At 68.8% G+C, this 49,163-nt stretch carries 41 protein-coding genes (1 of these 41 cut by a window edge); 26 read left to right on the top strand and 15 right to left on the bottom strand.

Annotated elements, in window-relative coordinates:
- The coding region (locus tag ABE488_RS04545) for a sugar nucleotide-binding protein (RefSeq protein WP_346447310.1) at positions 1 to 220 on the top strand (220 nt) is incomplete at its 5' end.
- 62 nt (positions 221 to 282) lie between these two features.
- Here the strand turns inward: ABE488_RS04545 and ABE488_RS04540 are convergent.
- Both ABE488_RS04540 and ABE488_RS04535 read right to left on the bottom strand, forming a co-directional pair.
- Positions 283 to 1,692 (bottom strand): mannose-1-phosphate guanylyltransferase/mannose-6-phosphate isomerase, encoded by a 1,410-nt coding sequence (locus ABE488_RS04540; RefSeq protein WP_346447309.1) that lies wholly within the window; start codon positions 1,690 to 1,692, stop codon positions 283 to 285.
- An 8-nt stretch (positions 1,693 to 1,700) separates the two neighbouring features.
- On the bottom strand, positions 1,701 to 3,056 hold the full coding sequence (locus tag ABE488_RS04535; protein WP_346441677.1) for a phosphomannomutase: 1,356 nt from the start codon (positions 3,054 to 3,056) through the stop codon (positions 1,701 to 1,703).
- 110 nt (positions 3,057 to 3,166) lie between these two features.
- Here ABE488_RS04535 and ABE488_RS04530 point away from each other — a divergent pair, with 110 nt between their 5' ends.
- The 3 genes from ABE488_RS04530 to ABE488_RS04520 are packed head-to-tail and all read left to right on the top strand — an operon-like array spanning position 3,167 to position 5,164.
- Entirely contained in the window at positions 3,167 to 3,901 is a 735-nt protein-coding gene (locus ABE488_RS04530) for a CoA transferase subunit A (protein WP_346447308.1), read from the top strand.
- Position 3,902: 1 nt separating this feature from the next.
- On the top strand, positions 3,903 to 4,535 hold the full coding sequence (locus tag ABE488_RS04525) for a CoA transferase subunit B (RefSeq protein ID WP_346441675.1): 633 nt from the start codon (positions 3,903 to 3,905) through the stop codon (positions 4,533 to 4,535).
- Positions 4,536 to 4,558: 23 nt separating this feature from the next.
- Positions 4,559 to 5,164, top strand: a complete 606-nt coding sequence (locus tag ABE488_RS04520) for an alpha-ketoglutarate-dependent dioxygenase AlkB (RefSeq protein WP_346447307.1) — start codon at positions 4,559 to 4,561, stop codon at positions 5,162 to 5,164.
- 41 nt (positions 5,165 to 5,205) lie between these two features.
- On the opposite strand, the gene ABE488_RS04515 is transcribed toward ABE488_RS04520, so the two are convergent.
- Genes ABE488_RS04515 through ABE488_RS04500 form a run of 4 tightly spaced genes read right to left on the bottom strand, consistent with a single transcriptional unit; the run spans position 5,206 to position 8,820 of the window.
- Positions 5,206 to 5,892: an ABC-type transport auxiliary lipoprotein family protein gene (locus ABE488_RS04515; protein WP_346447306.1), complete on the bottom strand. Its 687-nt coding sequence runs from the start codon at positions 5,890 to 5,892 to the stop codon at positions 5,206 to 5,208.
- On the bottom strand, positions 5,889 to 6,815 hold the full coding sequence (locus ABE488_RS04510) for an MlaD family protein (RefSeq protein ID WP_346441672.1): 927 nt from the start codon (positions 6,813 to 6,815) through the stop codon (positions 5,889 to 5,891). Before ABE488_RS04510 ends, ABE488_RS04515 begins: the two co-directional genes overlap by 4 nt.
- A gap of 6 nt (positions 6,816 to 6,821) precedes the next feature.
- Positions 6,822 to 7,703 carry an ATP-binding cassette domain-containing protein gene (locus ABE488_RS04505; protein ID WP_346447305.1) on the bottom strand — a complete coding sequence of 294 codons (882 nt, stop codon included), beginning with the start codon at positions 7,701 to 7,703 and terminating at the stop codon, positions 6,822 to 6,824.
- Between the two features lie 7 nt (positions 7,704 to 7,710).
- Positions 7,711 to 8,820 carry an ABC transporter permease gene (locus ABE488_RS04500; protein ID WP_346447304.1) on the bottom strand — a complete coding sequence of 370 codons (1,110 nt, stop codon included), beginning with the start codon at positions 8,818 to 8,820 and terminating at the stop codon, positions 7,711 to 7,713.
- A 110-nt stretch (positions 8,821 to 8,930) separates the two neighbouring features.
- Here ABE488_RS04500 and ABE488_RS04495 point away from each other — a divergent pair, with 110 nt between their 5' ends.
- A complete protein-coding gene (locus ABE488_RS04495) occupies positions 8,931 to 10,187 on the top strand; it encodes a threonine/serine exporter family protein (protein ID WP_346447303.1) in 1,257 nt (418 codons plus the stop codon).
- 199 nt (positions 10,188 to 10,386) lie between these two features.
- Here the strand turns inward: ABE488_RS04495 and ABE488_RS04490 are convergent, their stop codons facing one another.
- From ABE488_RS04490 to ABE488_RS04480, 3 genes are all read right to left on the bottom strand, one after another.
- Positions 10,387 to 10,749, bottom strand: a complete 363-nt coding sequence (locus ABE488_RS04490) for an H-NS histone family protein (RefSeq protein ID WP_346441668.1) — start codon at positions 10,747 to 10,749, stop codon at positions 10,387 to 10,389.
- Positions 10,750 to 10,915: 166 nt separating this feature from the next.
- Positions 10,916 to 12,610, bottom strand: coding sequence for a proline--tRNA ligase (locus ABE488_RS04485; protein ID WP_346447314.1), 1,695 nt, complete (start codon positions 12,608 to 12,610; stop codon positions 10,916 to 10,918).
- Positions 12,611 to 12,674: 64 nt separating this feature from the next.
- Positions 12,675 to 13,085 carry a DUF4124 domain-containing protein gene (locus ABE488_RS04480; protein ID WP_346441667.1) on the bottom strand — a complete coding sequence of 137 codons (411 nt, stop codon included), beginning with the start codon at positions 13,083 to 13,085 and terminating at the stop codon, positions 12,675 to 12,677.
- A 108-nt stretch (positions 13,086 to 13,193) separates the two neighbouring features.
- Here ABE488_RS04480 and pssA point away from each other — a divergent pair, with 108 nt between their 5' ends.
- The 4 genes from pssA to ABE488_RS04460 all read left to right on the top strand — a co-directional run bounded on the left by pssA (position 13,194) and on the right by ABE488_RS04460 (position 15,546).
- Entirely contained in the window at positions 13,194 to 13,964 is a 771-nt protein-coding gene (gene pssA, locus ABE488_RS04475) for a CDP-diacylglycerol--serine O-phosphatidyltransferase (RefSeq protein ID WP_346441666.1), read from the top strand.
- Entirely contained in the window at positions 13,961 to 14,215 is a 255-nt protein-coding gene (locus ABE488_RS04470) for a hypothetical protein (protein WP_346441665.1), read from the top strand. Before pssA ends, ABE488_RS04470 begins: the two co-directional genes overlap by 4 nt.
- A gap of 1 nt (position 14,216) precedes the next feature.
- The gene (rimI, locus tag ABE488_RS04465; RefSeq protein ID WP_346447302.1) at positions 14,217 to 14,705 is read left to right on the top strand and encodes a ribosomal protein S18-alanine N-acetyltransferase; all 489 of its coding nucleotides are present in this window, start codon (positions 14,217 to 14,219) and stop codon (positions 14,703 to 14,705) included.
- Positions 14,706 to 14,772: 67 nt separating this feature from the next.
- Entirely contained in the window at positions 14,773 to 15,546 is a 774-nt protein-coding gene (locus ABE488_RS04460; protein ID WP_346441663.1) for an NYN domain-containing protein, read from the top strand.
- Positions 15,547 to 15,588: 42 nt separating this feature from the next.
- Here the strand turns inward: ABE488_RS04460 and ABE488_RS04455 are convergent, their stop codons facing one another.
- Complete coding sequence (locus ABE488_RS04455) at positions 15,589 to 17,823, bottom strand: primosomal protein N' (protein WP_346447301.1); 2,235 nt, start codon at positions 17,821 to 17,823, stop codon at positions 15,589 to 15,591.
- 507 nt (positions 17,824 to 18,330) lie between these two features.
- Here ABE488_RS04455 and ABE488_RS04450 point away from each other — a divergent pair.
- Both ABE488_RS04450 and ABE488_RS04445 read left to right on the top strand, forming a co-directional pair.
- Positions 18,331 to 19,311 (top strand): sigma-70 region 4 domain-containing protein, encoded by a 981-nt coding sequence (locus ABE488_RS04450; protein ID WP_346447300.1) that lies wholly within the window; start codon positions 18,331 to 18,333, stop codon positions 19,309 to 19,311.
- Complete coding sequence (locus ABE488_RS04445) at positions 19,298 to 19,927, top strand: DUF3106 domain-containing protein (RefSeq protein ID WP_346441660.1); 630 nt, start codon at positions 19,298 to 19,300, stop codon at positions 19,925 to 19,927. The genes ABE488_RS04450 and ABE488_RS04445 overlap by 14 nt, the downstream gene beginning before the upstream one ends.
- A gap of 13 nt (positions 19,928 to 19,940) precedes the next feature.
- On the opposite strand, the gene ABE488_RS04440 is transcribed toward ABE488_RS04445, so the two are convergent.
- Positions 19,941 to 21,065 carry a DUF3667 domain-containing protein gene (locus ABE488_RS04440; RefSeq protein ID WP_346447299.1) on the bottom strand — a complete coding sequence of 375 codons (1,125 nt, stop codon included), beginning with the start codon at positions 21,063 to 21,065 and terminating at the stop codon, positions 19,941 to 19,943.
- 195 nt (positions 21,066 to 21,260) lie between these two features.
- Here ABE488_RS04440 and ABE488_RS04435 point away from each other — a divergent pair, with 195 nt between their 5' ends.
- Positions 21,261 to 22,640, top strand: a complete 1,380-nt coding sequence (locus ABE488_RS04435) for an MATE family efflux transporter (protein ID WP_346441658.1) — start codon at positions 21,261 to 21,263, stop codon at positions 22,638 to 22,640.
- 120 nt (positions 22,641 to 22,760) lie between these two features.
- Positions 22,761 to 24,656 carry a signal peptide peptidase SppA gene (gene sppA, locus ABE488_RS04430; RefSeq protein WP_346441657.1) on the top strand — a complete coding sequence of 632 codons (1,896 nt, stop codon included), beginning with the start codon at positions 22,761 to 22,763 and terminating at the stop codon, positions 24,654 to 24,656.
- 89 nt (positions 24,657 to 24,745) lie between these two features.
- On the opposite strand, the gene ABE488_RS04425 is transcribed toward sppA, so the two are convergent.
- Positions 24,746 to 25,771: a sugar kinase gene (locus ABE488_RS04425; RefSeq protein WP_346447298.1), complete on the bottom strand. Its 1,026-nt coding sequence runs from the start codon at positions 25,769 to 25,771 to the stop codon at positions 24,746 to 24,748.
- Positions 25,772 to 25,967: 196 nt separating this feature from the next.
- On the opposite strand from ABE488_RS04425, the gene ABE488_RS04420 reads away from it, so the two are divergent.
- From ABE488_RS04420 to ABE488_RS04410, 3 genes are all read left to right on the top strand, one after another.
- Complete coding sequence (locus ABE488_RS04420) at positions 25,968 to 28,745, top strand: TonB-dependent receptor (RefSeq protein WP_346447297.1); 2,778 nt, start codon at positions 25,968 to 25,970, stop codon at positions 28,743 to 28,745.
- Positions 28,746 to 29,009: 264 nt separating this feature from the next.
- A complete protein-coding gene (locus ABE488_RS04415; protein ID WP_346447296.1) occupies positions 29,010 to 32,144 on the top strand; it encodes a TonB-dependent receptor in 3,135 nt (1,044 codons plus the stop codon).
- A 174-nt stretch (positions 32,145 to 32,318) separates the two neighbouring features.
- Positions 32,319 to 36,128 carry a LamG-like jellyroll fold domain-containing protein gene (locus ABE488_RS04410; protein WP_346447295.1) on the top strand — a complete coding sequence of 1,270 codons (3,810 nt, stop codon included), beginning with the start codon at positions 32,319 to 32,321 and terminating at the stop codon, positions 36,126 to 36,128.
- A gap of 52 nt (positions 36,129 to 36,180) precedes the next feature.
- Here ABE488_RS04410 and ABE488_RS04405 read toward each other — a convergent pair whose 3' ends face one another.
- Both ABE488_RS04405 and ABE488_RS04400 read right to left on the bottom strand, forming a co-directional pair.
- Positions 36,181 to 37,776: a carboxylesterase/lipase family protein gene (locus ABE488_RS04405; protein WP_346447294.1), complete on the bottom strand. Its 1,596-nt coding sequence runs from the start codon at positions 37,774 to 37,776 to the stop codon at positions 36,181 to 36,183.
- The gene (locus tag ABE488_RS04400) at positions 37,773 to 38,732 is read right to left on the bottom strand and encodes an alpha/beta hydrolase (RefSeq protein WP_346447293.1); all 960 of its coding nucleotides are present in this window, start codon (positions 38,730 to 38,732) and stop codon (positions 37,773 to 37,775) included. The genes ABE488_RS04405 and ABE488_RS04400 overlap by 4 nt, the downstream gene beginning before the upstream one ends.
- A 199-nt stretch (positions 38,733 to 38,931) precedes the next feature.
- Between ABE488_RS04400 and ABE488_RS04395 the strand changes: the two genes are divergently transcribed.
- Genes ABE488_RS04395 through ABE488_RS04380 form a run of 4 tightly spaced genes read left to right on the top strand, consistent with a single transcriptional unit; the run spans position 38,932 to position 42,536 of the window.
- The gene (locus ABE488_RS04395; protein WP_346447313.1) at positions 38,932 to 39,723 is read left to right on the top strand and encodes a 2-keto-4-pentenoate hydratase; all 792 of its coding nucleotides are present in this window, start codon (positions 38,932 to 38,934) and stop codon (positions 39,721 to 39,723) included.
- Positions 39,720 to 40,712, top strand: coding sequence for a TRAP transporter substrate-binding protein (locus ABE488_RS04390; RefSeq protein ID WP_346447292.1), 993 nt, complete (start codon positions 39,720 to 39,722; stop codon positions 40,710 to 40,712). Before ABE488_RS04395 ends, ABE488_RS04390 begins: the two co-directional genes overlap by 4 nt.
- Before the next feature lie 17 nt (positions 40,713 to 40,729).
- Positions 40,730 to 41,248 carry a TRAP transporter small permease gene (locus ABE488_RS04385; RefSeq protein ID WP_346441649.1) on the top strand — a complete coding sequence of 173 codons (519 nt, stop codon included), beginning with the start codon at positions 40,730 to 40,732 and terminating at the stop codon, positions 41,246 to 41,248.
- A 1-nt stretch (position 41,249) separates the two neighbouring features.
- Complete coding sequence (locus ABE488_RS04380; protein ID WP_346447291.1) at positions 41,250 to 42,536, top strand: TRAP transporter large permease; 1,287 nt, start codon at positions 41,250 to 41,252, stop codon at positions 42,534 to 42,536.
- Between the two features lie 77 nt (positions 42,537 to 42,613).
- On the opposite strand, the gene ABE488_RS04375 is transcribed toward ABE488_RS04380, so the two are convergent.
- Entirely contained in the window at positions 42,614 to 43,483 is an 870-nt protein-coding gene (locus ABE488_RS04375; protein ID WP_346447290.1) for a methylglyoxal synthase, read from the bottom strand.
- A gap of 160 nt (positions 43,484 to 43,643) precedes the next feature.
- Here ABE488_RS04375 and ABE488_RS04370 point away from each other — a divergent pair, with 160 nt between their 5' ends.
- The 6 genes from ABE488_RS04370 to ABE488_RS04345 form a co-directional block, all read left to right on the top strand.
- On the top strand, positions 43,644 to 45,269 hold the full coding sequence (locus tag ABE488_RS04370; protein WP_346447289.1) for a family 43 glycosylhydrolase: 1,626 nt from the start codon (positions 43,644 to 43,646) through the stop codon (positions 45,267 to 45,269).
- An 84-nt stretch (positions 45,270 to 45,353) separates the two neighbouring features.
- Positions 45,354 to 46,400: a LacI family DNA-binding transcriptional regulator gene (locus ABE488_RS04365; protein ID WP_346441645.1), complete on the top strand. Its 1,047-nt coding sequence runs from the start codon at positions 45,354 to 45,356 to the stop codon at positions 46,398 to 46,400.
- A gap of 234 nt (positions 46,401 to 46,634) precedes the next feature.
- The gene (gene kduI / locus ABE488_RS04360) at positions 46,635 to 47,483 is read left to right on the top strand and encodes a 5-dehydro-4-deoxy-D-glucuronate isomerase (RefSeq protein ID WP_346447288.1); all 849 of its coding nucleotides are present in this window, start codon (positions 46,635 to 46,637) and stop codon (positions 47,481 to 47,483) included.
- Between the two features lie 57 nt (positions 47,484 to 47,540).
- Complete coding sequence (gene kduD, locus ABE488_RS04355; protein ID WP_346441643.1) at positions 47,541 to 48,296, top strand: 2-dehydro-3-deoxy-D-gluconate 5-dehydrogenase KduD; 756 nt, start codon at positions 47,541 to 47,543, stop codon at positions 48,294 to 48,296.
- Between the two features lie 77 nt (positions 48,297 to 48,373).
- On the top strand, positions 48,374 to 49,012 hold the full coding sequence (locus ABE488_RS04350; RefSeq protein WP_346447287.1) for an RpiB/LacA/LacB family sugar-phosphate isomerase: 639 nt from the start codon (positions 48,374 to 48,376) through the stop codon (positions 49,010 to 49,012).
- Between the two features lie 83 nt (positions 49,013 to 49,095).
- On the top strand, positions 49,096 to 49,163 hold the start of the coding sequence (locus tag ABE488_RS04345) for a GDSL-type esterase/lipase family protein (protein WP_346447286.1). It continues 1,045 nt past the right edge of the window; 68 of the gene's 1,113 nt are visible here — the first part of the coding sequence; it begins with the start codon at positions 49,096 to 49,098; its stop codon lies off the right edge, out of view.

The following is a 49,163-nucleotide window of genomic DNA, read 5'->3' as shown; positions in this document are numbered from 1 at the left end:
CTTCGCCGAGGCGATCTTCGAAGGCGCGCTCGCACGTGGTCTGATCGCACGTGCGCCGACGGTCGAGCCGATCACGACGGCCGACTATCCGACGCCCGCCAAGCGTCCGGCTTACTCGCGCCTGGACACTGGCGCGCTGGAGCGCGATTTCGGTGTTGTGCTGCCCGAGTGGCAAGCCGCACTGGGCAGCGTGCTCGATACGCTCTCCGCGGATCGCTGACAGGTCCGAATGCAGGACGGCGCCCGAGGGCGCCGTCCTTGAGGTCGAGCGACGGGCATGCGTCAAGCGCGGCCGTAGGTATCCTCGAAGCGCACGATGTCGTCCTCGCCAAGGTAACTGCCCGACTGCACTTCGATCAGCTCCAGCGGCAGCTTGCCCGGGTTGCGCAGGCGGTGGGTTACGCCGAGCGGGATGTAGGTGCTCTGGTTTTCGCTCAACAGCAGCACGTTGTCGCCGCGCGTGACCTCGGCCGTGCCGCTGACGACGATCCAGTGCTCGGCGCGGTGGTGGTGCATCTGCAGGCTCAGTGTCGCGCCGGGCTTGACGGTGATGCGCTTGACCTGAAAGCGCGCGCCGTTGTCGATCGAATCGTAGGCGCCCCAGGGTCGGTAGACCTTGCGGTGCCAGCTTGCCTGCGGCAGCTTGCGCGCCTTGAGCTCGGCGACGACATCCTTGACCTGTTGGATCCGGTCGCTGCGTCCAACGAGGATCGCGTCATCGGTCTCGACGACGATCGTGTCCTCCAGGCCGATCATCGCGATCAGGCGATTGCCGTGTGCATAGGTATTGCGACAATCGATCGCCACGACATCGCCATGGTGCGCATTGCCGTCCGCGTCCTGGGGGCTGACCTCGCGCAGGGAAGCCCATGAGCCGACGTCGCTCCATCCGGCGTCGAGCGGCATGACCACTGCGGCGTCGGTCTTCTCCATGACCGCGTAATCGATCGAATCCGATGGGCTGGCGGCGAAGGCATCGGGATCGAGGCGGGTGAAGTCCGCGTCCTTGCGTGCACCTTCCCATGCAGCGCGTACCGCCGACAGGATGGCTGGTGCATGTCGTCCGAGTTCTTCCAGATAGCGGTCTGCTCGGAACAGAAACATACCGCTGTTCCAGTAGTACTGGCCCGAGGCTACGTATTGCTGAGCCGTTGCCAGGTCTGGCTTCTCGACGAAGCGCTCGACCGGAAGGACCGCGCCGCCGTCCGTTCCGGACTTGATGTAACCGTAGCCGGTCTCGGGGCTATGAGGCACCACGCCGAAGGTGACGAGCTTGCCATCCGCTGCAGCCGGCAGTGCGGTGCGGACCGCCGCGAGGAATGCGTCGGGACGTTGGACCACGTGATCCGATGGCAGCACCAGCAACACTGCATCAGGCGTGGAGTGCGCCGCCTCGAGCGCCGCTGCTACGATGGCCGGCGCCGTGTTACGGCCCGCAGGTTCGAGCAGGATCGTTTCCGGGCGGACTCCGACCTGCTGGAGCTGTTCGGCGACGATGAAGCGGTGCTCTTCGTTGGCGACGATCAGCGGCCTCTGTTCCCCCACGAGCGGGGCGACCCGTTGCCATGTCGCCTGCAGCATCGTGTGCTCGCCCACCAGCGGCAGGAACTGCTTGGGATACATCTCGCGCGACAGCGGCCACAGTCGTGTGCCGGCTCCGCCGGATAGGAGTACCGGAATGATCGCGGTCATCGTGCGTCTCAGGCTTCGGGCGCTAGCAGTTGTGAGAGTTCCCGCGTCCGCGCCTCGAGCAGCGCGCGGTCGCCGCGGGTCTCGACGTTGAGCCGCAGCAGGGGTTCGGTATTGGAGCTGCGCAGGTTGAAGCGCCAGTCGCCGAAGTCGGCACTGATGCCGTCGGTGTGGTCGAGCGTCGGCGACTGCGCGGCGTAGTGCGCCATCACGCGCTCGACGGCGACCTTGGCATCGGCGACGCGGAAGTTGATCTCGCCGCTGCAGGGGAACTTCTGCACGCGCGCGGCGACGAGATCACCGAGGGTGCGCCCGCTCTTGGAGACCAGTTCGGCGATCAGCAGCCACGGGATCATGCCCGAGTCGGCATAGGCGAATTCGCGGAAGTAGTGGTGGGCACTCATCTCGCCGCCGTAGACCGCATCCTCGGCGCGCATCTTCTCCTTGATGAAGGCATGCCCGCTCTTGCACAGCACCGGGACGCCGCCGGCGGCCTCGACCTGTTCGACGGTGTTCCAGACCAGGCGCGGGTCGTGCACAACCTTGCCGCCCGGCTGCTTGGCCAGGATCGCCTGCGCCAGCAACCCGACCAGGTAATAGCCCTCGATGAACGTGCCGGCCTCGTCGAAGAAGAAGCAACGGTCGAAGTCGCCGTCCCAGGCGATGCCGAAATCCGCGCCATGTTCTCGCACCGCATCGGCGGTCGCCTGGCGGTTCTCGGGCAGCAGCGGGTTGGGAATGCCATTGGGGAAGCGGCCGTCGGCCTCGTGGAAGACGCGCACGAACTCGAATGGCAGGTGCGGGGCGAGCAGGTCCACGATCGCCCCGGCGCCGCCGTTGCCCGCGTTGACCACCAGCTTGAGCGGACGCAGCGCGGCCGCCTCGACGTAGCCAAGCAGGTGCGCGATGTAGTCGGATTTGTCGGTGTAGGCCCGTTCGCTGCCCGGATCGGCCACGGGCGGCGGCAGGTTGCCCGCCTCGACCGCGTCGCTGATCGCGAACAAGCCAGTATCGGAACTGATCGGCCGCGCCTGCTGCCTGACCAATTTCATACCGTTGTAGTCCATCGGGTTATGGCTGGCGGTCACCATGACGCCACCGGCCGCGCCGAGTCGGTCGACCTGGAAGTAGACCTCCTCGGTCCCGCCTACGCCGATGTCCACGACCTCGCGGCCCTGGCTGCGCAGCCCTTCCGACAGCGCGGTCTGCAGCTCTGGACTGGTCAAACGCACGTCGCGGCCCAGCACCACGGCCCCCGGCTCGAGCTGCGTGGCCAGCGCGACGCCGATGTCGCGGGCCAGCGCCGGGTTGAGTTCGTCGGGCACGCGACCGCGCAGGTCGTAGGCCTTGAAAGCGGGCAGGGGCATGGCGCATCCATGTGGAAAGGGGGAATGCCGATTCTATCCCGCACGTCGACCGACCGGCGGCAAGGCACGCTGCCGGCTAGAATGGGACGAGTTGCGCCACGAGGATCGAGATGAGCGAGCAGAGTTCCGCCGCGGGCCGCCGCGGCAAGCTGTACCCCGATGCGGCGTCGGCGCTGGCCGGTGTCGTCGCCGATGGCCAGACCCTCGCGGTTGGCGGCTTCGGCCTGTGCGGCATCCCTGAGGCGCTGATCGCCGCATTGCGTGACTCGGGCGTGACCGGGCTGACGGCGATCTCCAACAACGCCGGCGTCGATGGCCTCGGCCTGGGGCAACTGCTGGAGACCCGGCAGATCCGCAAGATGATTTCCTCCTACGTCGGCGAGAACAAGGAATTCGAACGCCAGTATCTGGGCGGCGAACTGGAATTGGAGTTCAACCCGCAGGGCACGCTGGCCGAGCGCCTGCGTGCCGGCGGCGCCGGGATTCCGGCGTTCTTCACCGCCACCGGCTATGGCACCGTCGTCGCCGAAGGCAAGGAAACGCGCGAGTTCGATGGCCGCCACTATGTGCTCGAGACGGCCCTGGTCGCCGACGTGGCATTGGTCAAGGCCTGGAAGGCCGACAAGGCCGGTAATCTCGTGTTCCGCAAGACCGCGCGCAACTTCAACCCGGCTTGCGCGATGGCCGGCAAGCTCTGCGTGGCCGAGGTCGAGGAGTTGGTCGAGACTGGCGACATCGATCCCGATCAGGTGCACCTGCCGGGGATCTACGTCGACCGCATCGTCGTGAACGCGACCCCGGAAAAGCGCATCGAGCAACGCACCGTACGGCAGGAGGGGAACTGAGATGGCCTGGACCCGCGACCAGATGGCGGCCCGCGCCGCCCGTGAGCTCACCGACGGCGCCTACGTCAATCTCGGCATCGGCCTGCCGACGCTGGTGGCCAACCACATTCCCGACGGCGTCGACGTCTGGCTGCAGTCCGAGAACGGGCTGCTGGGCATCGGCCCGTTCCCGACCGAGGACGAACTGGATGCCGATCTGATCAATGCCGGCAAGCAGACCGTCACCGCGCGCCCGGGCGCGAGCTACTTCGGTAGCCACGACTCGTTCGCAATGATCCGTGGCGGTCATATCGATCTGGCGATCCTCGGCGCGATGCAGGTCACCGATCGCGGCGACCTCGCCAACTGGATGGTGCCCGGCAAGATGGTCAAGGGCATGGGCGGCGCGATGGACCTCGTGGCCGGCGTCAAGCGCGTGGTCGTGTTGATGGAGCACGTCGCCAAGGACGGTGGCCACAAGATCCTGCCCGAATGCACGCTGCCGCTGACCGGCGTCGGCGTGGTCGATCGCATCATCACCGACCTGGCGGTGTTCGACGTGACGCCAGACGGATTGGTGCTGATCGAAATGGCCGATGACGTGGACGTGCAGTCGCTCGAGGCCAAGACCGGGGTTGCGTTCGCAACCCCCTAAAAACCTGCCAGCGAGGACGCGAGATGGGTCTGACTGACGGCGCGCCTTCGCTTCCCGGCGCCGATCTTGCTTTCGACCCGGATTGGCTGCCCGCCGCGGTGGCCGACACACTGTTCGCTGCGCTGCAGGTCGGGTTGCCGTGGACGACGCATCGCCTGCGCATCTTCGGGCGGCAGATCGATGCGCCGCGGCTGAGTTGCTGGATCGGCGATCCGGGGGCGGCCTACCGGTACTCGGGGGTGCGCTTCGATCCGCACCCCTGGCCCGCGGCGCTGCGGGCGGTGCGGGACCGGGTGTCGGCGGCGGCCGGAACGGCGTTCGACAGCGTGCTGGCCAATCTCTACCGCGACGGCCGCGACGCGATGGGTTGGCATAGCGACGACGAGCCCGAGCTCGGGCCCCGGCCGGTGATCGCATCGTTGAGTCTCGGCGCGACGCGGCGGTTCCTGCTCAAGGCGCGCGACACGCCGCCCGGACAACCGCCGGCGCGCCTGGCGCTGGATCTGGCGCACGGCAGCCTGTTGGTGATGCGTGGCGACACGCAGGCCCGCTATCGGCATGCGCTGCCCAGGACGGCGCGACCGGTCGGGCCGCGCATCAACCTGACGTTCCGGCGCATCCTGCGCTGAGCCGCCGCCGGGGTTCGAGCGTGGTGCGCGCGCCGGAGCGATCAGCGCGAGGGCGGGGGCGATGCACCATGGTGGCTGGCCTCGTGGGCATTGCCCGAGGTCAGGATCCAGCCGACCATCTCGCCGCCCATGCTCTGCAGCGCAGTGCCGAATGCGTCGACGACCTGCGCGACCTCGGTGCCGCTGGCGGGGATCGCGGCAAGGAATGTGCGCGAGCCGACCACGGTCTGGTCGATGTTGTGGATCAGCTTGGCATTGGCTTCGATCGTCGCCGCCGGTATCGCGTTGCCGGCGTAATCGGCCTCAAAGCGTCGCAGGTCGATCACCAGCTTGTAGTCGGCGGTGATGCCCGCGCCCTGGCGCGCGACCGCCGGGCTCCGGCCCGAGTCCTCGAGCGTGCGCAGCACCACGTCCTGCAGCATGTCAGTGGGGGCCTTGGCCCAGCTCGCGCTGCGATAGACCTGCAGCTCGCTGGGCGTCGGCCGCACCGCGATGCGGAAGCTGTCGATCATGCGCGCGGCCGTCGGTGGGCTCAGGGTCAGTTGCCAGTCGGCATGCGGCCACTGCGCGGCTGTCTGCACGCGCGGATCCGGGGCGTAGATCGTCGAGCGTTCGCGGTCGCCGGCACCGCCGCCGAGCAGCGACGAACAGGCGCCGAGCAGGGTGACCAGCAGCAGGCCGGCCGACGCGCGTGCGACATCGCGGGTCGCGGTCGAGGAGAGTTTCATTCCGGGTCGAACTCCTTCGGGGCGTCGCGGCCGAGCAGGTAGCGCGCAGGGTTGGCGTCGAGACGGTCGCTGATGCGGCGCAGGTCGCGGACCAGCGAGCGCAGCTCGCCCAGCGTCGGGCCCAGCTGGGACAGGCCGTCATTGGCGAAGCTGCTGATCGCGGCGCGGTTCTCGTTGAGGATCGTATCGGCGCCGCCGGCCGCGGAGTCGAGCCGGGCCAGGGTGCTGTCGAGCCGCGCAACGAGGTCGGGCAGCTTCTGCACCAGTTCCCGGTCGAAGCTGGTCATCGCGCGGTTGGTCGTGGTCAAGGTCTGTTCGAGCTGTTCGCTGGCGCGGCGGGCGTTGACGATCATCGCGCCCAGGTCCTCGCGCTGGCCGGCAACGGCCCCGGTCATGCCCTCGATGTTGGCCAGCGTCTGCGAAATGCGGGCAACGTTCTCTTCGCTCAACACCTGGTCGAGGCGTTCGACCAGCCGGTTGGCGGTGTCGGAAATGTTCTGCAGCGCCGAGGCCTCGGTCTGGATCACCGGTACGTCGTCGCCATCGGACACCGTGAGCAATGCGGCCTCCGGCGACCCGCCGGTGAGCTGGATGATCGGCGAGCCGGTCAGGCTGGTCATCGACATCCGGGCGCGGGTGTCGGTCTTGACCGGCGCGTTGGCCTGGATCCGCAGCCGTGCGATGACCTGCCGCGGGTCCTCCGGCGCCAGCTGCAGGTTGTCGACCGTGCCGACGGCGATGCCGTTGTACTGCACGCTGCTGCCTTCGGTCAGGCCGGTCACCGGCTCGCGGAAGATCACGTCGAACTCGTTCCAGCTGCGGTCCGACGAGTACTTGGCGGCCCACAGCGCGAAGCCGAGCAAGGCGATCGTCGCCACAAGCGTGAACGCGCCGATCAGGACGTAGTTGGCTCTGGTTTCCATGGTCGTCTACTGGGCTCCTGGCGCGTTGGCCCTGGCATCTCGTGCGGCACGGCCGCGCGGGCCGTGAAAGTAATCCTGGATCCACGGGTGGTCGACCCGTTCGATCTCCTCGACCGGCGCGACCGCGATGACCCGCTTGTCGGCCAGGACCGCAATCCGGTCACAGATAGCGTAGAGCGTGTCGAGGTCGTGTGTGATGAGAAAGACGGTCAACCCCAGCGCCTCTTGGAGGGTGCGGATCAGGCGGTCGAATGCGGCCGCGCCGATCGGGTCCAGGCCGGCTGTAGGTTCGTCGAGGAACAGCAACGGCGGGTCGAGCGACAGGGCGCGCGCCAGGCCGGCCCGCTTGCGCATGCCGCCGGAGAGCTGCGACGGCAGCTTGCTGACCGCGTCGGCCGGCAGGCCGGCGAGCTTGACCTTCAGCAAGGCCAGCTCGTAGCGCAGCTTGTCGGGCAGGCTGCCGTGATGCTCCTTCAACGGCACCTCCACGTTCTCCCCGACCGTCAGCGACGAGAACAGGGCGCCATCCTGGAACAGCACGCCGGTATGGCGCTCGATGTGGCTGCGACTCTCGGGGTCGCGCGACAGCGCATCGGCGCCCAGAACCTCGATACTGCCCGCCTGCGGCGCACGCAGTCCGAGGATCGCGCGCATCAACACCGACTTGCCGGTGCCCGAACCGCCGACCACGCCCAGGATCTCGCCGCGACGCACATCCAGGTCCAGATCCTCGTGCACGACCTGCTCGCCGAAGCGGTTGACCAGCCCGCGCACGCGAATGGCGACGTCGGCGTCGTCGACGTCCTGCCCGGCATCTGGGAGGGGCGAAACCGCGGCGCCCGCATCGACCGGCGGGCCTTCGCTTTCGTGATGTTTCGATTCGCCCATCACGTCTTCACCATCCCATGTGCATGAACCAGATCGCGGCAAACGCGTCGAGCACGATGACCAGCGAAATGGACTGGACCACGCTCGAGGTCGTGCGTTCGCCCACCGACTGCGCGGTGCCTTCGACCTGCAGGCCCTCCAGGCAGCCGATCAGGCCGATGACGATCGCAAACAGCGGGGCCTTGGACATGCCGACCAGGAAATGCCGCAATTCCATCTGTTCGTGCATGCGCGACAGGTAGGCCTGCGGCGGGATGTCGAGGCTGAAGGCGCCGACCGACAGGCCACCGATCAGGCCGGCGACCATCGCGATGAAGGTCAGCAGCGGCAGCATCGCCATCAGCGCGAGCACCCGCGGAATGACCAGCAGGTCCACCGGGTCGAGCCCCAGTGTGCGGATCGCGTCGACCTCCTCGCGGCCGACCATCGCGCCGATCTGCGCGGTGAACGCGCTCGCGGTCCGGCCAGCCAGCAGGATCGCGGTCAGCAGCACGCCGAATTCGCGCAGGAACGCGATCGACACCAGCTCGACGACGAAGATCGTCATGCCGAAATCGGCCAGCACCGATGCGCCCAGGAACGCGATCACCGCGCCGACCATGAACGACAGCAAGGCCACCAGCGGCACTGCGTCCAGGCCCACCTGCTCCATGTGGTGGACGGTGGAGGTGACCCGCAGCCGACGCGGGGAGGCGGCCAGCCGCGCGAGCTTGACCAGCAGTTCGCCCAGGAAGCTCACCAGCGACACGATCCTGCGCCAGTTGCCGTGCATCGTGTAGCCCAGCCGGCCGAGCGCTGCGGCAAAGCCGTACTCGCGCTTGCGCGGCGGGCGGTCGTCGGCCACTTCATCGATCGCCTCGACCAGCGCGCGATGGTCCTGCCGGAAATCGAATGCCGCGAAATCGAGCTGTCGCTTGTTGGCGTAATGCCGCAGTTGCAGCACCCCGACTGAGTCGAGCCGGTCCACGCCGGTCGCATCGACATCCGCAGCGCCGTCGGCCTCGCGCAGCACCTGCTCGATCGCATTCGCATGGTCGAGTGTCCAGTCGCCGTGCAGCCGCAGCCGGCCGGCATCGTCGGCGTCTGCGCTGGGCGTGGCGTGTCGGGAGGCGGTCATTCGGCGCGTGCGTCCGGGGCGGGGGCAAACACGGACGAGAATACCGAAAATCCATGTGACGCCGGGCATCACGCATCGCCGTCTTGGCGCGCCCATGCCATGCTGTGCCGATGTCCACGACGATCGCCTCGCTGACCTCCGCCAGCTACGCCGCCCGCATCGCCTTCGTGGTCGAGCTTGCCGAGCATCTGCATGCCTATGGCACCACCGCGCAGCGCCTGGAAGGGGCGGTGATCGCGGTGACCCAGCGGCTGGGCATCGAATGCGAGCCCTGGGTCAATCCCACCGGCATGATCCTGACATTCAGCGATCCGCTGCGTCCGCCCGGCGACAGCGACACGACCCGCGTGATCCGCATGCCCCCGGGCGAGGTGGATCTGTACAAGCTGTGCGAGACCGACCGGATTGCCGAGCAGGTGATGGCCGGCGGCATGGACCTGGCCGAGGGCCATGCGGCGCTGCGTGCACTCGACCAGCGCCAGCCGGGGCGGGCAGGGAGGGCGCTGCACGTGCTCGGCTTCGCACTGGTGGCCACCGGGGTGGCCGGGCTGTGGCGGCTGCCCTGGCCGGATATCGCCACTGCCGGCACGATCGGGCTGCTGATCGGACTGCTCGACCTGGTGACTCGCAACGGGACCCGACTCAAGGAGGCCGGTGACGCGCTGGCCGGCATGCTCGCCGGCTTCGTCGCCATCCTCGTGTCGGCGTTCCTGAGCCCGCTCAACCTCAACACGGTCATCATCGCCTCGCTGATCGTGATGCTGCCGGGCATGGCGCTGACCAATGCGATCAACGAACTCACCAGCCAGCACCTGGTGTCGGGTACCGCGCGGTTCGCCGGCGCCATTACCACGGTGCTCAAGCTGACCATCGGCACGATCATCGCGTTGGCGCTGGCGCAGTTGCTCGGGGTCTCGCCGAATGTGCGCGCGATGCGGCCACAGCCCGATTGGGTGGAATGGGGGGCATTGGTGGTCGCCGCAGGCGCGTTCGCCATCCTGTTTCGCGCAGGCAAGCGCGACGTGCTGGTGGTGATGGCGGCAGCGGCGTCGGGCTACCTGATCTCGCGCTGGGTCGGGGCGGCGCTGGGCCCGGAGATCGGCCTGTTCGTTGCCGCACTGGTGATCACGGCGGCGGGCAACGGCTATGCGCGCTGGGCCGACCGTCCGGGTGCGGTGATCCGGGTCCCGGGCATCATCATGCTGGTGCCGGGCAGCAACAGCCTGCGCGGCCTGATGAATCTGATGCAGCAGCAGAACGTCGCCGCAGGCCAAGAGGCCGCGCTGCTGGTGATGAATATCGTGATGGCGCTGATTGCCGGCCTGATCTTCGGCAACGTGCTGCTGCCTGCGCGAAAGAATCTGTAAGGCATGGCGCGGGTGTCGTTGGCGATTCGGGCGCAACGGCGCCCCTTCGACATTCGTGGCGGGACCGCGGGCCACCAGGCTGCCGAGCTTCGAGGCTCGGTGCGCGCACGGGGACGCTGCGAAAGGTGCGGTTGCCGGCGGTGAAACGCCAAGAAAAAGGCGCCAACGGCGCCTTTTCTCGTTTCGAAAGCAGTCCCGATTACTTGATCAGGAACTCTTCGAGCTTCTTGCCCTTCTTGATCTGGGCGGCCAGCCACAACGGCTGCTTGCCGCGACCGGTCCAGGTTTCGGCCTTGTTGGCCGGGTTGCGATACTTCGGCGGCACCTTGCCGAGTTTGCGGCCCTTGGCAGGCCCGGTGCGGCCGGCCTTGGTGGGGGCTGCAGCACCCGCCGTGCCGAACAGTTCGGCAACGCTGTACCCTTCCGCAGCGGCCAGGTCGGTGAGCTTCTTGCGCACAGTGGCCAGCGGCTTGCGCTTCTTGAGCGTGGTCTTGCGCTCCTTGGCCTGGGCAATCAGCGCATCGAGTTGCTGCGGGGAAAATGCATTGAGGTCAAACGCCATGTGTACGGCTCCGGCTGGTTAATGGGGTGACCAGTCCTTTGGCATGGCGGGCATCATAATCGGGATTATCCCAGGAAACAAATCATCGCCGCGCCCGGCGCGGTCGCCGGACGTGGCGCGAGATGGGCCGAGGGATTAACCGGCGCTGTGGCGGCTGCAGGAAACTTCAGTCGCGAAGCCTGGAGAACAGCGATTCGCGATCGAGATTCTCTGCGTCCGCCGCCGTACGTCGACGATATTCGTAGGTGCCCGAAGCCAACCCGCGGCCCGATACCACCACGCGATGGGGCACGCCGATCAATTCGATGTCGGCGAACATCGCGCCGGGCCGCAGGCCGCGGTCGTCGAGCACGGTCTCGATGCCGGCCGCCAGCAATTCCCGATATAGCGCCTCGGCCGCCTCGGCGACGTGGGTTTCGTTCTTGGGATTGATCACGCAGACCGCGACTTGCCACGGCGCCATCGCCGCCGGCCAGATGATGCCGTTGTCGTCGTGATTCTGTTCGATCGCCGCAGCCACCACGCGCGACACGCCGATGCCGTAGCAGCCCATGCACGGCACCACGGCCTTGCCAGCGGCATCGAGCACCTTGAAATCCATCGCTTCGGCGTACTTGCGGCCCAACTGGAAGACGTGGCCCACTTCGATGCCGCGCACCATGCGCAGTTCGCCGCCGTCCTCGGCGCGATCGCCGGCAACCACGTCGCGGATGTCGGCCACGACGTCCGGCTCGGGCACGTCGCGGCCCCAGTTGACGCCTGCAAGATGCCAGCCGGCCTCGTTCGCGCCGAATACGATGTCGGCCATCGCGGCGACTTCCAGGTCGGCCACGATCCGGATCGGTCGGCGCGGAGCGACCGGGCCCAGGAAGCCCGGCGCACTGCCCAGGTAATCGACGATTTCTGCCTCGCTCGCCAGCCGGTAATCGGCCAGGCCTTCGACCTTGGCGAGCTTGATCTCGTTGACGGCGTGATCGCCGCGCACCAGGGCGAGCACGAACTGATCGCCGGCCATCAACGCGATCGATTTGGCGGTGCGGGCCAGCGCGATGCCGAGCAGTGCGGCGACGTCCTCGCAGGTCTTCTGGGTGGGCGTCTCCACCCGGCGCAGCGCCTCGCTGGGCGCCGGTCGCGCGCCAGGCGCGGCAGCGCGGGCGGCCTCGACGTTGGCGGCATAATCGGAAGCGGTGGAAAACACCAGTGCGTCCTCGCCCGATTCGGCCAGCACGTGGAATTCCTGCGAGGCGTCGCCGCCGATGGCACCGGAATCGGCCTGCACCGCGCGAAAATCCAGGCCCAGCCGGGTGAATATCCGGGTATAGGCCGCGTGCATCTTCTGGTAGGAGGCCGCCATGCCCGCCTCGTCGATGTCGAACGAGTAGGCGTCCTTCATGACGAACTCGCGCGAGCGCATCACGCCGAAACGCGGGCGGATCTCGTCGCGGAACTTCGTCTGGATCTGGTAGAAATTCAACGGCAGCTGCTTGTAGCTGGCCAGTTCGCCGCGGGCGAAATCGGTGATCACTTCCTCGGCGGTGGGCGCATAGCAGAACTCCTGCGCCTTGCGGTCCTTCACCTTCAGCAACTGCGGGCCGAATTTCTGCCAGCGGTCGCTTTCCTCCCACAGTTCGCGCGGCTGGATGGTCGGCATCAGCAATTCGATCGCGCCGGCGGCATCCATCTCCTCGCGCACGACTGCTTCCACCTTGCGCAGCACGCGCAAGCCCAGTGGCGACCAGAGATAGATCCCTGCGCCCAGCTTGCGCAGCATGCCGGCCTTGAGCATCAGCTTGTGGCTGACGAGCTCGGCGTCGGCGGGCGTTTCCTTTTCGGTACGGAGGTGGAACTGCGACAGGCGCATCGGCGGCATCTGGGTCGGGATCGGACCCAGCATTGTGCCACGCGGGCCTGCAGCCTCGCGGCGATCAGCGGCAGTAGGCGCGCACCGCGGCACGGGCCAGTGCCAACTGGTCGACGCGTTCGGCAGGCGAGAGCTCGCGCAACCGGCCGTCTTCGCCGGCCTGGCGGACCGGGGCGTCGGTTTCGAGCGCGGCGACGCTGTCCTTCGCCAGAGCGCACTGCGCCTGGAGGCTGCCGGCATCGGTGCCGGGCGTGGCGGTCAGCGCCGGCACCACGGGGGCTTCGCCGGACCGGTCGCGCGTCGCGGTCTGTGTCGCGTCCTGGCGGACAGTCCGCAATTGATAGCGCACGCCGGACGGGGGCGGGGTCTGGGAATAGTGGGTGACGCCCGCTGCGTCCTTCCAGGTGTAGACATCCCCGGCCATGGCCGGGCAGGCCAGCAGCACGAGGCAGAGCAGGGCGAGGGCACGGCGCATGGGGGCTCCAGGAGCCGAGCAGGGGACGGGCGCGATTCCAGCACCCCCGGGACGGGCGCGCAACCGTTCGGCCGACGGCCACGGCCGTCCAGGCGCTACACTCGTGCGATGAGCGAGACCGACCCCACGCCGCGCCGCGGCCGCGGCATCTACCTGCTGCCGAACCTGTTCACCACCGGTGGCCTGTTCGCCGGCTTCTTCGCAATCATCGCCGCGTCCCAGGGCCGGTTCACCGCTGCATGCCTGGCGATCTTCGTGGCCGCGATCCTCGACGGCATCGATGGGCGCGTCGCACGGCTCACCAATACCCAGAGCGAGTTCGGCGTCCAGTACGACTCGCTGGCCGATCTGATCAGCTTCGGCATGGCGCCGGCGATGGTCATGTACCACTGGGCGCTGCTGTCGCTGCGGCTCGACGGGCCGACGCTGGGCAAGATCGGCTGGCTGGGGGCCTTCCTCTACGCCGCATGCGCCGCGCTGCGGCTGGCGCGATTCAACAGCCAGGTCGCGACGGTCGACAAACGCTATTTCGTCGGGCTGGCGAGCCCGGCCGCAGCCGGCTTGATGGCCAGTTTCGTCTGGACCTGCCACGAGTTGGAGTTCAGTGGCGACGACCTGCGCTTTTTGGCCCTCGGGGTGACCGTCGTGGCGGCGCTGCTGATGGTCAGCCGTATCCGCTACACCAGCTTCAAGGGCAGTGGCCGTGGCCCGCGTTCGGACCGGGTGCCGTTCGTGGCGCTGGTGGTCGCGGTCGGCATTCTGATCGCGTTGTGGGTGGATCCGCCCAAGACCTTGCTCGCCGCGTCGTTGCTGTACGCGCTGTCGGGCCCGGTGCTGTGGTGCCTGCGGCGGCGAGGCGGCGCGGGAGCGACGCCATGACCTGGGATGCGCTGCAGTGCGCCGCGCTCGATGCGCTCGGGCACGTGCGCTATCGCGCGCAGCTGCCTGGACAGACGCTGCCCGACGATGCGTTGCTCGATGCCTTGCTGCGCGCGGCCGGTCGCAGCCGCGATGCCGAGGACGCCTTCGCGATCTATCGCAGCCTGGGCGAACTGCGGACGCTGCGCGATGCCCAGGCCAAGCGCGCGCTGTGGCCGGCCCTGCGGCGTCTGCGCGTGCGCGCAGGCTGACATGGACGCGCCGATCGACATGCCGACGCTGCGCGCCGCCGCAGCGACGTTGCGGCCGATGCGGGACGACGACCTGGATGCGGTGATGGCGGTCGAACTGCGTGCCTACCCGTTTCCGTGGACACGCGGCATTTTCGAAGATTGCCTGCGCGCGGGCTATCCGGCCTGGGTGCTGCATGCCGATGCCGACATCCTGGGCTACGGCGTACTGAGTATCGCGGCCGGTGAGGCGCACGTGCTCAATGTCTGCGTCGATCTCCATGTCCAGGGCTGCGGACTGGGGCGGCGCCTGTTCCGCACACTGGTGGACACCGCGCGCCGCCATGGCGCACAGCGGGTGTTCCTGGAGGTGCGTCCGTCCAACCCGCATGCGATCGCGCTCTATCACGACGAGGGCTTCAACGAGATCGGCCGCCGCCCGCGCTACTACCCGGCCCATCACGGGCGCGAAGACGCGATCGTGATGGCGCGCGAACTGCTCGACCCCTGAAGGCGCAGCGCTGGCGCCGATCGGGCAGACTGGCGCTCTCGCGCACAGCGCCCACAGGAGCACGGCCATGCACGGCCAACGGATCGACGACGAGAAACGCATCGCGCTGCTGATCGATGCCGATAACGCCCCGGCCTCCAAGATCGATGTGATCCTGGCCGAAATCGCTCGGCACGGCGTGGCCAATGTGCGCCGCGCCTACGGCAACTGGAAGAGCCAGCATTTGTCGGGATGGGAGAAGGTGCTGCACGAGTACGCGATCCGTCCGATCCAGCAGTTTGCCTACAGCACCGGCAAGAACGCCTCGGACATGGCGATGGTCATCGATGCGATGGACCTGATGTACGCGCGCAACCTCGACGGTTTCGCGATCGTGTCGAGCGACGCCGACTTCACGCCACTGGTGATGCGCCTGCGCAACGACGGCTACGGGGTCTACGGGTTCGGGCAGGAAAAGACGCCGGCGCCGTTCGTCAAGGCCTGCTCGACGTTCCTCTACCTCGAGAAACTCCGTGCGCTCGACGAGACCGACAACGGCGGGTCGGTAAAGGCGAGGACGTCGGCCGAGCTGCAGGGCGATCGCGAACTGGTGCAACTGCTGCGCAACGCGGTCGCCGCCGGCGCCGACGACGAGGGCTGGTCGCACCTGGGGGCGGTCGGCAGCCATGTGCGCAACCAGGGGTCGTTCGATGCACGCAACTACGGCTATCGCAATCTCAGCGCGTTGATCGATGCCGTCGGCCTGTTCGAGGTTCGCCGTGACGGCCAGGCCGTGGAGATCCGCGAGGCGCCGAAGCCCAACCCCAGAAGCCGCAGCCGTCGAGGTGCCTCGGCGGCCTGAGCGCGGGCATCGGGTTGCAACGCCCGTATCCTTTGCCCGGGCTCAGTACAGGTCCACCGGGTCGATATCCAGCGACCAGCGGGTCCGACGGGCCTCGGGGAGCGCATGGAGCGCCGGCAATGTGGCCTCCAGCACGCCATGCAGGCGCGCACGGTGATCGGCGGCCAACAGCAGCTGCGCGCGATAGGTGCCGGCGCGTCTGGGCATGGGGGCGGCGACCGGGCCGTCGAGCGACAGCGTCGGTGCGCCGTTCGCGTCGCGCCCGATGTGGGCGGCGAGCAGCGCGCGGGCCGCGTGCAGGAAGACCATCGGCGGCTGCGCGTGCGGCGATTCGGCGCGCAGCAGCGCCAGCGGCACGAACGGCGGAAAGCCGGCCGCCTGGCGCTGGTCGAGCTCTTCGGCGGCGAAGGCGTGGTAGCCGCCGTGGACCAGCGTCTGCAGCAGCGCATGGTCGGGGTGGTGGGTTTGCAGCAGCACCTGCCCGGCCTTGTCGGCGCGGCCGGCACGGCCGGCGACTTGGATCAGCAATTGCGCCAGCTTTTCGCCAGCACGGAAATCGGCCGAGAACAGGCCCTCGTCGACGCCGACCACGCAGACAAGCGTCAGGTTCGGCAGGTCGTGCCCCTTGGCGAGCATCTGCGTCCCGATCAGGATGCCCGGGCGTGCGCCCAGTTCGGCGAACAGCCGTTCGAGCGCATCCCGCCGCCGGGTGCTGCCGCGGTCGATCCGCAGCACCGGCACGTCGGCAAAGCGCGCGGCCAGCAGTTCCTCCAGCCGTTCGGTGCCGATGCCCTGCGGCTGCAGGCCCAGGCTGGCGCAGTCGGGGCAGGCCGGTGGTGCGCTCTGTCGGTGGCCGCAATGGTGGCACTGCAGCCGGCGGCCGCCGGCATGCACGGTCATTGGATGGCCGTGCTCGGGGGTGCTGCAACGCGGGCAGTGCGCGCTCCAGCCGCAGTCATGGCATAGCAGCACGGGGGCGTAGCCGCGGCGGTTCTTGAACACCAGCACTTGGCCGCCGGCATCGAGCGCACCGCGGATCGCGACGAGCAGGTCGGGCGACAGGCCGGCTTCGAGCGGGCGCTTGCGGACATCCAGCACGCGGACCGCCGGCGGTCGTGCGCCGCCTGCGCGTTGCGCCAGCCGCAGGTGCCGGTAGCGCCCGGCCACGGCGTTGTGCAGCGACTCGAGCGACGGCGTGGCGCTGCCCAGCAGCACGGGCACGCCCAGCGCCTTGCCGCGTACCAGCGCGAAATCGCGGGCGTGGTAGCGGATGCCGTCCTGCTGCTTGTAGCTGCCGTCGTGCTCTTCATCGACGACGATCAGGCCAGCGTCGGGCAGGGGCACGAACACCGCTGAGCGGGTGCCGACGATCACCCGCGATTCGCCGCGCCAGGCGGCTGCCCAGACCCGCGCACGCTCGCCATCGCCCAGGCCCGAATGCAAGGCGTGCACCGGCACGCCCAGGCGGGCGCGAAAGCGCGCCAGCGTCTGTGGGGTCAGGCCGATCTCGGGCACCAGCACCAAGGCCTGGCGTCCGCGTGCCAGGCAATGCGCGATGGCCTGCAGGTAGACCTCGGTCTTGCCGCTGCCGGTCACGCCATCGAGCAGCAGCGCGGCGAAACCGTCGGTGGCGGTCACCGCGTCGATCGCGGCGCATTGCTCGGGGTTGGGGGCGGGCCCGGCCTGCGGGGCCGGTGCAAGACCGGACGCGGCGATGGCGATGCGTTCGACCAGGCCACGCGCCGCGAGTGCGCGGGCCGCGCTGCGCCAAGCGGGTAGCAGCAGGTCCAGCGCGTCCTCGTCGCGCGGCGCCGCCTGCAGCAGTTCGGCCAATCGGTGCGGGCGTGCGCCTGGCTTCAGGCCCGGCGTCGCCGTCTGGCCGGCCGCGGTCAGTTGCCAGGCCCAGGCATGGGTCTCAGGCAGGGGGGCGCCGCGCCGCAGCGACGCGGGCAGGGCGGTCGCCAGCACTTCGCCCAGCGGGGCGTGGGTGTAGCGCGACAGCCAGCGCAGGGAGGCGTCGAGCTCGCCGGCAACCAGGGGCGCGTCATCGAGCAGCGCGAGTGCTTCGCGCAGTTGCGGGGCATCGCCGGCCGGTGGGCCCACCTCGGCCACCACGCCGACAAGCTCGCGCGGGCCGAACGGGACCCGCACGCGTCGGCCGACATGCGCAGGCAGGGCGGGCTCGCTGCCGACGGGCGGTCGATAGTCGAACAATCGCGGCAGCGGCACGGGCAGCGCGACGCGGAACACCGCGGGGAGGGAAGCAGATTCGGACACCGGCGCAGTCTAGGCGCTGCGCGACGTCCACGGCAGTCGGGTTCGCGCTGCGGTGGCTGCCGGCAGCGCTGATGCGCCGGGCTCATGGGCGGCGGTGCGAGGCAGCCCAGGGGTCGCGTCGTTTGCGCGCCGAAGTTGCGGGCAGATTCACGTTTCTGCCGCAAGTGACGGATTGGAAACGAAATCCGGCTTATCCACACGTCCTGTGGATAAGGCTGTGCATGAACGGATTGAACCGCCCCCACAGGCGGGATTCAGTGCGGCTGGCGTTGGGTTGGACAAAAAAGTGCCAAATCTAAATTCCTTTTTTGAATCAAATGCTTGGCCGTGAAACATTTCGGTCATGAGGGGGGCGATGCCGGTTGACTTCAGCCAAATGACAGCTTCGTGAGTCCTGTGCACAACGTCGGCGCGTGTCCGGCGCCTGTGGAAAGCGCGATCGCGCTTGTCAAGACTCGCCTGCATCGGCGTGGAAGCTATGATGCCCGGCCCGAACCGTCCTTCCCGATGCGTCCGTCTTCGTCGTCCGTCCCCGGCAATCCGCCTGCCGCCGCCGCATTCCTGCGTGGCGTGGAGCGGCGCGCGGCGATGTTCGCGCAGTGGCAATGCGGCGATCTGGACACCGGCGATGCCGCGGTGGCCGCGACGATGGCCGAGTTCGTCCGGGGCGCCACCACGGTGCCGTTCGCCGACTGGCCACGTCGTTTCTGGTCGTTGTTGCTGGCCGCTCCGGCGCTGCGCGCGCCCCGGGCCGGCAGCGCAGGCGACGGATTGCCGGCGCTGGACCGCCTGCCCGGCGGTCCGCGCGTCGTCGTGCTGTTGCGGCTGGCGGCCGGCTTGCCCGAACACGAGGCGGCTGCGGTGCTCGGCGTGTCGCGCGCGACCTATCGGCTTGGCCTGCAGCGGGCCTTGCCGCGCGGCGACGATGGCAGCCCCGATGTCGCGGCATGGCGCGCGCTGGCCGCGACCGTTCAATCCGGCATCCGCACCTTGCCGCCCGACCGTCTCGCACGGCTGGCCGCCCTGCGCGAGGCGGCGCTGCGCGGGCGCGCGCCGACGCTGCGGCGCTACCCGGTGGTGCGTGGTGCGGCCGACGTGCAGCCGGATGCAACGCAATCGGTGGTGCGTCGCCCGCGCTGGCTCTGGCCGGTGATGGCCGCGGTGGCCTTGGCGACGATGCTGGCGCTGGCTGCCACCTGGATCGGGACGTTGCGCGGTGGCCTGGTCGACGAAGAGATCCGCATCGAGGCGCTGGCCGACAGTGCGCCGGCCGCACGCTACGACGCCCAGGCCGCGCTGGTGACCGAGCGGGACTTCGAACTGCTGTTGGCCCAGGACGCTGACGCCGGATGGCAAGCCGACCCGGCGTTCTTCGCCTGGCTGGCGGCGCAGCGCGATCTACCCCAGGACGAGACCGCCGATGCCCATCTGCAGCCCGTCCAGACCGATGACGATGGCGAACCGGAGACCAGCGATGCGGAGCTGTGAACGCGCATTGCGCCTGCTCGGTGCGCCATTGCTGCTACTGGCTGGCAGCGCTTTGGCATTGCCGGCTGCCTTGCCGCTCGAGCGGCTGCCTGACGGGGACCGGGCCCGGCTGACCGAGCGGGCGGCGCGGCTGGCCACGATGTCGGCTGCCGAGCGCGAGGCGCTGGCGGCACGGCAAGCGGCCTGGGCGGCGTTGCCGGCGGCTGAACGCGCGCGCCGTCGCCTGGCATTCGAGGCGGTGTCCGACCTGCCCGACGCCGAGCGCGCGCGGTTGCAGCAGGCGGCCACCTATTTCGACAGCCTGCCCGAAGACGAGCGGCAAGCGCTGCGCCTACGCTTCGAGCAGTTGGACCTGGGCCTGCGCCGGGGCTGGCTGCTCGGCCCGACCCTGGGAGCCGCGTGGCCGCGGTTGCATCCGCTGTTTGCGGCGATGCCCGATGCCCAGCGTGCGCCTGCGATCGCGGCGTTGCGGGCGGCGTCCCCTCAGGCGCTGGCCGATCTGACGCTGCTGGCGCAACGCACGCCGCCCCAGGATCGCGATGCCCTGCGGCGCCAGTGGCTGGCGGTGCCGGCGCCCGAGCGCGACGCTTGGTTGCGCGCCCGCGTGTCGCCCTGAGCGCCCCCGGCGCTCAGGCCGCGTACAGCGCGTAGCCGGCCATCGGGATCGCCACGCTCATGAACAGCACGACGTACATCTGGCCAATCGCCGCAAACTTGACCAGCGTCCACGGCCACGACTGGCCATAGACGCGTTTCTGCATCGCCAGCAAGTACAGCGGCAGCGAGCACAGCAATAGTGTCTGCGCCCAGGCGAGCGCACGCGCCGCCCAGCCCATCTGGGGCGAAAGCCAGTTGCCAGCGAGGGCGCAGCAGAACACCAGCAGCAGGCCGAGCATCAGCGCCGCGTGGCTGTAGAGCGCGATGACGACATGCTCCAGGTACAGCCGGCGCTGGAATATGTAGAACAGCTTGAGCAGAAGCGCGAACAACGGGACCAGGATGAACAGCGTCGTCGGCGCAGCGCCGAGCAGCGCAAGACTGAAGACGCCGGGGTCGTCGCGCATGCGGCCGAGGTTGCGTTCGATGCGTTCGCCAAGCGGTCCGCCGATGATCGGCGGCGCCGGCCTGCGTGGGGCAGGTGTCGCATCGCGGCCCACCGCCTCGCCTTGGGCCGCGCTGACCGCGGGGCCTGCGTCTGCTTCGGCGCCTGCGCCGAGCGCGTCGATCCGCGCCTGCGCCTGCTGGCGGAGCAGTGCCTCGACCCCGTCAAGCTGCGGCCCGGCGCCAGGGATCGCGCCGGTGACGAGGCGGGCCTCTTCCAGGTCGGCGAGCACATCGTCGCGCACCCGTACGACCTCGGCGACGGTCGTTGCCGCGGCGATACGCCCACGCGTCTCGCGGTCGAGGCTGTCTGCTGCGATGTCGAACGTCGCGCCATCGACGAGAAACTTGGCGACGAAGAAGGTCAGTAGCGTGAGGATCACGAACAGCCGCATCGGCGCGACATAGCGCACCCGCTGCCCGGCCAGGTAGCGCGTCGCGATACGGCCCGGCACCAACAGGTCTCGCACAGTCCGGAAGATGCGTCCATCAAGATGCCAGAACGATTCGAACACCTCCTCGATCGCATGGCTGGCGTGGCGGACCGGGCTGTGGGTGGACTGGCCGCAGCGGTGGCAGAACGCGCCCTGCAGCGGGGCCGCGCAGTTCTCGCAGGCAGTGGGCGCCGAATCGCGCGCGTGGGCATGAGGCATGGGACGCACCGGCTGGTGTGGCGGCGGACGAAGCGCGCGACGGGAGCGCGCGGTCGCGATTGCGCGGCAGCCCGCCGGCCGATGGCCGTTCCCCCGGGCGATGCGCGATACCCGTAAAATAGCGGACTTGCGCGCCCCGGCGCCAGCGCACGCATCGGTTTCGTACGCGCGGCCGCAGTCGCCAGAGTCGGTCTTATGTCCTCCCCGCCCGCCATCCCGCGCTTCGGTCACGAAGTGCGTCATACGGCTCTCCTTGCCGCCCCCCTGGTTGCCGGTCACGTGGCCACCGGCCTGATCGGCTTCGTCGATTCGGTGATCGCCGGTCACCACGGCACCAACACGCTGGCGGCCGTCGCGGTCGGGACGGCGATTTTCTGGCTGCCGCTGATGGTGCCCATGGGCACCTTGATGGCCGTGCCGCCCTCGGTGTCGCAGCTCGACGGCGAAGGGCGCCACGCCGAGGTCGGGCCGCTGTTCCGGCAGGCCCTGTGGCTGGCCGCCGGGTTGGGCGCATTGCTGCTGGTTCTGCTGACGCTGTTGGCCAACGCGCTGGGGCCGCTCGGCATCGCGCCGGATATCGTGCCTGGCGCGACCGCGTTCCTACACGGCATTCGCTGGGGCGTGCCGGCGCTGACGCTGTATTTCTGCATGCGCTATCTGAGCGACGGCATCCACTGGACCCTGCCGACGATGCTGTTCGGCTTCGGCGGGCTGCTGGTGCTGGTGCCGACCGGCTACGCACTTGCGTTCGGCTGGGGGCCGTTCCCCGAACGTGGCGCCGGCGGCCTGGGCCTGGCTTCGGCGATCATGATGTGGCTGCAGGCGCTGGGCTTTGCGACGTATCTGGCGGTGTCCAGGCGCTTCGCCCGCTACGCGCTGTTCTCGCGGTTCGATCCGCCGCGCTGGTCGAAGATCGGTCCGCTGCTGCGGACCGGGCTGCCGATCGGGGTGACGGTCACAATGGAGGGCAGCCTGTTCGTGGTGACCGCGCTGTTGATCGGCCGGCTCGGCGAGATCGAGGCCGCGGCGCACCAGATCGCCATCAATGTCGCCGCCCTGTGCTTCATGGTGCCGTTCGGGCTGGCCGAGGCGACCACGGTGCGTGTGGGCAATGCGATCGGTCGCGGGCTCGGCAGCGCCGGCGTGCGCCGCGCCGGGTTCGCGGGGCTGGCCCTGGTGCTGGCGACCCAGACTATCTCCGGCATCGCCCTGCTGTTGGGCCACGACCACGTGGTCCGCGCCTATACCCAGGATGCCGCGGTCGCGTCGCTGGCCGGCGCACTGCTGCTCTACGCCGCGGCGTTCCAGTTTCCCGACGGCATCCAGGCGTTGTCGGCCGGCGCGCTGCGCGGCCTCAAGGACACCCGGGTGCCGATGTTCCTGGCTGCCGCGGCCTACTGGGGCGTGGGCATGGCGCTGGGTGCGGGCCTGGGCCTTGGCCTGGGCTGGGGACCGAAAGGCATGTGGATCGGACTGATCGCCGGCCTGTCAGTGGCCGCGGTGCTGCTGGGCGGCCGGTTCCTGCGCACCAGCCGGCGCGTGACGACGCCGTTGGCGTCTCGGCTGTCACAGTGACCACCGGCGCATGCATTCGGCCGGCTGCCCGGGTAGTCTGCCGCGGTGGACCGGAGCGTGCGTGGCATTGCCCACACCGGCAGCGGATCCGGGCCCTTTTCTAATGGAGTCGTATCGAGCATGAGTACCGTTGTGCAGCCCCCGCGCGCGCCGTTGGCGCGCTTCATCGTCGGTCTCTGGGACGGCATGAACTTCATCCGCAGGCTGATCTTGAACCTGCTGTTCTTCGGTCTGTTGTTCCTGTTCGCACTGCTGGTGCTGCTGGCGATCGTGGGTGGCGGCTCGCGGCAGGCGCCGTTGCTCGACCGCACGACGCTGGTGATCGCGCCCGAGGGCGCGTTGGTGGAGCAGTACCGAAGCGATCCGCTGACGCGCGCGCTGGCCGAAAGCGGCGGCGGTGGCAGCGGGGAAGTGCAACTGCGCGACGTGCTGCGCGCGCTCGAGGCCGCCAAGCAGGACGATCGGATCGAGCGCGTGCTGCTGCGGACCGACCGGTTGACGTTCTCGGGCTATGCGTCGATGCGCGAGATCGCCGAGGCGCTGGCCGAACTGCGCGCGGCCGGCAAGCAAGTGGTCGCATTCGGCGAGTACTTCGGCCAGCAGCAGTACCTGCTCGCCGCGCAGGCCGACGAGGTCTATCTCGATCCCGAGGGCGGCATGATGCTCGAAGGCCTGAGCGGCTATCGCCAGTACTACCGCGAAGCGCTGGCCGACAAGCTCTCGGTGGACATGCACTTGTTCAAGGTCGGAGAGTACAAGTCCGCGGCCGAGCCCTTCATTCTCGACGGCGCGTCGCCCGAGTCGAAGGAAGCCGACCTGTACTGGATGAACGACATCTGGCAGCGGCACGTGGCCGACATCGCCAAGGCGCGCGGGCTGACGTCCGAGGCGATCAACGCCGAGATCGAGACCTTGCCGGCCGGCATCGCTGCGGCGCAGGGCGACCTCGCCCAGTACGCGCTCGACCATGGCTACGTGGACGGGCTCAAGACCTTCGAGGAAGTCGAGCAGTTGCTGGCCGAGCGCGGCGTCGCCGACGACGATGCCGACGGCGGGTTCCGCCAGATTGCGATGCGCGATTTCCTGGCCCATGTCGAGCCGCGCGCCACCGACCGGCGTGCGCAGGTTGCGGTGGTCGTCGCCGAGGGCGGCATCACCGGCGGCGAGCAGCCCCCGGGCACGATCGGCGGTGAGTCGACCTCGGCGCTGCTGCGCGAGGCGCGCGAGGACGAGCACGTCAAGGCGGTCGTGCTGCGCGTGGACTCCGGCGGTGGCGAGGTGTTCGCCTCCGAGCAGATCCGCCGCGAAGTCGACGCGCTCAAGGCCGAGGGCAAGCCGGTGGTCGTGTCGATGGGCGATGTTGCGGCATCGGGCGGCTACTGGATCAGCATGAACGCCGACCGCATCTATGCCGATGCCTCGACCATCACCGGCTCGATCGGCATCTTCGCGCTGGTGCCGACGTTCCCGCGCACGCTCGAGAAGATCGGTGTGCGCACCGACGGCGTGGGCACGACCCGCTTCGCCGGCGCCTTCGATCTGTCGCGCGAGCTGCAGCCCGAGGCCGGGCAGGCGATTCAGGCGATCATCGACCGCGGCTACCGCAACTTCATCGGCAAGGTCGGCGAGGCGCGCGGCCGCAGCAGCGAGGAGATCGACACCGTCGCACGCGGCCGCGTGTGGAGTGGCACCCAGGCGCTCGACCGCGGCCTGGTCGACGAACTCGGCGGCCTGCGCACCGCGATCGCCAAGGCGGCCGAACTCGCCGAACTCGGTGCCGACCGCTGGCGCGTGCGCTACATCGAGAAGACCGCAACGCCGTTTGGGCGGTTCCTGACCGGCCTGGTCAGCGGCCGCGCCGGTAGCCTGCTGTTCGGCCACAGCGACCTCGCGCGCGGGCTGCTGTCGCGCGCCGCGCCGCGGGCCGAACAGGACCTGCGCCTGCTCGAGAGCGTGATGACGCCGGTGCCCGGCAAGCCGGTGAAGGCCGTCGCCTACTGCTTCTGCGAACTCTAGCCCGTCACGCGCAAAGCCAAACCGGGGTCAGAGTGCAATTCTTTTTGAATTTGCACTCTGCCCCCGGTTTTTTCTGACCCCGGTTCTTTTCAGCGGCGCACGTCCAGGCGGCCGCTGTCCACGAGGGCTGCGACGTCGTCCGCGCCGACGAGGTTGAAGTCGCCGGGGACACTGTGCTTGAGGCGCGCGGCGCCCAGGCCGAATGCCAGGGCCTGCGCGTCAGCCATGCCCGACAGCACGCCGTGCAACACGCCGGCGGCGAAGGCGTCGCCGCCGCCGATGCGGTCGACGATGCCGTCGACCGGCAGCGGGTCGAGTCGGTGGACCGCGCCGTCCCGGCGCACGAGCAGGGCGCCGAGCATGTGCGTGTCGACGTTGCGCACGTCGCGCTGGGTGCAGGCGATCCGCTGCAGGTGAGGGAAGGCCGCGAACGCACGCGCGGCGGCGGCGATGGTGCGCTCGGCCGCCGGCAGGCCCGCCTCGTCGGTCTTCGGACCCAGGATCAGGTCGACGTCGCGATGGTCGATGAAGGCGATGTCGGCCTCGGCGATCAGGGCATGGAGCAGCGGCGCCGGCCGGTCGTTCCAGGTGGCCCACAGCTTCGGGCGGAAGTTGCCGTCGAACGACACCAGCGCGCCGCATGGCCGCGCGGCACGGACGGCCTCGGCGGCGGCCTGCGCGCTGGCCGGGCCGACCGCGGCGGTCACGCCGGACACATGCAGGCAGTCGATGCCGTCCAACAGCGATGGCCAGGCGTAGGTCTCGGCGGCTGCGCGCGCGAACGCCGAGTCGGCGCGGTCGTAGACGACATCGCTGGGGCGCAGACCCGCGCCGGTCGCCAGGAAGTACAGCCCCATGCGACCCGGCACCCGACGCACGCGCGACACGTCGACGCCGTGTCGGCGCAACTCGCCCAGCGCGCCATCGCCGAGCGCGTTGTCTGCGACGGTCCCGGCGAATGCGCTGTCGTGCCCGAACCGGGCGAGCGAGACCGCGACATTGGCTTCCGCGCCGCCGACATGAACCTGCAGTTGCCGGCTCTGCAGCAGCAGCTCGCGCCCCGGCGCGCCAAGGCGCAGCAGCAGTTCGCCAAAACAGAGGATGCGCTTGCCCATGCGTGATGCCCTGTGGGATGGGCCGGCGCCGCGCGCTGGCCGGGGGTGAGTCTGTCGCGCCGCAGCATGCGTCGCTGACAGTGTTCTGATAGCGTTTGGCCCGCGGTGTCATTTGGGCGCCGTCACCACATTAGCAAGCGCGACGATGCAGTCAAGCCGCGCCACACCATGCACCGGGCACCCTGGGAGGGGACGTATGAGGCAGTGGGTCGATTCAAAAAAGACACCGGTTACCTTGTTGGCGACCGGCATCGCGCTGGCGCTCCAGGCGGCCGCTTTCCCGGTGCTCGCGCAGCAGGCCACCGGTACTGACGATCAGGCCGCCGAACTCGATACGGTGCGGGTGGTCGGCTACCGCGCAAGCGTGGAAAAGGCGCTCGACATCAAGCGCGGCGAGGCCGGCGTGGTCGATGCGATCGTCGCCGAGGACATCGGCAAGTTCCCGGATCTCAATCTCGCCGAATCGCTGCAGCGCATTCCCGGTGTGGTGATTGCGCGTGACGCGGGCGAAGGCCGACAGATCACCGTGCGCGGGCTGGGCCCTGACTTCACGCGCGTGCGCATCAATGGCATGGAAGCGCTGACGACCGTCGGCGGATCCGACCAGAGCGGCGGCGCCAACCGTGGACGCGGCTTCGACTTCAACGTGTTCGCCTCCGATCTGTTCTCGCAGCTGATCGTGCGCAAGACCGCGTCGGCGGACGTGGAAGAGGGCTCACTCGGTGCGACGGTCGACTTGCGTACCGCGCGCCCTTTCGACTACGACGGCCTCACCGTCGTCGCCAGCGGTCAGGCGAGCTACAGCGACATGGCGGCGAAGGCCGACCCGCGGGTCGCCGGCCTGATCGCCAATACCTGGGCCGACGGTCGTTTCGGCGCCTTGCTTTCGGTCGCTTATAGCGAGCGTCAGACGCTGGAGGAAGGCAGTGGCACCGGACGCTGGGCCAACGGGCCGAGCAATGGCGGCTTCAATGGATGTCCCACGGCGACGAATCCGATCAACACCTCGCCGTTCCCGGACGCGTGTCGAAGCGACGTCTATCATCCGCGCTTCCCGCGTTACACCTTGATGGAGCACGACCAGAAGCGCACCGGCGTGACGGCGTCGCTGCAGTTCAAACCCACCGATCGCCTGGAGTTCGCGCTCGATGGCCTGTACTCGCAGATTGACGCTGTGCGCGACGAAAAGTACATCGAGGCAATCTCGTTCAGTCGCAGCCGTGCTGGCAAGCCGCAGACGATCGTTCGCGACGGCGTCGTCGATGACCGCGGCGCGCTGATCTACGGTCAGTTCGACAATGTCGACATCCGTTCCGAGAGCCGCCACGACGAATGGAATACTGTCTTCACTCAGCTCACCTTGGACGGCAAGTTCGCCGTCACCGACGACTTCACGCTGTCGGGAAGGATCGGAACGTCGAAATCCGAACATGAGAATCCGATCCAGACCACCATCATCATGGACAAGCTTGATGTCGACGGGTACAGCTACGACTACCGCGGCAATCCCTACCGGCCGGTGCTGAGCTACGGCATTGATCCGCTCGATCCCGCCGGCTGGACGCTCGCCGAAATACGCCTGCGGCCGCAGTACGTCGAGAACAAGTTCGACAACGCGCAGATCGACTTCAACTGGAACATCAGTCCGGGCTTCCGCCTCAAGGGCGGTGTGCAGGCCAAGGACTACACGTTCTCGACTCGCGAACTGCGACGGAAATCAGAAGGCGCCGTTCCGGCGTTCGCCGATGGCAGCCAGATCGTGCCTTCCGATCTCACCAGCACCGGTACTCTGAGCGGCATAGGCGGTTCGCCCGGACGCTGGGTGATCCCCAGCTACGCGCGTATCGCCGACTACTTCGACATCTACAGCGGCCAGGGCACATTCGCGCTGACTGAGCGTGCGGTCAATACACGCAGCGTCGAGGAGCAGGATCGCGGCATTTACTTGCAGGGCGAGTTCTCGACCGATCTGGGCAACATTCCGTTCTCGGGCAACTTCGGCGTGCGTTACGTGCGCACCAAGCAGTCTTCTACTGGCATCGCAACCGCCAGCGGCACCCCGGTCACCTCGACGGTGTCGCGCGAGTACAGCGATACGCTACCGTCGATGAACCTCGTCGCTGAGATCGCGCCGGACTTCCTGATCCGTTTCGGCGCCGCGCGCGTGATGTCGCGGCCCGGCCTGGGTTCGTTGACGCCGGGCGTCACGGTCAACGTCAGTGGTGGTGCGCGTACCGTCAGCGGCGGCAATCCCACGCTCGAGCCGGTGCGCGCCGACACTGCCGATCTGGGCTTCGAATGGTATTTCGACGAAGGCGCGATGCTCGGGCTCGGCCTGTTCTACAAAGACCTCAAAACGACCATTCAACCGTTCCGGGAAGTGCGCAGCTACGCGTCCAGTGGGCTGCCCGCAAGCCTGCTCGAAGGGACGGGGGCGACTGTCAACGACGACTTTGTCTTCAGCGTGCCGCTCAACACGCCTGGCGGTCCGCTCAAGGGCTTCGAGGCGAACTACGTCCAGCCCTTCACGTTCCTGCCGGGCGTGTGGCGCAACTTCGGCGTCCAGCTCAACTACACCTATGTCGACACCGACATCCAGTACGTCACGGCGAGCGGCGCGACCTCGCTGCGTGAGCGTCTGCTCGGCTCGTCGAAGCGCTCCTGGAACGCGACATTGTTCTACGAGGGCGAGAGCTTCTCGGGACGCGTGTCCGCGACCAACCGTGACGACTACCTGATCCTGGTGCCGGGCCAGGAGGCGGGCTTCACCGAGGACGTGCACGGACAGAATGGGACCACGACGATCGATGCGTCGCTGCGCTACCGGATCAGCGATCAGATCGAACTGAGCCTGGAAGGCATCAACCTCACCAACGAGCCCTCGGAAACCTGGATCGGTGCAGCCTCCCGCCTGCCGCTCGACTACAGCCAGACCGGCCGCCAGTACCTGCTGGGTCTGCGCTACAAGTTCTGATCCTGCTGTGCGACAAGACGGGGCGGCCTTCGGGTCGCCCCGTTTTCGTGTCTGCGGACCAGTGGCTTGCAGACGAATAGCGGCACTGTGCTCGATGCGCAGGGCAGGCGCGTTGCACGCATCCGACGTCCTGCTTGTTGCGCTGCAAGATGCACCGCCCGTGTCGGCGCTGTTACCGTTCCGGCCCGAATGACCAGCGGTGTCATTTCGGGGGCGGTGATGGTCCATCTGCTCGACGCGCGACACAGGGGGAGGAGCCCGACCATGCAAGACACGACCGATCGCTTGAAGACACCGGTTTCCATGCTCGCGGCCGGGATCGCCTTCGTACTGGCTTCGCCGGTCTTCGCGCAGCAGGCAGAAGGCCCGACTCACGTGTCCGACATGGCGGCGGTCACGGTCACCGGCTATCGCGAAAGCCTGCAGAAGTCGCTCGACGAGAAGCGCTACAGCATCGAGCAGGTCGATGCGATCTTCGCCGAGGACATCGGCAAGTTCCCCGACCAGAATCTGGCCGAGTCGCTGCAGCGCGTGGCCGGCATCTCGATCGATCGCGAGGGCGGCGAGGGCCAGCGGATCTCCGTGCGCGGTCTGGGCTCGGACTTCACCCGCGTGCGCCTCAATGGCCTGGAAGCGCTGGCGACAGCCGGCAGCGGCAGCGCGGGCGTCAACCGCTCGCGCGGTTTCGACTTCAACACCTTCGCCTCCGAGCTCTTCAGCCAGGTCAAGGTCAACAAGACCCAGTCGGCGCAGATGGACGAAGGCTCGCTGGGGTCGACGGTCGACCTGCGCGGCTCGCGCCCCTTCGATTTCGACGGGTTCCGCGCCTCGGCCAGCGGCCAGCTGGGCTACAACCAGCTGTCGGAGGAAAGCGACCCGCGCGTGTCGGGCCTGATCAGCAACACCTGGGCCGACGGCCGGGTCGGCGCGTTGCTGTCGGCATCCTACAGCGAGCGTTCGATCTTCGAGGAAGGCTACAACCCGGTGCGCTGGGAGCACGGCAACCACCGCAATGCCAACCAGTCCAACGCCAACAACAACGGCACCTACGGCTTCTGTTCGCCCGTGGGCTACGACCCGCAGACCCCACGCAATCCCGCGTCCGGCGAGCTGGGCAATCCGAAAAGCAATAACGGCTATGGCACCTGGGGCATCGACGCGGCCCATTGCGGTACCGGGCTGCCGCGGCCGGAAGGCTCGCAGGCGAACATCGACGCCTACGAGACCGCGACCAACGCTTGGATTCCCCGCTACCCGCGCTATATCCGCACCAAGCACGAGATCGAGCGCCTGGGCGTCACCGGCGCGTTTCAGTTCCGAATCAGCGACGACACCCTGCTGAGCTTCGATGCGATGTACGCCAAGCTCGACAAGGACCAGCGCGAGGATTCGCTCGGCGCCAATCTGCACCGCGCGGCCAATCTCGGCGGCAAGACCCAGATCATCGTGCGCGAGGCCCAGGTCGATGAGCGCAATCGTCTGGTCTACGGCGTGTTCGACAATGTCGACTTCCGTACCGAGTCGAGCCAGATCGAGGAATCGACCGAGTTCAAGCAGTTCAGCCTGCAGCTCGAGCACCGCTTCAACGACGCCGTCCGCCTGGACGCCACGCTCGGCCATTCAGTGTCCGACTATGCGCGGCCGGTGTTCTCGATGGTCAGCTTCGACAACGCCAATCTCGACGGTTTCGTGCTGGACATGCGCGGCGATCCGCGGATGCCCAGCATGACCTTCCCGTTCGACACCAGCAGCGCCGATGCCTGGTCGTGGCTGGGCTACGGCGCTGTGCCGGTGAACGCCAACGGCACTGCGCGCGGCGCCAACATCAGCGAGGTGCGGCTCAACCCGAGCTACGTGAAGAACGCCTTCGATACCGCCAAGGTGGACCTGGCCGTCGACGTCACGCCGAGCCTGACCTTCCGCACCGGCCTGGCATGGAAGGACTACGAGATGCGCAGCCAGGAATATCGCCACATCAGTTACGGACGTCTGCCGCAGGCGCTGCCGGCCGGGGTGACGCTGGGCGATCTGAGCACCACGCTCGACGGCTTCGGCAAGAATCTCTCCGGCAACATGCCGGCCTCGTGGCTGATCCCGGATTTCGATCGCATCGCCGATCTACTCGATATCTACAGCAATGCCGACAATGGTGTGCCCGGCGGCGACTTCCGGCTCGCCGGCATCGGCCATTTCGGTGCCTCGAACAACAACTTCGAGGTCACCGAGCGCAGCATGGCGGTCTACGGCCAGCTCGATTTCAACACCGACCTGCTCGAGCGCGCGCTGCGCGGCAATGTCGGTGTGCGCGTGGTCCGGACCCAGATCGACGCCTCGGGCTGGGCGCCGTGCCCGGCGGGCGGCGAAGCCAACTGCGAACGTTTCTTCGGCGTCGCCAGCGCGACCGCCGATGCCGGCGAGCGTCTGCTGGTGGGGACGACGGTCGGCCACAGCTACACCGACGTGCTGCCGTCGCTGAACCTGTCGTGGGACGTGGCCGAGAACGTCGTGCTGCGCTTGGGCGCCGCCAAGACCATGGCCAGGCCGACCTTGACCTATATGTCGCCCAGCGTCAGCGGCGGGCCGACGAATTTCTTCGACGATGGGCGGGTGTTCTCGATCAACCTCGGCAATCCCAAGCTCGATCCGTTCCGCTCGACCAACTACGACCTCAGCGCCGAGTGGTACTTTGCCGAAGGGGGCCTGCTGTCGGCGGCGGTGTTCTACAAGGACATCGACAGTTACGTGCAGCGCACCCGCCTGCTGAGCACGTGGGCCGACCTGGGCTACGCCCTCGAGCTGCTGCCGCCGGGCTTCACGCCCGAGACCATCTTCAACGTGCAGAGCTACTACAACACGCCGGGTGGCCCGCTGAAGGGCTGGGAGCTGACCTACCAGCAGCCGTTCTCGTTCCTGCCCGGGTTCTGGCGCAACTTCGGCGTGCAGATGAACTACACCCACGTCGATTCGGACATCGAGTACCTGTTCAGCACCGCGGCCAACAGCAATGCCGCGGTGGTGACCCAGGTGACCGAGAACCAGTTGGTCAACCTCTCGCCCAACTCGTACAACGCCACGCTGTACTACGACGACGGCCGCTTCAGCGCGCGCATATCCACCAGCTACCGCGACGGCTACATCGGCGAGGTGCTCAGCCGCGAGAACGTCTGGGACCTGGACGGCAACCAGCTCGCCACGGCCGATGTGACTGGCAAGCACAGCGTGCGCAACGTCGACTTCAACATGGCCTACCGCGTCAACGACAAGCTCAGCCTGACGTTCGAGGCGATCAACCTGCTCGACACCGCCGACCGGCGCTATGTCGATTCGGACCTGATGCTGCCCGACCGCTACACGGTGACCGGGCGGCAGTACTACGTCGGTGCCCGTTATCGCTTCTGAACCGACCCTGCGCCGGGCGCGAGGGTGCGTTCGCCGCTGGCCTTGCGCGCCACTGCGGCGCGAGGCACTGCCTGCCTGGTGCGGGCGTGCGGCCGGGGCGGCATCGTCCGACAATCCGTCCACGTGCCGGCTGCGGCCGGCGCATCTGTCGAGGGAGGCAACCGCTTGAACCCGATGTCGATCCGAGTCATCGCCGCCGCGTGTGCGTTGGCCCTGTCCGCCGCCGCACATGCGCAGGCGCCCAGGCTGCTGTTCCATGTCTCGGCCGATGCAGGGCTGGTGGCCGACGTCGCTGCCGGTGATCCGGTCCCCAACTTCCAGGACAAGGTGCGCCTGGTCGAGGACGGCGTGCGCGGCAGTGCGATTACCTGGGACGACGATGGCGTGCTGTCGTGGGACGCGCCGGGCAACATCGACGCGCAGCGCGGCACGCTGAGCTTCTTCTGGCGCGCGCGCGATCCGGTCGGTGAGGCACCGTTCGTGATCTTCCGCGTCGGCTATGCCGACCATTCGAGCTGGGACATGGCCTGGTTGCGCATCGACTGGAACGGACACGGCTTCGACGCGTTCGTGACCGATACCAACCTGGCACGTTCGCGGGTGTCGTTCCGCATGGACACGCCCCCGGCCGCCGACGCCTGGACCCACATCGCCTTCGGCTGGGACGAGACGCTCGGCGTGCGCCTGTATGTGGACGGCCATGAGGTCGCACGCGAAGACCGGCCGGCGAACGCCCAGGCCGGCTTCGACTACGACGCCGGTCTCGACCAGTTTGGCTTGGCAGCGCGCGTGCTCGCGCCGCACCAGGTGCAGAGCCGCTACAACTTCCTGCGCGGCAGCGATTTCGACGACATCCGCATCCACGACCGCATGCTCGATGCGGCCGCGGTCCAGGCCGTGCGCGCGTTCGCGACGCCGACCACATCGGTCTCGCCCGTTGACCGCCATGCGGCGTGGTTGTTCCGGCACGGCTGGCAGAACGGGGTGGCGCCGCCGCTGCTCGACGCGCCGACCACGTCGATCCGCAAAGTCGAGTTCGCCGATACCCGCGATCTCAAACAGTGGATGTGGAAGGCCACCGACGGCATCGCCGAGACCACCTGGCCCGGTGTCTACAACCGCTCGCGGCTGCGCGGGCGTGACGACTACTTCCAACTGCCGGACTGGAACACCTATGTCGAGGGTGGCCGGGCGCTCGACCTGACCCTGCCCGACGAGCCGGTCAACCGGGTCGAGATCCGCGGTGCCGCCTACGGCCGTGTGCTGGCCGGCGACAATGTGGACAGCCTGCAGCCGCTGTTCGAACGGCCGCAGGGCATCGTGCGCAGCGTCGACGACCTTCCGCTGCGCCGCGGCGGGCACCTGCGGTTCGAGAACGTCGCCCAGGAGACGCCGATCCAGGAAATCTGGGCCTATCGCGTCGAGGCCGCCGACGAGCCGGCAGGCTCGGTGCGGCAGGTCTACACGGTGCGCAGCGACGCCGAGGTCGACTACACCAATCTCGCCGATCTGCGCGGCGACATCGAGGGCCGGTTCGCGCCGGAGGAACGCAGTACCGTCATCGCGCTGCCCGGTCGGGCGGCGTATCGCAGGCGCGCGCCGGCGTCGGCCGATGCGCCTCGGCAACCGGTGGTGCATGTGCTGATTCCCTCGGGCATCGGCGATGCGCCGGCCGCGCAGCCATTGATCCGCAGCTGGGCGCACAGCTGGGAGAACATGTACGACGGCCTGGACGGCATCGCGATCGACCTGCCTGCGCTCGACCTGCCGGCCACGCATACCGCCGACGGCACCGGGGCGATTCCGCTCAACATCCGCGTCAAGGATCCGATCTGGCCGGCGCGCGACATGATCGACGTCTCGGTCTCGGTGCGTCCGGGCCAGGCGCGCACGCTGTTTCTGGACTTGCGCGACCGCATCCTCAGCGACGACAGCCTGTGGATCAGCATCGCCTCGGCAGCGCCGGGCTTCGACGCCGCCGCGCTCGATGGCGCGCAGATCCGCATGGTCTACAAACCGCGCGCCGAGGCGCTGGTCGAGCATGTCGCCGACCGCTTCAACCAGGTACGCGACAACTGGGGGTTCCTGGTCGAGGAGCACACCACCTCCAAGCGCCAGCGGCTCTACGCGCGCGCCTATGCCGACATCAGCGACTTGCTGCGGGTCGATCCCGACCACGCGCTGGGCCGGTTGTACTGGAACTACATGAGCTACAACAGCCAGGGCCGGCCACCGTTCGTGCAGCCCGAGCCGCCGGCCGGCGTGCCGCTGTGGGCGTTCCGCCAGCTCGAGGACCTCAAGGCGGTCCGGCGTTTCGTCGAATGGTGGATCGATGAACGCCAGGTCGCCTTCGGCGACTTCGGCGGCGGCATCTCCGACGACAGCGACCTGTCCCAGCAGTGGCCGGGGCTGGCGTTGATGGGCGTGATGCCCGACAAGATCAACGCCTCGATCACCGCCCTGGCCGACGCGGCCTATGCCAACGGCATGTTCGCCGGCGGGCTGTCGACGATCGAGACCGACGAGCTGCATGCCTACGAGGAAGGCATCAACACCAACAGCGCGATGGCACTGCTCAACTGGGGCGATCCGCTGACGATGACCCGGCTGATGGACACGGTGCGCGACCTCGACGAGAAGATCGTGCTGCGCAACCCGCAAGGGCATCGGCTGTTCTCGAGCAACTGGTTCGGCGGGCGCAAGGTCTATCGGGAACCGCGCTGGCAGTGGCAGAAGCCGTACTCGTTCCCGGTGCTGCACCCGGCCTTCGTGCTCGGCGTGTTCAATGCCGACCCGACCAGCCGATCGATGATCACCGAGCTGGCCGATGGCTATCTGGCGCACGCCTACACCGACGAGGCGGGCGCCTGGCAGTTGCCCAACGAGATTCACTGGGCGACTGGCGAGCGACGCGGTGGCGACCTGTTCGACGGCTCTGGCGGCGCCGATACCCTGCACCTGTACTGGGCGGCGTGGCGATGGACCGGGGATGCGAAGTACCTGCGTCCGCTGCAGTACCGAGTGGACCGCAGCGGCCCGGCCGGTCTGTCGAACCTGGCGGAGAACTATGTCGACGCGCTCGACCGGCGCGCGGACTGGGGGCAGCGCCTGCAGCAATCGGCCGACAGCGGCGAGACCGGCGTGCAGAGCGTGTTCGCCTGGCAGCAGACCGGCGACAAGCGCTATCTCGAGGCGCTGCATGCCGACGGTATCCAGGCCAAGGCGCAGCGCGAATACATGAACACCGAAGGCCACTGGTGGTCGGATCGGGTCGAGGCGCCGAGCGAGTTCCTGCAACGCGCGCGGCTGGGCGGACTCGCGCTCAAGCGCAATACGACCTACCCCGGGCACACGGTGAGCTGGCGCTTCGCCGACGACGCGCAGGCGGAAACTGTCGCGTTGCTGGTGTCCGCGCTTTCGCGCGAACGCTTCAAGGTCGTCGCGTACAACACCGGCACGCGCACCGCGCACGCGACGATGACCGGCTGGAACGTCGCCCCTGGGCGCTGGCGGATGGTCAGCGGCGTGGACCGCACTGGCGACGAGAGCATCGACGGCCGCGCGCACATCCGTGAGGTCCGGCTCGAATCGAGTGCGTCGGTCGACCTGGCGTTCGCGGCCGGCCAGACCCAGGTGTTCGAGTTCGAGCGCATCGAGGCCGGCATGCCGGTGGAAACGCGTCCGGACATCGGCATCGGCCGCGGCGATGTGCGCGTGGTCGACGGGGCGGTCGAGGCAACCGTGCACAGTCTCGGTCATGCCGACGCGCCGGCCGGCGTGGCCATTCTTGAAACGGCGGATGGGCAGGAACTCGCACGTGCGGACCTACCGCCGCTCGCCGCGCCGCGCGACCTGCGTCCGCGCACGGCCACTGTGCGCCTGCAGCCGCCGGGTCGCCTGCCCGACGGCGCGCGCGTGCGGATCGCCTTGCCCGGCGATGCCGAAGAAGTCACGCGGCTGAACAACGTCGCGCCGGTGCGCTGAGGCACGTTCGGCAGGTGCGGGCGTCCGGCGCTGGGCCGGGCGCCCGGTCGGGTTACTGCGTGCCGCGCTGCACGAACGGCGCCTGGCGGTAGAGCCGGCGCTCGCCGCCGCGCGGGTCGTCTTCGAGCCGCGAGGGCGCGTCGAAGACCATCGTCTCGCGGCGGTCCAGGCCGTACGGCGCCCAGTGCGTCAGGCCGGCGTGGTTCGGGTCCCCCGAACGCGCGAACGCGAGCAGGGCGCCCTGCATCGCCGCTGCCATGTCGCGCGCGCGCGCATCGTCGCCGGCGCGGCTGCCGGCACCGGCAACGGTGCCGAACACCAGCGGGATGTCGAGGCCGTGGAGGGCGCGCAACCGCTCGCCGCCGTGCGGATACCAGTCGAGCTGATAGGCCCAGGTGTTGCGGCCCTGTGCGGCGCGCACTTCCAGTTCTTCGACTGCACCGCGCCACGAGCGGCCGGCGGTGGTGGCGGCGAAGAACACCTCCGACGGTGTGTAGTCGGGATACATGCGGCGGTACTCGGCGATCACCACCGCCGGGTCGAGGTCGACGAACTGCTGCGTGCGCAACCGCGCCGGCAGCGCGTCCCAGTCCAGGCTGAAGTTGTCCGGATCGTGCCCGAGGAAGGCGCGCGTTTCGTCGCGCGTATTGCCGATCACCATCGGGATCTGCGCCGATTGCGGGGGTGCGTCAGGCCAGAAGGGATGGCGCGGCAACGTCACGGTGTCCACGACCGGGCCGAAGTACAGGCTGCTGTCCTCGACCCGCGAGGGATCACGGGTGCGCTGCGCGTCGAGCAGGGCCTGCATCGGCATCGTGCGCAATCTTTCGACGTCCGTCGGCGCCACGCCCAGCGCGTCGAGGTACAGCCGCGCGCGCTGGTCGGCGGCGCGCGGGCCGGCCGCGGTGACCTGCTGCCCGCTCATCGTCCAGGCCCGGTGGAACAGCCCGCGCGCGGCCGGCATCGCCATCAGCGTGGCGATCTTCGCGCCGCCGCCGGACTGGCCGAACAGCGTCACGTTGCCGGCGTCGCCGCCGAACTCGTCGGCGTGCGCGGCGATCCATTGCAGCGCCTGCACCAGATCGAGTTGCCCGACATTGCCCGACCGCGCCAGCGCCGGGCCGCCGAGCTCGCGCAGCGCCAGGTACCCGAATGCGTTCAAACGATGGTTCAAGGTGACGACCACGACGTCGCCGCGGCGGCACAACGACCCGCCGTCGTAGAGCGGATCGCTGCCCGATCCGGTCGAAAACGCGCCGCCGTGGATGTAGACCAGGATCGGTCGGCGCGCACCATCGCGCAGCCCGGGCGTCCAGACGTTGAGGAACAGGCAGTCCTCGCTGCCCGGGCCTTCGCCGCCGCGTTGCGGCGCGGACGCGCCGTAGGCCAGTGCGTCGTGCACGCCGCGCCAGGCCGGCGCGGGCGCGGCGGGCATGAACCGGCGCGGCGCGGTGTCGGCGCCGTAGTGCACGCCGCGGAAGACGTGCACGCCGTCCTCGATCGCGCCGCCGAGGCGGCCGCCGGCCACGCGCGCGAGGCTGGTACGGGGCGCGGCGGCGAATGCCGCGGGCAGGGCGGCAAGCGCGCCGGCAAAGGCGCCGGCTTGGAGCAGGCGGCGGCGGTGGAGGTCGGTCGGCGTGTCGGTCATGGGCGTGGAGGCAGGCTGTCGATCCAGTCGAGGGCGAGGTGCGGCCAGCGCGCCAACGGGCCGTGCGCATCGCGCACGCCAAAGCCGTGGCCGCCGGTGGGGAAGACGTGCAGCGAGGCCGGCACACCGGCGACGAGAGCGGCGGCGTGCATTGCCAGCGCGTTGCCGACCGGCACCGCGGGGTCGTCCTGTGCGTGCAGCAGGAACAGGGGCGGCGTGCGTGCGTCGACATCGCGCTCGGGCGACAGTCGCGCCAATGCGCGCTCGGCCGGCGTGTCGCTCGCGGCCACCAGGCGGTCGCGCGACCCGGCGTGCGCGAGGCCGTCGCGCATCGAAATCACCGGATAGATCAGCAGTGCGAAGTCCGGGCGCGCGTCCACGAGGTCGATCGCGTCGACCGGCACGTAGGCCGGCGCTGGATGGGTCGCCAGCCGGGCGGCGACATGCCCCCCGGCCGAGAACCCCATCACGCCGATGCGGGCCGGGTCGATGCCGTGGTCGCGGGCGCGGGCGCGAATGATCCGCAACGCGCGCTGGGCATCGGCGAGCGGGGCGTCGGCGCCTTCGGCATGCCGCCGGTCGGGCAAGCGGTAATGCAGCACGAACAGCGTGACGCCGCCGATGTCCACGAAGGCGGGCACCAAGGCCGAGCCCTCTTTGTCGAGCACGACGCGGGCATAGCCGCCACCGGGCACGACCAGCAGCGCCGCGCCATTGGGCTGCGCAGGCACATGCACCGCCAGATAGGGCCGACGTACATCCTCGATGATGCGATCGGGGCGCGTCGGATCCCGGCTGCGCTCGGTGACCCGGTCGCCGCCGTCCGACGCGCCGGCGGCCGGCCACAGGTCGATGCGTTCCTTCTCTGCAATCGGGGCGGCCTGCACGGCGCCGAGGCCGGCGGCGCCGAATAGCAGCAGCGCACAAGACAGCGGGCGGATGGATCTACGCAGCATGGCGAGTATTCCGACGATACGTGTGGCGTGCGACGACTTTTGCCGCACTGCACATTGAAGATGACACCGGTTTACCATACAAGACATTCCCAGCGTCCGCGATCTGCGGCGCAGCAACGACCAGGTCAGGAGATCGAGTTTGAACAACGGCACCGCGCATCCGACCGCGCAGGACGCTCCTGCGGACCCGACTCGGGGCATCGTCGATGCCTTCGGGCACGCGCGCCGCAATGGCGCCGCGCTTGCCGACTTCCCAGGGGTCATTCCCGACACGCTGGTCGCCGCCTATGCCGTGCAGGACGCCGCGATCGCGGCCTGGCCCGATGCCGTCGTCGGCTGGAAGGTCGGCTATATCGCGGCCGAGCGGCGTGACGTCTCGGGCGATGACCGCCTGCTCGGCCCGATCTTCCGGCGCAATCTGCAGCAGGCCGGGCCGGGCACGCGCATCGCGGTGTTCGCCGGCGGCTTCGGTGCGATCGAGGCCGAGTACGTGCTGCGGCTGGACGCCGACGCGCCCGCCGACAAGCTCGATTGGAGCCCGGACGAAGCGGCCGCGCATCCGGCCACGCTGTTCATCGGGCTGGAGGTGGCCAGCAGCCCGCTGGCGACCATCAATGTGCTCGGCCCGCGCGTGGTGATCTCCGATTTCGGCAACAACAACGGCCTGGTCGTCGGCGGCGAGATCGCCGACTGGACTGGCCTGGACGAAGCACGCCTGCGGGTGGAGAGTCGTATCGACGGCGACGTTGTGGGCAGTGGCGGGGCGACCACGCTGCCCGGCGGTCTGCGTGCGGCCTTCGCGTTCGCGTTGGCGCGTTCGGCGCGGCGCGGCCGCCCGCTGCGCCGCGGTGAGCTGATCGCGACCGGCAATGCCACCGGTATCCACGACATCGCGCCCGGCCAGCGCGCCGACGTGATCTTCGACGGCCACGGCACGATCGCCGTCGAGGTGGAGGCCGCCGCGCCCCTGACGCCCGGGACGGTCGCATGACCTCGCGTCGGCGCTTTCTGGCCGGGCTCGGCGCGGTATGCGCCGCGCCCTTGCTGCCCGCGGCCTTGCGTGCCGACGACGGCGCAACCGTGCTGACCGCCACCGACGTGCACGTCGCCGGCTATCCGACGGTCGAGGCGGTGAAGTGGATCGGCGACACGCTCGAACGCGAGACCGGTGGCCGCGTGCGGCTGCGCCAGTATCACTCCGGCCAGCTCGGCCGTGAGGCCGAAGCGATCGACATGGCGCGCTTCGGCGCGATCGACATGACCCGCGTCTACGCCGGTGCGCTCAACAACGCCTTCCCGCTGACCACTGCGCTGTGCCTGCCGTATGCATTCGACTCGGTCGCGCATTTGCGCCATGCGCTGGATGCGGGTGTGGCCCAGATCGTGCTCGACGGCTTCGCCAGCCGCGACCTGGTCGGACTGGCGGTGTATGACAGCGGCGCACGCTGTTTCTACAACACCCGCCACGCGATCCGCACGCCGGGCGATCTGCATGGCCTGAAGCTGCGCGTGGCCTCGTCGGACATGTTCATCGACCTGATGCGGCTGCTCGGCGCCAACCCCACGCCGATGTCGCTCGGCGACACATTCTCGGGCATGGAGACGCACATGATCGACGGCGCGGAGAACAACATGCGCAGCTTCCATTCCAGCCGCCATTTCGAGGCAGCGCGGTTCTGGTCGCAGAGCGAGCACTCCTATGCGCCGGACATCCTGCTGATCTCGCGCCGCTCGCTCGCTGCGCTGGCGCCGGCCGACCGCGATCTGCTGATCGACACCGCCCGCGCCTCGGTGCCGGTGATGCGCCGGCTGTGGGACGCGTCGGAGGAAGCCGCGCGCCAGGCCGTGCGCGATTACGGCATCGCGTTCAACGAGGTCGACATGGACGCGTTCCGTGCGGCAGCTGCGCCGTTGCGCGAACGCTACCTGCGCCAGCCCGAACTCCAGACCCTCTACCGTCGCATCCGCGACTTCGCCTGACACACGGGGACCCCGCGATGTCCGAAGCCTCGACTCTCCCGCCGCTGGGTGCCGCCGGGCGCCTGCTCGAGCGGATCGCCCATCTCGCCATCGCCATCGCCGCTACGGCCCTGTTCGGGCTGGTCGTCGTGCAGGGCTGGCAGGTGTTCGCCCGCTACGTGATCAACGATTCGCCCAGTTGGACCGAGCCGGTCACGCTGCTGCTGCTGAGCACCGCGATGAGCCTGGGCGCGGCCGCCGGCGTGCACACCAACCGGCACTTCGGCTTCTACCTGCTGCACGACCACGTCCGCCCGGCGGTCCGGCGCGGGATCGATCTGCTGGTGCCGCTGGTGATTGTCGCGATCGGCGCGGTCATCGCCTGGTGGGGCGCGCTGCTGCTGCTCGACGGGTTGCACATCAAGGCCGCGGGCGCGGCGATGCCGCAGAGCATCAACTACCTGCCGCTGTCGATCGGCGGCGCGCTGATGGTGGTCTTCGCACTCAACCGATTCGCATTGGCGCTGCGTCCGCGCGTCGAAGAGGAGGTCCGCTGACATGGCGATCGCGATCCTGTTTCTCGTCTTCGCCGCGCTGCTGGTGCTCGGCGTCCCGGTGGCGTTCGCGCTGGCGGCCGCGGCGCTGGCGACGCTGTTGTATCTGGACCTGCCATCGATCGTGCTAGTGCAGCAGATCTCGGCGGGCACCGGCTCGGCCTCGCTGATCGCCATTCCTTTGTTCATCTTCGCCGGCGAGATCATGATGCGTGGCGGCATCTCCGAGCGCTTGATCGCCCTGGCCTCGTCGCTGGTGGGACGCATGCGCGGCGGCCTGGGCCAGGTGTCGATCCTGTCGTCGCTGTTCTTCGGCGGCGTCTCGGGCTCGGCGATCGCCGACGTTTCGGCAGTGGGCGGCACGATGATCCCGCAGATGGTCAAGCGCGGCTACGACCGCGACTTCGCGGTCAACGTCAGCATCACCGCCGCGCTGGTCGCGTTGCTGGTGCCGCCCTCGCACAACCTGATCCTGTTCTCGGCCGCCGCGGGCGGCGGGCTGTCGATCGCCGACCTGTTCGCGGCCGGCATCGTGCCGGCGCTGCTGATGACGCTGGCCTTGATGGTCACCGGCTACCTGGTCGCGCGTCGCCGCGGCTATGGTGTGGAGATCTTCCCCGGCTGGCGTGCGGTGCTGCTGCGCACGGTCTCGGCGCTGCCGGGCCTGGGCCTGGTCGCGCTGATCTTCGTCGGCATCCGCGCCGGCATCTTCACCGCGGTCGAGAGCGCGGCGATCGCGGTGGTCTACGCGTTGCTGGTGACGATCGTGCTGTATCGCCAGTTGCGCGTGCGCGAGTTCATCGAAACGATCACCCATGCCGCGCGCAGCACCGGCGTGATCCTGTTCGTGATCGCGACCGCATCGGTGTTCGGCTGGCTGTTGGCCTATCTCCAGGTGCCCAGCGCCGCCGTGGAGCTCCTGCAATCGTTCGCGCACAGCAAGCTGGCGGTGCTGCTGATGATCGTGCTGATGCTGCTGTTGCTCGGCACGTTCATGGACTTGGCCCCGCTGATCCTGATCTGCACGCCGATCTTCCTGCCGGTGGCGCGCGCCTATGGCATCGACCCGATCCACTTCGGCCTGGTGCTGGTGCTCACCGGTGGCCTGGGTCTGGTCACGCCGCCGGTCGGCTCGGTGCTGTTCATCGGCACCGCGATCGGCAAGATCACGGTGGGCGAGAGCATGCGCACGATCTGGCCGTTCTGGTTCGCAGGCCTGGGCGTGTTGTTGATCGTGACCCTGTTCCCGAGCCTGTCGCTGTGGCTGCCGGCGATGCTGCGCGCCGGCTGAAGGACGCCTTTCGATCGGCCGTCGTCGCGGCCCGGTCCGTTGCGGACACACGGGGCAAAATCGACTCTGACCCCGGTTTAGGGGGTGGCGCGCTTCTCGGCGGCCTGGGCCCAACGCTCGGCGACCTGGGGCGAGGTCAGGCAGGCGACATCGTCGGTGACGGTGGTCACCGCGCGCTCGAGCAACTGGATGTCGGCCTCGTGCTGGCGTGCGACATGCGGATCCTCGAAGAAGATCGCGCGCCGGCACTGCCGGTCGAGCACCAGGTCGGCGATCTGCGCGTCGCCGCCGAGTGGGCCGCTGTTGAACCGCTGCGCCCAAGCCTCGCCGACCGGCCAGCCGCGGCGCCAGGCCAGTTCGTTGAGGCGCTGGCCGGTGGTGCCCGTGGCCACGCGAGTGCGAAAGCGCGAGAGCAGGTCGAAATGGCGGTCGGCGAAGTCGAGCATCTGCGGCTTCATCGCGTCGTGGGCGATCAGCGCGACGGTCTGGGTGTCGAAGGCATGCAGGTCGTCGGCGCCGGGGTCGGGGGGCAGGCCGGCGTGCAGGCGTTCGCACTCGATCCAGTCACGTGCCGAGGCCACCGTCGACAGGAAGGGCTTGCCCTGGATCACGCACTGGCGCTTGAGCGCGACCGCCTCGGGGAAGATCGACGAGGGGTCCACCGGGTCGATCAGGTAGACCACGCCGTCGAGCGTGCGGCCGTCGCCCAGCCCGACGACTTCGGCGACCAGCTTCATCAGGCCGCCCTCGCGGCCGTAGGGGTAACGCTGCATGCGGGCATGACCGTCGAGTGCGCCGTGACGGGTGATCGCATCGAAGGTGCGGCCGACGATATGCAGTGCGATGTCCAGCTCGCGAATGCCCGCGCCACTGGCCTTGAGCCAGCGGAACAAGGCGGCATCACGGTCGGCATGGTGGCGTCGGTTGGCGGCGAGTCCGAGTCGCATCGTATAGGGCGTGGCAGCGGCGGGAGGTGTGCACGCTAGCACGCGCCGCGCGCTGTGCCGCATTGCGGAATGCGTGACGGTGCGCGCTCTGCTACGGTCGCTTGGCCATCGGTGTCATCTTGTCGCGACGTGTTGGCGCCTTGCCCTTTTGCTTGAGGAGATGCGCATGCGTTCGCGCCGTTCCCCGCTGCTGGCCGCCATCTGTGTGGTCGGGCTGCTATTGGCCGACGGCGTCGCCGCCGCACCGCCCGTTTCGTCTGCCGCACCCGCCAGCCAGGCCTGGGCGCGCGGTATCGAACACCAGCGCAAGGCCGACCTGGGCGACGGCACGTTTCTCAATCCGGTGTTCGCGGGCGACAGGCCCGACCCGTCGGTGCTCAAGGACGGCGAGGACTACTACCTCACGCTGTCCTCGTTCGATGCCTATCCCGGCCTGCCGCTCTGGCATTCGCGCGATCTGGTGAACTGGGAGCCGCTGGGCCACGCGATCACCCGCAATGTCGGCTCGATCTGGGCGCCGGACATCGTCAAGCATGACGGGCGCTATTACATCTACTTCCCCGCCCGTACCGGCGGCACCGAGGGCGCGGAGCGCAGCAACTATGTGGTCTGGGCCGACGATATCCGCGGGCCGTGGAGCGAGCCGGTCGAGATCGGCCTGGGCCGTTACATCGACCCGGGCCACGCGGTCGGCGAGGACGGCAAGCGCTACCTGTTCCTGAGCGGCGGCGATTACGTGCAGTTGTCCGATGACGGCCTGTCGGTCGTCGGCGAGCCGCGGCACGTCTACGACGGCTGGCAGTACCCGCAGGACTGGGACGTCGAGGCCTATGCGCAGGAAGGCCCGAAGATCCACAAGCGCGGCGACTGGTACTACATGACCACCGCGGTTGGCGGCACTGCCGGTCCGCCGACCGGGCATATGGTGATCACCGCACGCGCGCGCTCGATCCACGGGCCGTGGGAGAACTCGCCCTACAACCCGATCGTGCGCACCGTCGATCGCAGCGAACCGTGGTGGTCGCGCGGCCATGCGACGGTGATCGAGGGCACCGACGAGCGCTGGTGGATGATCTACCACGGCTACGAAAACGGGTACTGGACCCTTGGCCGGCAGGCGCTGCTCGAGCCGATCGAATGGACCGACGACGGCTGGTTCGTGGCCCGTGGCGGCGACCTGGGCCGGCCGCTGGCCAAGCCCAGCGGGACCTCGGTCGGCGCGCACGGCATGGCGCTGTCGGACGACTTCCGCAGCGGCCGCCTGGGCCACCAGTGGGCATTCTTCGATCCGGCGCCCGATGAGTACGCGCGGTTGCGCTTCAGCGACGGCACGCTGACCGTGCAGGGCAAGGGCCGCACGCCGCGCGACGCGTCGCCGCTGACGGTGATCGCCGGCGACAAGGCCTACCAGTTCGAGGTCGAGATGGAGATCGAGCCCGGCGCGATCGGCGGCGCGCTGCTGTTCTACAGCGACCGGTTGTACGTGGGCGTCGGCAGCAACGGCGAGCGCACGGTCATGCACCGCTACGGGCTGGAGCGCCCCAGCGCCGGGTTGCCGGCCGGCAAGGGTGGCCGGTTGTGGGTGCGGGTGACCAACGACCGCCACATCGTCACCATCCACACCAGCGCCGACGGCCACAGCTGGGAGAAGTACCCGGTGCAGATGGAGGTCTCGGGCTATCACCACAACGTCGCCGGCGGCTTCCTGGCGCTCAAGCCCGCGCTCTACGCCGCGGGCGAGGGCAAGGTGCACTTCCGCGATTTCCGCTTCCGGGCCCTGGACTGAACACCGCCGGGGCGCGGACGGCGGGCCCGCACAACTGCCGCTAGAATGGAAACCGCACGACAACCGGCCCCTGGGGGACCACGGATGCCCACAGAGAACAAGACGATCCGGGGCGGCGGCACGCTGCCGCGCGCGGCCACGATCAACGACATCGCCCGTCTGGCGGGCGTCTCGAAGAAGACCGTCTCGCGCATCATCAACCATTCGCCGCTGGTGCGGCAGGACACGCGAGAGAAGGTCGAGGCGCTGATGCGCGAGGTCGGCTACGTGCCCGACCCGCTGGCGCGCGGCCTGGCGTTCCGCCGTTCGTTCCTGATCGGCATGGTCTACGACAATCCGACCGCGCAGTTCATCGTCAACATGCAGTACGGCGCACTCGACACCCTGCGCGACTCGGGCTACGAGCTGGTCGTCCATCCCTGCGACAGCCGCAGCCCGAACTACATCGACGGCGTGCGCCGCTTCGTCCAGCAGCAGAAGCTGCACGGGGTGATGCTGGTGCCGCGCGTGTCCGAAGACCAGGCGCTGGCCGACATGCTGGCCGAGACCGGCTGCCGCTACGTGCGCATCGCCGCGGTGTCGATGGACGCCCCCGAGCGCATGGTCGTCACCCACGACCACGACGGCGCGGCCGAGGTCGCCGACTACCTGCAGTCGCTGGGCCACCGCGACATCGCGATGATCACGGGTCCGCGCGACTACCGCTCCTCGATCGAGCGGTCGACCGGGTTCGTCTCCGCGCTCGAGCGCCGCGGCGTGGCGATGCCCAAATCGCGGATCGTCGAGGCCGGCTACACCTTCGAGTCGGGCGTGGCCGCGGCCGAGAAGCTGCTTGGCGCGAAGAAGCGGCCCACGGCGATCTTCTGCGGCAACGACGAGATGGCCGCCGGCGTCTACCGCGTGGCGATGCGCGCGGGCATCAGCATTCCCCGGCAACTGTCGGTAGTCGGTTACGACGACAGCCCGCTGGCCTCCCGGCTGTGGCCGCCGCTGACCTCGGTGCGCCGCGACACTCGCGATACCGGCCGGATCTCGGCGGCGATGCTGCTGCAGCCCGAGGGCGCACCGCGCCCACTGGCGAGCGTCCGGCCGCATCTGGTGGTCCGCGACTCCTGCCAGCCGCCGGACTGAAGGCGCCGCCCATCGGCGTCCCCCGGACGCGCAGCCCGCAATGCTGGGCTGCCATCGGCGACCCAGGTCCGGACGCGATCGCGCAGCCGCGTCTGCGCGTCACCCCGCAACCGACCGCTCTGCGTCTGCCGTGCCCGCAGAACGCTGCCGGCCGCTTTGTCGCGGCGCGGTATGACACCGGTTACCGAAAGGCCTAGAATGCCCGTTCCCGACGTTCCGCCGCTCGGAGCCGCCATGTACCAGAAGACCTACCACGCGACCCACCCGGGCGTGATGCAGGGCATCGACAACGACGCGCTGCGCGATCTCTACCTGCTCGATGGGCTGTTCGCCGACGACGCACTGCGCCTGAGCTACACGCATTACGAGCGCTTCGTGATCGGCGGTGCGTTGCCGGTCTCCGGCCCGCTGTCGCTGCCCGTGAAGACCGAGCCGGCCTCGGCCGCGGGTCGGCCGTTCCTGGAGCGGCGCGAGCTCGGCGTGGTCAACGTCGGTGCCGGGCCGGGCACCGTGACCGTCGACGGCACCGCGTACCCGCTCGCACCCAAGGACGGGCTGTACGTGCCGATGGGCAGTGCCGAGGTGGTCTTCGCGTCCGACGATGCGGCGACGCCGGCGAAGTTCTATCTGGCCTCCACGCCGGCGCACGCGCGCTTCGAAACCAAGAAGATCTCGATCGCCGAGGCCGTGCCGCTCGAGCGCGGATCGCTTGCGACCAGCAACGAACGCACGATCTACCAGTACATCGTGCCGGCCACGTGCGCGTCTTCGCAGTTGCTGCTGGGCCTGACGATCCTCAAGCCGGGCAGCGTCTGGAACACGATGCCGCCGCATCTGCACGACCGGCGCAGCGAGGTCTACTTCTACTTCGATCTGGGCGCCGACGACCGCGTCTACCACTTCATGGGCGAGCCGCACGCGCAGCGCCACATCGTGGTGGCCGACGGCGAGGCCGTGGTGTCGCCGCCGTGGTCGATCCACATGGGCGCCGGCACCTCGAACTACTGCTTCATCTGGGCCATGGGCGGGGAGAACCTCGACTACACCGATATGCACGTGCTCGACATCTGCCAGCTCAAGTGACGTTCCCGCCGCGCCATGCGCGGCATTTTCGCCATCGCTCCACAGGAGAGTTCCACCATGACGAATCCGTTCAGCCTCCAAGGCAAGGTCGCGCTGGTCACCGGCGCCAACACCGGTCTGGGGCAGGGCATCGCACTGGCGCTCGCGCAGGCCGGCGCCGACATCGCTGCCGCCGGCATCCAGCCGCCGAGCGAGACGCAGGCCAAAGTCGAAGCGCTGGGCCGGCGCTTTGTCGCCATCGAAGCGAACCTGATCAGCATCGAGCCGGTCGACCGCGTGCTGCGCGAAACGCTCGACGGCCTGGGCCGTCTCGACGTACTGGTCAACAACGCCGGGCTGATCCGCCGTGCCGATGCGGTCGATTTCAGCGAACAGGACTGGGACGACGTGATGAACGTCAACATCAAGTCGGCGTTCTTCCTGTCGCAGGCGGTCGGCCGCCACTTCATCGCCAACGGCGGCGGCAAGATCATCAACATCGCCTCGATGCTGTCGTTCCAGGGCGGCATCCGCGTGCCGTCCTACACCGCCAGCAAGTCGGGCATCGCCGGCATCACGCGCCTGTTGGCCAACGAGTGGGCGGGCAAGCACATCAACATCAACGCCATCGCGCCCGGCTACATGGCGACCGACAACACCGCGCAGTTGCGCGCCGACCAGGCGCGCAACCAGGCCATCCTCGAGCGCATTCCGGCCGGCCGCTGGGGCGAGCCGTCGGACCTGGGCGGGACCGCAGTGTTCCTGGCCAGCCGCGCCTCGGACTACGTCAACGGCGCGGTGATCCCGGTCGACGGCGGCTGGCTGGCGCGCTGATCCGCTTCGCTTTTCTTTTCGCGGGTCGCCGCCCCGGCGGTCCGCGTTCCCCCTCGAACACGCAAGAGAGACACGCAATGAAGATCGCATTGATGCAGGAATTCAGCCAGGCCGCGAAGAACCCGGTCGTGCTGGAGCAACTTCAGACGGTCGCCGCCGAGCAGGGCCACACCGTCTTCAACGTCGGCATGGACGGCGACAACGACCACCGCCTGACCTACATCCACCTTGGCATCTGCGCCGCGCTGCTGCTCAATGCCAAGGCGGTCGACTTCGTCGTCGCCGGTTGCGGCACCGGTCAGGGCGCGATGATGTCGCTCAACGCCTGGCCGGGCGTCTACTGCGGCTACTGCATCGAGCCGACCGACGCGTTCCTGTTCGCACAGGTCAACAACGGCAACGCGCTGGCGCTGCCGTTTGCCAAGGGCTACGGCTGGGGCGCGGAGATCAACATCCGCTACATCTTCGAGAAGGCCTTCGCAGGCGAGCGCGGCCAAGGCTACCCGGCCGAGCGCAAGGCATCGCAGATGACCAACGCCGGCATCCTGGCGCAGGTCAAGCAGGGCGCGTCGAAGGACTTCGTCGAGGGCTTGAAGGCGATCGACCAGGACCTGGTGAAGCAGGCCGTCGGCGGTGCGCGCTTCCAGCAGGCGTTCTTCGACAACGCGCAGGACGAGGCGATCGTCGCCTACGTCAAGGGCGTGCTGAGGCAGTAAGCCCCACGTCGCTGACAACGCAGGCCGCTGCCAGGGGCGGCAGCCTGCGGTCGATCCGGAACGCCGTGCGGAGCGTCGCCACGATGAAACGTCTGCTGTCGCTGCTGTGCCTGGGGGCCGTGGGCACTGCGTTCGCCGCCTCGCCTGCACC

The organism is Luteimonas sp. TWI662 (genome assembly GCF_039673825.1).
GTDB lineage: Bacteria > Pseudomonadota > Gammaproteobacteria > Xanthomonadales > Xanthomonadaceae > Luteimonas.
Note: the sequence above shows the minus strand (reverse complement) of the source record. Positions and strands in the feature narration are given on the sequence as shown.

What these genes read in the sequence shown, in the direction of transcription:
- ABE488_RS04500 (WP_346447304.1), bottom strand. Translation starts at nt 8,820, where the DNA reads ATGACCGCCTCCCGACACGCCACGCCCAGCGCAGACGCCGACGATGCC.
- ABE488_RS04530 (WP_346447308.1), top strand. Translation starts at nt 3,167, where the DNA reads ATGAGCGAGCAGAGTTCCGCCGCGGGCCGCCGCGGCAAGCTGTACCCC.
- ABE488_RS04490 (WP_346441668.1), bottom strand. Translation starts at nt 10,749, where the DNA reads ATGGCGTTTGACCTCAATGCATTTTCCCCGCAGCAACTCGATGCGCTG.
- pssA (WP_346441666.1), top strand. Translation starts at nt 13,194, where the DNA reads ATGAGCGAGACCGACCCCACGCCGCGCCGCGGCCGCGGCATCTACCTG.
- ABE488_RS04365 (WP_346441645.1), top strand. Translation starts at nt 45,354, where the DNA reads ATGCCCACAGAGAACAAGACGATCCGGGGCGGCGGCACGCTGCCGCGC.
- ABE488_RS04400 (WP_346447293.1), bottom strand. Translation starts at nt 38,732, where the DNA reads ATGCTGCGTAGATCCATCCGCCCGCTGTCTTGTGCGCTGCTGCTATTC.
- ABE488_RS04515 (WP_346447306.1), bottom strand. Translation starts at nt 5,892, where the DNA reads ATGAAACTCTCCTCGACCGCGACCCGCGATGTCGCACGCGCGTCGGCC.
- ABE488_RS04495 (WP_346447303.1), top strand. Translation starts at nt 8,931, where the DNA reads ATGTCCACGACGATCGCCTCGCTGACCTCCGCCAGCTACGCCGCCCGC.
- ABE488_RS04450 (WP_346447300.1), top strand. Translation starts at nt 18,331, where the DNA reads ATGCGTCCGTCTTCGTCGTCCGTCCCCGGCAATCCGCCTGCCGCCGCC.
- ABE488_RS04535 (WP_346441677.1), bottom strand. Translation starts at nt 3,056, where the DNA reads ATGCCCCTGCCCGCTTTCAAGGCCTACGACCTGCGCGGTCGCGTGCCC.
- ABE488_RS04390 (WP_346447292.1), top strand. Translation starts at nt 39,720, where the DNA reads ATGACCTCGCGTCGGCGCTTTCTGGCCGGGCTCGGCGCGGTATGCGCC.
- ABE488_RS04435 (WP_346441658.1), top strand. Translation starts at nt 21,261, where the DNA reads ATGTCCTCCCCGCCCGCCATCCCGCGCTTCGGTCACGAAGTGCGTCAT.
- rimI (WP_346447302.1), top strand. Translation starts at nt 14,217, where the DNA reads ATGGACGCGCCGATCGACATGCCGACGCTGCGCGCCGCCGCAGCGACG.
- ABE488_RS04420 (WP_346447297.1), top strand. Translation starts at nt 25,968, where the DNA reads ATGAGGCAGTGGGTCGATTCAAAAAAGACACCGGTTACCTTGTTGGCG.
- ABE488_RS04480 (WP_346441667.1), bottom strand. Translation starts at nt 13,085, where the DNA reads ATGCGCCGTGCCCTCGCCCTGCTCTGCCTCGTGCTGCTGGCCTGCCCG.
- kduD (WP_346441643.1), top strand. Translation starts at nt 47,541, where the DNA reads ATGACGAATCCGTTCAGCCTCCAAGGCAAGGTCGCGCTGGTCACCGGC.
- ABE488_RS04520 (WP_346447307.1), top strand. Translation starts at nt 4,559, where the DNA reads ATGGGTCTGACTGACGGCGCGCCTTCGCTTCCCGGCGCCGATCTTGCT.
- ABE488_RS04460 (WP_346441663.1), top strand. Translation starts at nt 14,773, where the DNA reads ATGCACGGCCAACGGATCGACGACGAGAAACGCATCGCGCTGCTGATC.
- ABE488_RS04405 (WP_346447294.1), bottom strand. Translation starts at nt 37,776, where the DNA reads ATGACCGACACGCCGACCGACCTCCACCGCCGCCGCCTGCTCCAAGCC.
- ABE488_RS04350 (WP_346447287.1), top strand. Translation starts at nt 48,374, where the DNA reads ATGAAGATCGCATTGATGCAGGAATTCAGCCAGGCCGCGAAGAACCCG.
- ABE488_RS04440 (WP_346447299.1), bottom strand. Translation starts at nt 21,065, where the DNA reads ATGCCTCATGCCCACGCGCGCGATTCGGCGCCCACTGCCTGCGAGAAC.
- ABE488_RS04525 (WP_346441675.1), top strand. Translation starts at nt 3,903, where the DNA reads ATGGCCTGGACCCGCGACCAGATGGCGGCCCGCGCCGCCCGTGAGCTC.
- ABE488_RS04385 (WP_346441649.1), top strand. Translation starts at nt 40,730, where the DNA reads ATGTCCGAAGCCTCGACTCTCCCGCCGCTGGGTGCCGCCGGGCGCCTG.
- ABE488_RS04505 (WP_346447305.1), bottom strand. Translation starts at nt 7,703, where the DNA reads ATGGGCGAATCGAAACATCACGAAAGCGAAGGCCCGCCGGTCGATGCG.
- kduI (WP_346447288.1), top strand. Translation starts at nt 46,635, where the DNA reads ATGTACCAGAAGACCTACCACGCGACCCACCCGGGCGTGATGCAGGGC.
- ABE488_RS04470 (WP_346441665.1), top strand. Translation starts at nt 13,961, where the DNA reads ATGACCTGGGATGCGCTGCAGTGCGCCGCGCTCGATGCGCTCGGGCAC.
- ABE488_RS04445 (WP_346441660.1), top strand. Translation starts at nt 19,298, where the DNA reads ATGCGGAGCTGTGAACGCGCATTGCGCCTGCTCGGTGCGCCATTGCTG.
- ABE488_RS04510 (WP_346441672.1), bottom strand. Translation starts at nt 6,815, where the DNA reads ATGGAAACCAGAGCCAACTACGTCCTGATCGGCGCGTTCACGCTTGTG.
- ABE488_RS04410 (WP_346447295.1), top strand. Translation starts at nt 32,319, where the DNA reads ATGTCGATCCGAGTCATCGCCGCCGCGTGTGCGTTGGCCCTGTCCGCC.
- ABE488_RS04425 (WP_346447298.1), bottom strand. Translation starts at nt 25,771, where the DNA reads ATGGGCAAGCGCATCCTCTGTTTTGGCGAACTGCTGCTGCGCCTTGGC.
- ABE488_RS04380 (WP_346447291.1), top strand. Translation starts at nt 41,250, where the DNA reads ATGGCGATCGCGATCCTGTTTCTCGTCTTCGCCGCGCTGCTGGTGCTC.
- ABE488_RS04485 (WP_346447314.1), bottom strand. Translation starts at nt 12,610, where the DNA reads ATGCGCCTGTCGCAGTTCCACCTCCGTACCGAAAAGGAAACGCCCGCC.
- ABE488_RS04375 (WP_346447290.1), bottom strand. Translation starts at nt 43,483, where the DNA reads ATGCGACTCGGACTCGCCGCCAACCGACGCCACCATGCCGACCGTGAT.
- ABE488_RS04540 (WP_346447309.1), bottom strand. Translation starts at nt 1,692, where the DNA reads ATGACCGCGATCATTCCGGTACTCCTATCCGGCGGAGCCGGCACACGA.
- sppA (WP_346441657.1), top strand. Translation starts at nt 22,761, where the DNA reads ATGAGTACCGTTGTGCAGCCCCCGCGCGCGCCGTTGGCGCGCTTCATC.
- ABE488_RS04415 (WP_346447296.1), top strand. Translation starts at nt 29,010, where the DNA reads ATGCAAGACACGACCGATCGCTTGAAGACACCGGTTTCCATGCTCGCG.
- ABE488_RS04370 (WP_346447289.1), top strand. Translation starts at nt 43,644, where the DNA reads ATGCGCATGCGTTCGCGCCGTTCCCCGCTGCTGGCCGCCATCTGTGTG.